The sequence below is a fragment of the Paenibacillus sp. NPDC101420 genome, assembly GCF_050277435.1.
Taxonomy (GTDB): domain Bacteria; phylum Bacillota; class Bacilli; order Paenibacillales; family Paenibacillaceae; genus Paenibacillus_AQ.
The window spans coordinates 1-57,671 of sequence record NZ_JBNNSE010000007.1 but is presented as its reverse complement, the minus strand read 5'-3'; the positions used below and the strand labels follow the sequence as shown (position 1 = coordinate 57,671).

General features: G+C 42.2%; 58 protein-coding genes (1 of these 58 running past the window's edge). 11 read left to right on the top strand and 47 right to left on the bottom strand.

Annotated features, from left to right (window positions below):
- Both ACQKMP_RS24790 and ACQKMP_RS24785 read right to left on the bottom strand, forming a co-directional pair.
- Positions 1–943: the 5' portion of a Gfo/Idh/MocA family protein gene (locus ACQKMP_RS24790; protein ID WP_197071293.1), read on the bottom strand. Its footprint begins 161 nt before the window's first position; only the first 943 of its 1,104 coding nucleotides appear in the window; it begins with the start codon at positions 941–943; its stop codon lies beyond the left edge, outside the window.
- Between the two features lie 24 nt (positions 944–967).
- Positions 968–1,627: a ThuA domain-containing protein gene (locus ACQKMP_RS24785; protein ID WP_042188325.1), complete on the bottom strand. Its 660-nt coding sequence runs from the start codon at positions 1,625–1,627 to the stop codon at positions 968–970.
- Positions 1,628–1,794: 167 nt separating this feature from the next.
- On the opposite strand from ACQKMP_RS24785, the gene ACQKMP_RS24780 reads away from it, so the two are divergent.
- Positions 1,795–2,628: an AraC family transcriptional regulator gene (locus tag ACQKMP_RS24780; protein WP_042188324.1), complete on the top strand. Its 834-nt coding sequence runs from the start codon at positions 1,795–1,797 to the stop codon at positions 2,626–2,628.
- Positions 2,629–2,769: 141 nt separating this feature from the next.
- On the opposite strand, the gene ACQKMP_RS24775 is transcribed toward ACQKMP_RS24780, so the two are convergent.
- From ACQKMP_RS24775 to ACQKMP_RS24765, 3 genes are read right to left on the bottom strand one after another with little or no spacing between them, the layout of a single operon-like run.
- Positions 2,770–3,750, bottom strand: a complete 981-nt coding sequence (locus tag ACQKMP_RS24775; protein WP_042188322.1) for an aldo/keto reductase — start codon at positions 3,748–3,750, stop codon at positions 2,770–2,772.
- A gap of 41 nt (positions 3,751–3,791) precedes the next feature.
- Positions 3,792–4,187, bottom strand: coding sequence for a cupin domain-containing protein (locus ACQKMP_RS24770; RefSeq protein ID WP_042188320.1), 396 nt, complete (start codon positions 4,185–4,187; stop codon positions 3,792–3,794).
- A 55-nt stretch (positions 4,188–4,242) separates the two neighbouring features.
- Positions 4,243–5,085 carry an SDR family oxidoreductase gene (locus ACQKMP_RS24765; RefSeq protein WP_042188317.1) on the bottom strand — a complete coding sequence of 281 codons (843 nt, stop codon included), beginning with the start codon at positions 5,083–5,085 and terminating at the stop codon, positions 4,243–4,245.
- 326 nt (positions 5,086–5,411) lie between these two features.
- Between ACQKMP_RS24765 and ACQKMP_RS24760 the strand changes: the two genes are divergently transcribed.
- A complete protein-coding gene (locus ACQKMP_RS24760; protein WP_042188315.1) occupies positions 5,412–5,975 on the top strand; it encodes a TetR/AcrR family transcriptional regulator in 564 nt (187 codons plus the stop codon).
- 64 nt (positions 5,976–6,039) lie between these two features.
- Here ACQKMP_RS24760 and ACQKMP_RS24755 read toward each other — a convergent pair whose 3' ends face one another.
- Both ACQKMP_RS24755 and ACQKMP_RS24750 read right to left on the bottom strand, forming a co-directional pair.
- On the bottom strand, positions 6,040–6,606 hold the full coding sequence (locus ACQKMP_RS24755; protein ID WP_042188313.1) for an NADPH-dependent FMN reductase: 567 nt from the start codon (positions 6,604–6,606) through the stop codon (positions 6,040–6,042).
- Between the two features lie 19 nt (positions 6,607–6,625).
- On the bottom strand, positions 6,626–7,681 hold the full coding sequence (locus tag ACQKMP_RS24750) for an LLM class flavin-dependent oxidoreductase (protein ID WP_042188311.1): 1,056 nt from the start codon (positions 7,679–7,681) through the stop codon (positions 6,626–6,628).
- Positions 7,682–7,924: 243 nt separating this feature from the next.
- On the opposite strand from ACQKMP_RS24750, the gene ACQKMP_RS24745 reads away from it, so the two are divergent.
- Entirely contained in the window at positions 7,925–8,971 is a 1,047-nt protein-coding gene (locus ACQKMP_RS24745; protein ID WP_427471563.1) for a stalk domain-containing protein, read from the top strand.
- Between the two features lie 47 nt (positions 8,972–9,018).
- Here ACQKMP_RS24745 and ACQKMP_RS24740 read toward each other — a convergent pair whose 3' ends face one another.
- From ACQKMP_RS24740 to ACQKMP_RS24685, 12 genes are all read right to left on the bottom strand, one after another.
- Positions 9,019–10,299 (bottom strand): M20 metallopeptidase family protein, encoded by a 1,281-nt coding sequence (locus ACQKMP_RS24740; protein ID WP_427471561.1) that lies wholly within the window; start codon positions 10,297–10,299, stop codon positions 9,019–9,021.
- A complete protein-coding gene (locus ACQKMP_RS24735) occupies positions 10,296–11,633 on the bottom strand; it encodes an LLM class flavin-dependent oxidoreductase (RefSeq protein ID WP_042188307.1) in 1,338 nt (445 codons plus the stop codon). Before ACQKMP_RS24735 ends, ACQKMP_RS24740 begins: the two co-directional genes overlap by 4 nt.
- A 75-nt stretch (positions 11,634–11,708) precedes the next feature.
- On the bottom strand, positions 11,709–12,188 hold the full coding sequence (locus ACQKMP_RS24730) for a DinB family protein (protein WP_042188306.1): 480 nt from the start codon (positions 12,186–12,188) through the stop codon (positions 11,709–11,711).
- A complete protein-coding gene (gene solA, locus ACQKMP_RS24725) occupies positions 12,188–13,363 on the bottom strand; it encodes an N-methyl-L-tryptophan oxidase (RefSeq protein ID WP_427471741.1) in 1,176 nt (391 codons plus the stop codon). Before solA ends, ACQKMP_RS24730 begins: the two co-directional genes overlap by 1 nt.
- Positions 13,360–14,541: an amidohydrolase gene (locus tag ACQKMP_RS24720; protein ID WP_427471559.1), complete on the bottom strand. Its 1,182-nt coding sequence runs from the start codon at positions 14,539–14,541 to the stop codon at positions 13,360–13,362. The genes solA and ACQKMP_RS24720 overlap by 4 nt, the downstream gene beginning before the upstream one ends.
- A 51-nt stretch (positions 14,542–14,592) precedes the next feature.
- Positions 14,593–15,609: an LLM class flavin-dependent oxidoreductase gene (locus ACQKMP_RS24715; RefSeq protein WP_427471558.1), complete on the bottom strand. Its 1,017-nt coding sequence runs from the start codon at positions 15,607–15,609 to the stop codon at positions 14,593–14,595.
- Between the two features lie 11 nt (positions 15,610–15,620).
- The gene (locus tag ACQKMP_RS24710) at positions 15,621–16,373 is read right to left on the bottom strand and encodes an amino acid ABC transporter ATP-binding protein (protein ID WP_076286779.1); all 753 of its coding nucleotides are present in this window, start codon (positions 16,371–16,373) and stop codon (positions 15,621–15,623) included.
- On the bottom strand, positions 16,370–17,080 hold the full coding sequence (locus tag ACQKMP_RS24705) for an amino acid ABC transporter permease (RefSeq protein ID WP_340969477.1): 711 nt from the start codon (positions 17,078–17,080) through the stop codon (positions 16,370–16,372). Before ACQKMP_RS24705 ends, ACQKMP_RS24710 begins: the two co-directional genes overlap by 4 nt.
- Entirely contained in the window at positions 17,077–17,862 is a 786-nt protein-coding gene (locus tag ACQKMP_RS24700) for an amino acid ABC transporter permease (RefSeq protein WP_042188294.1), read from the bottom strand. Before ACQKMP_RS24700 ends, ACQKMP_RS24705 begins: the two co-directional genes overlap by 4 nt.
- A gap of 33 nt (positions 17,863–17,895) precedes the next feature.
- Complete coding sequence (locus ACQKMP_RS24695; protein ID WP_427471555.1) at positions 17,896–18,747, bottom strand: transporter substrate-binding domain-containing protein; 852 nt, start codon at positions 18,745–18,747, stop codon at positions 17,896–17,898.
- Positions 18,748–18,751: 4 nt separating this feature from the next.
- Entirely contained in the window at positions 18,752–19,267 is a 516-nt protein-coding gene (locus ACQKMP_RS24690; protein ID WP_076286782.1) for a GNAT family N-acetyltransferase, read from the bottom strand.
- Between the two features lie 118 nt (positions 19,268–19,385).
- Complete coding sequence (locus tag ACQKMP_RS24685; protein WP_042188290.1) at positions 19,386–20,279, bottom strand: LysR family transcriptional regulator; 894 nt, start codon at positions 20,277–20,279, stop codon at positions 19,386–19,388.
- Between the two features lie 363 nt (positions 20,280–20,642).
- Between ACQKMP_RS24685 and ACQKMP_RS24680 the strand changes: the two genes are divergently transcribed.
- The gene (locus ACQKMP_RS24680) at positions 20,643–21,176 is read left to right on the top strand and encodes a GNAT family N-acetyltransferase (protein WP_339248302.1); all 534 of its coding nucleotides are present in this window, start codon (positions 20,643–20,645) and stop codon (positions 21,174–21,176) included.
- 133 nt (positions 21,177–21,309) lie between these two features.
- On the opposite strand, the gene ACQKMP_RS24675 is transcribed toward ACQKMP_RS24680, so the two are convergent.
- The 4 genes from ACQKMP_RS24675 to ACQKMP_RS24660 all read right to left on the bottom strand — a co-directional run bounded on the left by ACQKMP_RS24675 (position 21,310) and on the right by ACQKMP_RS24660 (position 26,294).
- Positions 21,310–23,247, bottom strand: a complete 1,938-nt coding sequence (locus tag ACQKMP_RS24675; protein WP_427471552.1) for a hypothetical protein — start codon at positions 23,245–23,247, stop codon at positions 21,310–21,312.
- A gap of 216 nt (positions 23,248–23,463) precedes the next feature.
- Positions 23,464–24,357 carry a sugar phosphate isomerase/epimerase family protein gene (locus ACQKMP_RS24670; RefSeq protein WP_076299742.1) on the bottom strand — a complete coding sequence of 298 codons (894 nt, stop codon included), beginning with the start codon at positions 24,355–24,357 and terminating at the stop codon, positions 23,464–23,466.
- 24 nt (positions 24,358–24,381) lie between these two features.
- Positions 24,382–25,239, bottom strand: coding sequence for a sugar phosphate isomerase/epimerase family protein (locus ACQKMP_RS24665; protein ID WP_339248293.1), 858 nt, complete (start codon positions 25,237–25,239; stop codon positions 24,382–24,384).
- Positions 25,236–26,294, bottom strand: a complete 1,059-nt coding sequence (locus tag ACQKMP_RS24660; RefSeq protein ID WP_339248290.1) for a Gfo/Idh/MocA family oxidoreductase — start codon at positions 26,292–26,294, stop codon at positions 25,236–25,238. Before ACQKMP_RS24660 ends, ACQKMP_RS24665 begins: the two co-directional genes overlap by 4 nt.
- A gap of 123 nt (positions 26,295–26,417) precedes the next feature.
- Between ACQKMP_RS24660 and ACQKMP_RS24655 the strand changes: the two genes are divergently transcribed.
- A complete protein-coding gene (locus ACQKMP_RS24655; protein ID WP_042188277.1) occupies positions 26,418–27,287 on the top strand; it encodes a helix-turn-helix domain-containing protein in 870 nt (289 codons plus the stop codon).
- A 180-nt stretch (positions 27,288–27,467) separates the two neighbouring features.
- The gene (locus tag ACQKMP_RS24650; RefSeq protein ID WP_076286786.1) at positions 27,468–28,037 is read left to right on the top strand and encodes a hypothetical protein; all 570 of its coding nucleotides are present in this window, start codon (positions 27,468–27,470) and stop codon (positions 28,035–28,037) included.
- Between the two features lie 35 nt (positions 28,038–28,072).
- Here the strand turns inward: ACQKMP_RS24650 and ACQKMP_RS24645 are convergent, their stop codons facing one another.
- From ACQKMP_RS24645 to ACQKMP_RS24620, 6 genes are all read right to left on the bottom strand, one after another.
- A complete protein-coding gene (locus tag ACQKMP_RS24645; protein WP_339248287.1) occupies positions 28,073–28,972 on the bottom strand; it encodes a glycerophosphodiester phosphodiesterase in 900 nt (299 codons plus the stop codon).
- A gap of 141 nt (positions 28,973–29,113) precedes the next feature.
- Positions 29,114–29,317: a biotin transporter BioY gene (locus tag ACQKMP_RS24640; protein ID WP_427471548.1), complete on the bottom strand. Its 204-nt coding sequence runs from the start codon at positions 29,315–29,317 to the stop codon at positions 29,114–29,116.
- A 153-nt stretch (positions 29,318–29,470) separates the two neighbouring features.
- On the bottom strand, positions 29,471–30,460 hold the full coding sequence (locus ACQKMP_RS24635; RefSeq protein WP_405176672.1) for an ABC transporter substrate-binding protein: 990 nt from the start codon (positions 30,458–30,460) through the stop codon (positions 29,471–29,473).
- A gap of 130 nt (positions 30,461–30,590) precedes the next feature.
- Positions 30,591–31,565, bottom strand: a complete 975-nt coding sequence (locus tag ACQKMP_RS24630) for a helix-turn-helix domain-containing protein (RefSeq protein WP_427471545.1) — start codon at positions 31,563–31,565, stop codon at positions 30,591–30,593.
- A 284-nt stretch (positions 31,566–31,849) separates the two neighbouring features.
- A complete protein-coding gene (gene dhaK / locus ACQKMP_RS24625) occupies positions 31,850–33,610 on the bottom strand; it encodes a dihydroxyacetone kinase subunit DhaK (protein ID WP_427471543.1) in 1,761 nt (586 codons plus the stop codon).
- Position 33,611: 1 nt separating this feature from the next.
- Positions 33,612–34,748 (bottom strand): glycerol dehydrogenase, encoded by a 1,137-nt coding sequence (locus ACQKMP_RS24620; RefSeq protein WP_427471541.1) that lies wholly within the window; start codon positions 34,746–34,748, stop codon positions 33,612–33,614.
- 202 nt (positions 34,749–34,950) lie between these two features.
- On the opposite strand from ACQKMP_RS24620, the gene ACQKMP_RS24615 reads away from it, so the two are divergent.
- Positions 34,951–35,985 (top strand): PocR ligand-binding domain-containing protein, encoded by a 1,035-nt coding sequence (locus ACQKMP_RS24615; RefSeq protein WP_427471539.1) that lies wholly within the window; start codon positions 34,951–34,953, stop codon positions 35,983–35,985.
- Here ACQKMP_RS24615 and ACQKMP_RS24610 read toward each other — a convergent pair.
- The 8 genes from ACQKMP_RS24610 to ACQKMP_RS24575 form a co-directional block, all read right to left on the bottom strand.
- Positions 35,948–36,484, bottom strand: a complete 537-nt coding sequence (locus ACQKMP_RS24610) for a redoxin domain-containing protein (protein ID WP_427471537.1) — start codon at positions 36,482–36,484, stop codon at positions 35,948–35,950. The two genes, ACQKMP_RS24615 and ACQKMP_RS24610, sit on opposite strands and share 38 nt — an antisense overlap.
- The gene (locus ACQKMP_RS24605) at positions 36,481–37,200 is read right to left on the bottom strand and encodes an ABC transporter ATP-binding protein (protein ID WP_427471535.1); all 720 of its coding nucleotides are present in this window, start codon (positions 37,198–37,200) and stop codon (positions 36,481–36,483) included. Before ACQKMP_RS24605 ends, ACQKMP_RS24610 begins: the two co-directional genes overlap by 4 nt.
- The gene (locus tag ACQKMP_RS24600) at positions 37,193–38,014 is read right to left on the bottom strand and encodes an ABC transporter permease (protein WP_427471533.1); all 822 of its coding nucleotides are present in this window, start codon (positions 38,012–38,014) and stop codon (positions 37,193–37,195) included. Before ACQKMP_RS24600 ends, ACQKMP_RS24605 begins: the two co-directional genes overlap by 8 nt.
- The gene (locus ACQKMP_RS24595) at positions 38,014–38,571 is read right to left on the bottom strand and encodes a nitrous oxide reductase accessory protein NosL (RefSeq protein ID WP_340969454.1); all 558 of its coding nucleotides are present in this window, start codon (positions 38,569–38,571) and stop codon (positions 38,014–38,016) included. The genes ACQKMP_RS24600 and ACQKMP_RS24595 overlap by 1 nt, the downstream gene beginning before the upstream one ends.
- On the bottom strand, positions 38,568–39,926 hold the full coding sequence (locus ACQKMP_RS24590) for a right-handed parallel beta-helix repeat-containing protein (RefSeq protein ID WP_427471531.1): 1,359 nt from the start codon (positions 39,924–39,926) through the stop codon (positions 38,568–38,570). Before ACQKMP_RS24590 ends, ACQKMP_RS24595 begins: the two co-directional genes overlap by 4 nt.
- Before the next feature lie 202 nt (positions 39,927–40,128).
- The gene (locus tag ACQKMP_RS24585; RefSeq protein WP_427471529.1) at positions 40,129–43,296 is read right to left on the bottom strand and encodes an ATP-binding cassette domain-containing protein; all 3,168 of its coding nucleotides are present in this window, start codon (positions 43,294–43,296) and stop codon (positions 40,129–40,131) included.
- 103 nt (positions 43,297–43,399) lie between these two features.
- Positions 43,400–43,816, bottom strand: coding sequence for an SRPBCC family protein (locus tag ACQKMP_RS24580; RefSeq protein ID WP_427471527.1), 417 nt, complete (start codon positions 43,814–43,816; stop codon positions 43,400–43,402).
- A complete protein-coding gene (locus ACQKMP_RS24575) occupies positions 43,816–44,145 on the bottom strand; it encodes an ArsR/SmtB family transcription factor (RefSeq protein WP_081951121.1) in 330 nt (109 codons plus the stop codon). Before ACQKMP_RS24575 ends, ACQKMP_RS24580 begins: the two co-directional genes overlap by 1 nt.
- Before the next feature lie 346 nt (positions 44,146–44,491).
- Between ACQKMP_RS24575 and ACQKMP_RS24570 the strand changes: the two genes are divergently transcribed.
- The 3 genes from ACQKMP_RS24570 (at position 44,492) to ACQKMP_RS24560 (ending at position 48,660) form a co-directional block, all read left to right on the top strand.
- On the top strand, positions 44,492–46,597 hold the full coding sequence (locus ACQKMP_RS24570; RefSeq protein WP_427471525.1) for a subtype B tannase: 2,106 nt from the start codon (positions 44,492–44,494) through the stop codon (positions 46,595–46,597).
- A gap of 126 nt (positions 46,598–46,723) precedes the next feature.
- The gene (locus tag ACQKMP_RS24565; RefSeq protein WP_339803995.1) at positions 46,724–47,416 is read left to right on the top strand and encodes a response regulator transcription factor; all 693 of its coding nucleotides are present in this window, start codon (positions 46,724–46,726) and stop codon (positions 47,414–47,416) included.
- Positions 47,413–48,660 (top strand): sensor histidine kinase, encoded by a 1,248-nt coding sequence (locus ACQKMP_RS24560; protein ID WP_427471523.1) that lies wholly within the window; start codon positions 47,413–47,415, stop codon positions 48,658–48,660. Before ACQKMP_RS24565 ends, ACQKMP_RS24560 begins: the two co-directional genes overlap by 4 nt.
- On the opposite strand, the gene ACQKMP_RS24555 is transcribed toward ACQKMP_RS24560, so the two are convergent.
- The 5 genes from ACQKMP_RS24555 to ACQKMP_RS24535 all read right to left on the bottom strand — a co-directional run bounded on the left by ACQKMP_RS24555 (position 48,644) and on the right by ACQKMP_RS24535 (position 52,733).
- Positions 48,644–48,967 (bottom strand): hypothetical protein, encoded by a 324-nt coding sequence (locus ACQKMP_RS24555; protein ID WP_427471522.1) that lies wholly within the window; start codon positions 48,965–48,967, stop codon positions 48,644–48,646. The two genes, ACQKMP_RS24560 and ACQKMP_RS24555, sit on opposite strands and share 17 nt — an antisense overlap.
- A 346-nt stretch (positions 48,968–49,313) precedes the next feature.
- Positions 49,314–50,222: a hypothetical protein gene (locus ACQKMP_RS24550; protein WP_427471520.1), complete on the bottom strand. Its 909-nt coding sequence runs from the start codon at positions 50,220–50,222 to the stop codon at positions 49,314–49,316.
- Positions 50,219–50,776, bottom strand: a complete 558-nt coding sequence (locus ACQKMP_RS24545) for an RNA polymerase sigma factor (RefSeq protein ID WP_427471518.1) — start codon at positions 50,774–50,776, stop codon at positions 50,219–50,221. Before ACQKMP_RS24545 ends, ACQKMP_RS24550 begins: the two co-directional genes overlap by 4 nt.
- A 320-nt stretch (positions 50,777–51,096) precedes the next feature.
- Positions 51,097–51,837, bottom strand: a complete 741-nt coding sequence (locus tag ACQKMP_RS24540) for a hypothetical protein (protein WP_156113111.1) — start codon at positions 51,835–51,837, stop codon at positions 51,097–51,099.
- Positions 51,838–51,866: 29 nt separating this feature from the next.
- Positions 51,867–52,733: an alpha/beta fold hydrolase gene (locus ACQKMP_RS24535; RefSeq protein WP_427471516.1), complete on the bottom strand. Its 867-nt coding sequence runs from the start codon at positions 52,731–52,733 to the stop codon at positions 51,867–51,869.
- A 157-nt stretch (positions 52,734–52,890) separates the two neighbouring features.
- On the opposite strand from ACQKMP_RS24535, the gene ACQKMP_RS24530 reads away from it, so the two are divergent.
- A complete protein-coding gene (locus ACQKMP_RS24530; protein WP_427471514.1) occupies positions 52,891–53,589 on the top strand; it encodes a MerR family DNA-binding transcriptional regulator in 699 nt (232 codons plus the stop codon).
- A 361-nt stretch (positions 53,590–53,950) separates the two neighbouring features.
- On the opposite strand, the gene ACQKMP_RS24525 is transcribed toward ACQKMP_RS24530, so the two are convergent.
- From ACQKMP_RS24525 to ACQKMP_RS24505, 5 genes are all read right to left on the bottom strand, one after another.
- On the bottom strand, positions 53,951–54,298 hold the full coding sequence (locus ACQKMP_RS24525; RefSeq protein ID WP_379424293.1) for a RidA family protein: 348 nt from the start codon (positions 54,296–54,298) through the stop codon (positions 53,951–53,953).
- Positions 54,299–54,470: 172 nt separating this feature from the next.
- On the bottom strand, positions 54,471–55,106 hold the full coding sequence (locus tag ACQKMP_RS24520; RefSeq protein WP_427471512.1) for a hypothetical protein: 636 nt from the start codon (positions 55,104–55,106) through the stop codon (positions 54,471–54,473).
- 238 nt (positions 55,107–55,344) lie between these two features.
- Positions 55,345–55,797, bottom strand: coding sequence for a hypothetical protein (locus ACQKMP_RS24515; protein WP_427471510.1), 453 nt, complete (start codon positions 55,795–55,797; stop codon positions 55,345–55,347).
- A 327-nt stretch (positions 55,798–56,124) separates the two neighbouring features.
- Positions 56,125–56,748, bottom strand: a complete 624-nt coding sequence (locus ACQKMP_RS24510) for an HXXEE domain-containing protein (RefSeq protein WP_341125183.1) — start codon at positions 56,746–56,748, stop codon at positions 56,125–56,127.
- 23 nt (positions 56,749–56,771) lie between these two features.
- Positions 56,772–57,353: a TetR/AcrR family transcriptional regulator gene (locus ACQKMP_RS24505; RefSeq protein ID WP_042188238.1), complete on the bottom strand. Its 582-nt coding sequence runs from the start codon at positions 57,351–57,353 to the stop codon at positions 56,772–56,774.
- Between the last annotated feature and the right edge of the window lie 318 nt (positions 57,354–57,671).

Sequence of the window (57,671 nt, the reverse complement as noted above, 5' to 3'; positions counted from 1 at the left end):
CCGTGTCGATGCAGTGTGCCATATCTGCTACTCCTATGCCTCTACTATTATCTGCATAATTGTAGATAAGTGGGATCTCTTGGAATTCCGAGCTGTGTGCCGGGCGTAAAAGGATCGGCCCTCCAAAGTTGTTAGGGTCCGGTACGATCAAGGTTCCTTGCGATCCGTAGATTTCGATCCTCGGTAAAGTACTGTGCCAAACATCAAAGCTGGTAATCATGGTTGCCACAGCGCCACTGTCAAACTCAATCGTTCCAGCAACATGTGTGGGCACCTCTACATCAATGACTTTGCCAAACTTTTTGTCGCTCGTGATCGTTCTATGAGCAAAAGAGGTTTTAGTGATGCCGCATACTGTTTTAGCTGGGCCTAGCAAAGATACTAACGCAGTTAGATAGTAGGGTCCCATGTCAAACATGGGTCCTCCACCGGCTTTATAATAAAATTCCGGATCAGGATGCCAGCTTTCATGTCCATGACAAAGCATAAAGGCAGTTGCTGCCACCGGCTCCCCGATATAACCATCCGCAATCAGCTTACTGCAGGTTTGCAGACCGCCTCCAAGGAAAGTATCTGGTGCGCAGCCAAGGAACAGGTTCTTTTCCTTCGCCAGACGAACTAGCTCAGTGCCATTTTCAAGGGAAAGTGATAAGGGCTTCTCCACATACACATGCTTGCCAGCTAGCAAGGCTTGCTTGCACACGTCAAAATGAAAATTAGGCGTTGTTAGATTAACGACTATTTCAATCTCTTCCGAAGCAAGTAATTGTTCTGTCGTCCATACATGAGGAACGCCATATTTCTCCGCCGCTTGCTCTGCACGACTTTTATCCAGGTCGGAACAAGCATAGACCTCAGTATTAACGAAGGTCCCATTCAAATTCTCAAAATAAATGCTGCTGATGTTACCGCAGCCGACTATACCTACCTTCACTTTGCGCAAGATCATTCCCACCTTATCTCAGTTTTAGTTAGCCGCCCACAAAAAGCCTTTTCGCATCAGTTCCTTGGCTTCCGGTATATCGAAAACGTCTGCATGATGGCCAAGTGAATTATAGAAAACCTTCCCTTTTCCCCATTTCTTCGTATATACAACGGGCATCCTGATGACACCATTTGCTGAATGCTCACCCTCACTCATTACAAACGTAGTTGTTGCCAAGACATCCACTGCAGGATCTACATGTAAATAATATTGTTCCGATTTCACCTTGAAGTCTTGGATACCCTCCACAATGGGACTGGAGCCAGAATGTACGATATTAACTTCATACTCTACCCCATCGTTAAATGGATGTGCTACCCATTGTGACCCGGTCAAAAATTGCCACTCTGTATTGTTACGGAAAGAGTCGCACATCCCTCCATGACAACCGGCAATTCCTACTCCAGAAGCTACTGCCTTCAGAACTGAGGATACCTGATCATTACTGATTTCTCCCATGGTCCATACCGGTACAATAAGGCTTAAATCCGTAAGCTTCTCTGCACTGTTGAAGCTCTCCAGCGTATCAGACACTTCAACTTCAAAGCCTTCAGCCTCTAGAATGCCAGCAAAAATTGCGGCTACTTCATTTGGTTCATGCCCATCCCATCCACCTTTTACAATCAATGCTTTCTTCGTCATCCTGCAATCTCCTTTTCCTTTATATATGTAATCAACCTTTCGTCCATCTGATGAAATTGTAATCCAGATCAGAGAGGTGTGCTCGCCATTTCACTTGTAGGAATGGTCATTTTTTGCTAAGTTTTAGAGGTGAACCTAAAATTCAAACCACATGAACAGGAGATCTCATGAAAGCCTTTCACGAAAATAGAACTTACCATTCGACGTTCCCCTTCACTGTAATAATGTCTAATGATATTGATTTTCTAGCCCACTGGCATAACGATCTTGAGATAGTCTATGTATTTGAAGGTTCAATTCGGATGGGAATTAACTCCGAAACAAGGATCTTGAAAGCGGGAGATATGGCTATATGCAGCAGCGGAGACATCCACTACTATGACAGTAAAGACAGCAGCTCCAAGATAATGATGGTGATATTCAATCCTTCATTAATCGGTTTTCCTGGTGGATGGCCTTTGAATGTGAGGCTGACTTCCCCATTTATGGAGAAACGAGCTATACGAGAAGAAGAAGTGCGTATCAACAATCGTCTTTCTCAGATCCTGCAGGAACTTATGGACGAATATAATCAGAAGCTGGAATATCATGAACAGGTAATCATCGGCCTTTTGCACGAGTGGAGCGGACTCATTTTACGGCATGTTCCCTTGGATAAGATTAATCCACAGAAAGATAAAAGGCGCATCACTAACATGAAGATTATGCAAGGGGTTCTTGAATACCTCGACGTCAACTACATGCATCCCATCACACTTGCTGACGCCGCAAGGCAAGCCAATATGAGCCTCTTTTATTTCTCCCGCTTCTTCAAGAGTCTTTCGGGTATGAGCTATATTGCATACCTTAGCAACATCCGAGTCAACCAAGCAGAACAGCTGCTGCTGACCACAGACAAATCCATTTTAGATATCGCACTGGAATGCGGTTTCACTAATATCCGTACCTTTAACAGAGTATTTAAACAGATTAAACAACGGACTCCAAGTGAATTACGTTAAGAGATACATGGTCCGTTATCTTATTAAGCAAACAAAAAACCGATGATCTTTTGGTTTAGATCATCGGCTTTATTTTAATATTCGAATGCACAAAGACAGCGAAAAGGTCTACGTTTAAGTGACAAGCTTAACCAGTCTTCATTACTGAGCTCCAACTATTGGATGTGGAACATACAACTCTTCAAGGAATGAAATTTCTTCAGGTGATAATTTCACCGCTAGAGCATCTACTGAATCTTCGAGCTGAGCAATTTTCGTCGCGCCCACAATTGGAGCAGCTACAGAAGCTTTTTGCAACAGCCATGCAAGTGCGATATGAGTACGTGGTACGCCTCGTTTCTCTGCTAACGACGCTACTCGCTCAACAATTAATCGATCTACATCAGCAGTTGAATCATACTTTGATTTTTGAATGAGATCGGTTTCGGATCTGCGTGTTGTTTCCGACCAATCACGAATCAATCTTCCTGATGCCAGAGGACTATAAGGAGTTACCGCAATTTTTTGATCCTGACAAAGCGGCATCATTTCCCTTTCCTCTTCTCGGTAGATGAGATTAAGGTGATTTTGCATGGATACAAAGCGAGTCCAGCTATTTTTCTCGGCCACATGTAATGCTTTTTGGAACTGCCAAGCATACATAGCAGACGCACCGATATATCTAGCCTTTCCAGACTTCACTACATCATGCAAGGCCTCCATGGTTTCTTCAATGGGTGTGTTATAATCCCAGCGGTGAATGATATAGAGATCCACATAATCGGTCCCAAGTCTCTTCAAACTGTTATCTATTTCGCTCATAATAGCTTTTCGAGAAAGCCCACCACCATTAGGACCTGGACGCATCTGGCCCCAGACCTTCGTGGCAAGTACAATTTCATCCCGATTCGCATAGTCCTTAAGCGCACGTCCGATAATCTCTTCACTGGAACCACTTGCGTAAATATTAGCTGTATCAAAAAAATTGATGCCAAGCTCAAGCGCTCTTTTAATGATAGGACGACTGTTCTCCTCATCGAGCACCCATTGGTGCCCTCCAGGCAGCACTTTTCCAAAGCTCATACAACCAAGGCAAATCCGAGAGACGTCCATTCCCGTATTTCCAAATTTGATATATTCCATAAAGCAAGCCTCCATTTCTATATTTAAATGAGTTTTAGTTCTTAAAGTGCTTCAAACCATTCATCCTCGACAGCTTCAAACCATTCTGTTTCGCCTGGAGTCATAGCCAAATGAACGAACCAACTATCCTTTGTCGCGCCATGCCAATGTCTCACATTAGCTGGAATGTTGACCACATCACCTATTTCGAGCAATTGAGCAGGTTTTCCTTCTTCCTGATACCAGCCATTTCCACCAGTGACTAACAGAACTTGTCCAACCTTATGAGCATGCCAGTTATTGCGTGCGCCTGGAGCAAAGGTTACATTACCAATTGCGGTATTAAGCGGCTTCGGATCTGTAAACACCATTTGCAAATAAGCGTCACCCGTAAAGTTTGCTTTAACCTTTTCCCCTAAAGGAAAAATAGTGCTGCTACTAAGTTGTTCATTTTTCATCGTTGATTCCTACTTTCTTCCTATAGTTAATGATTATTAGTGCACTGCGATCCTCTTACTCTCCCGCTGGAAAATCAGTAGAAGCTGCCAGTTCAGTCTGCTTCTCATAGTCGGCAACACGAGCTTTGAGGGTCGAAATCGTGCTTGCCAGTGCATGAGATCCAAGTATCATTCGTATCGGTGCCGGTTCTAATTCAACACTTTCTATGATTCGGGCAGCCATCCGCACAGGATCTCCAGGAGCTAAACTCTTAGAAGCGTCCAGCATGTTCAAAAAGTTATGTGCTGGGTTGCCTTCGTATTCTGTCATGAGTTTCGCTACCTGTGCGCTCCCATAACGGAACTCGGTACGGGCTCCTCCCGGCTCCACCAATGTAATACCGATGTTGAAAGCTTCAACCTCCTGAGCAACGGACTCACAAAAGCCCTCTATCCCAAACTTGGTCGCATGGTACATCGAATTTCCTGGGAAGGCGACCTGCCCGCCATAGGAGGAGATCTGAATAATGCGTCCACCACCCTGAGTGCGCAAATGCGGGATAGCTGAACGAATAAGCTGGATGGACCCCGTTAGATTCGTGGCAATGATATGATTAACCTCGTCGTCAGAGAGTTCTTCTGCAGCCCCAAAAAGTCCATAACCAGCATTGCTTATGATAACGTCGATACGTCCAAACTTTTCAAAAGATCTATCGACAAGATTTCGAATGGCTGGAAAATCGGTCACATCTAGAATCTCGCAACTGAAGGTTTCGGGATACTTCTCAATGAGGTCAGCGACCTTGCTTTTGTTACGAACAGTACCGATAACCTTATTGCCCTTCTGAAGAAGCTGTTTCGTCATCTCATAACCAAAACCACTGCTCACACCGGTGATAAGCCATGTGCGATTATTCATAATCATTTCCTCCTAAACTTCTTATTCCGATTTTGCTGCTGGAATACTTAGCACATGAGTAGTTGTAACCAATATTTAATACGCATAATTACAATAATGATCACATGTCTATTATTATAATCGGATTAAATTTGGTGCCAATTGTTAATTTGATGCGATTTGTACATTAATAAACAAAACCATCGAAATTGTTTATTTCCTACTGCGTATTCGCGATTCTTTTATATAAATTTAAAACAGATGTCCCATTGATGAGCTCGTTATAGTATGTTATATAATGAATTCTTACTCTTTAATTGATGAATAAAGAAAGTTCGGTGAGCAAATTGTCTAAAGTCGATCGAAGAATCTTAAAAACACAGGAAGCCCTGAAGACAGCAGTCATTGAACTAATGACTGTGAAAAATTTTGATGATATAACCATTCAGGAACTCTCAGATAAAGCAAACGTAAGCCGTGGTACTATTTACCTTCACTATATGGATAAATATGATCTTCTTGATAAGCTTATCGAGAAGCATATCAATGAACTTCGTGAAAAATGTGAAGCAGCCTCTGATTTGGATTTTGTAACGGGGTCCGTGATTTGGACGGAATACTTTGAGAGTAACTATGCCTTTTTCTCTATGATGTTGGCTAGTAAAGGAGCCCCTTTCTTCCGGAGTCGTTTTCTGGAATTTCTTATAGAAGAGTTCAAAGACGAAGTGGATATCACAAAGGGTAAAAACGAAGGATTAAATAAGGATCTAGTCGTACAATTTGTAGCTTCTTCGTATGTAGGTGTAGTTGAATGGTGGTTTACGAACGAAAGACCAGTAACCTATCAAGTATTAGCAGAACAGCTGGGAGCCTTATTGGAACGAAATTGTACAAATAACCCCTCATCCTAAAGGATGAAGGGTGACTTGGAAAATAGTAACTAGTTTGCGAAATGTTAGCCTATTTCGATCTTTCTTAGAAACCATATTTAGCTTCTTCAGCCTCTCGAATTTTGGCATAGGTCTCAGAAAGTACATAGGTATCTTCCACTAAGCGGTCTATACGGAATAGCACATCATCATTTACTATTTCTTTTCGATAAAAATCCTTCTCTTCTATAAATACATACGTTTGAACAATTTGCGCTTTCATATAGGCCAATATCGGTTTCAATTGCTGCTCAGCTACCAGATAGTGACGTGCAGAACCTGCCGTGACGAGCATACTTACAACCTTGTGTTGAAATGCTTTTTCGGGTGCTAAATCGAATATATTCTTTAGTGTTGCTGGGATGGAAGCTTGAAATATAGGCGTTCCGATTACGATAACATCTGCTTCCATGATCGTTTGAATTACGTACTTGGTGTCCCCTTCGTATTCCAGATAATTGCGACCATCACTGAATTGAACATCATACTCCGCCAGATCTAGAAGCGTAACTTCTGCATCTTTGTATTTTTCATGAAACGAATTTATTGTGTAATTCATAGCGATTCTGGTTTTCGATCCTATCTTTGACCCTGATAATGCTACAATTTTCATAATTCTGACCTCCTGGAGTTTATTTTTTTGCCGTATATTTTTTAATAGCTGGTAGAATTTCAGAACCAATTAAATCTATGTTTTTCATTAAATTTTCAAAAGGTACGCCACCATAATCCATTTGTGCGATATATCGTTGATGGCCGAAGAGTTCATGTTGATATAGAATTTTTTCAATGATTTCCTGTGGGCTGCCAATATTCATAACATCGCGGGGATCGGCTCCTTGAGCAAACGCCTGTTTAGGAAAACCACGTCCATTGGTTAATTTCATTCCTTCGTTTATATATGGATAATAGGCTCTTTGTGCCTTCTGTGTCGTTTCATCTGCGTAAAAGAATCCAGCAGTCGCTACAGGCAGCTTCGACGGATCGAATCCGTTCTGGCTTGCAGCTTCACGATAAGCATCAATGGATCTTTTAAACAAGACTGCAGGACCCCCTAAATGGGCCAAAAACATTGGAACACCTGCAATGCCTGCTTTGATCGCACTGGCAGAAGTTCCCCCTACAGCTCTCCATATCGGTAAGTTTCCCTCAGGACGGGGAAGGATTCTTGCATTTTTGAGAGGGTTACGAAATTCTCCCTTCCAATTCATAACTTCGTTTTCATTTATCTTTAATAACAAGTCGAATTTTTCTTCAAATAATTCCTCATAATCATTAAGATCATAGCCCAATAGTTCATATAACCCCACTCTAGAGGCACGGCCAGCTATTATTTCAGCTCGACCATTTGAGATCAAATCAATTGTAGCGAAATCTTCGTACACCCTAACCGGATCAGAGGTGCTTATAATCGTAGATGAGCTACCTATTTTCATTTTCTTAGTAGCCTGTGCAATAGCTGACAGCACGACGGTATGCGCCTGAGTAGCAAAATACTCTTGATGACTCTCTCCTACACTAAAAAAATCAATTCCTGCTTGCTCCGCTAATTGAGCCAAGTCAATAATTTCACGTATGCGTTGTTTGGCAGATATTCGGCTTCCAGTTTCGGGGTTCGCTAGATGATCACCTAATGTATAAAGTCCAAACTCTAAGCCATTGTCTGCATTGATCCGATATTGTTCCATGATTACCCTCTTTTCTTTAAAAAGTTAGAATTCATTTATGATTTGTCGATTCAATATAATTAAGTAAGTCACTATAATAAGTATAGTTAAGTGCTTGCATAATGTCAAACTAATGATCCTGTTAAGAAAAAACTACTCGATTTAAGCCTGTGCTAAGAATCGCCTATAATAATCTCCACATGGTATATTTAGGATATTGATTTGATTATTAAAGTGATAAACAAAAAAAGGAGAATTGTATTCATGCACAACCGCCGCTTCATGAACGTATTACTTATTCTTTTCTTATCAGCTTCCAATTCGACTCCGATCTTCGCATCGGCTTCTGTTGTACCGAAGTTATCCGATTCTATCCAACGTTCTGCAATCCAACCCTCCGTTACAATTAATGGCATAAACTTTTCCTTTCAAGATGAGTTGCCTACTTTAATAGAGGGAAAATCCTTCGTTCCAACCCAAATTTTTGAGCATCCCGACATTCAAGCCGATATTACGAAGTTTATAGATAACCCTTATCCACATGTGTTTATTTCACATTTTAATGGAGCACTTTCTATTTATCCGGATAAAAGTGATTATATGTTTAGCGATTACAACGAAGATATAGAGGATTCTGATGTTTGGATCAATTGGAAGAGTCCTACACCTTATCTCTCCGGCAGTGATATTATGGTTCCATTGCGTGCTATTGCCGAACGAATCGGGATCTCCGTTGATTGGGATGTAGCAACTAGAACAGCGATCATTACCACGGATGATGACTTTCGTGCTGAACTCGAATCTCCTGAGGAGTGGGAAGATTGGCTAGGAATGAAACCTATCGAGATGGATGATCCCTCAGGAGAGGCAATAACAGAGCAGGAGTTAACTGAATTTGCTATTTTGAGCGGACTCCCAGTTCTGGATTCTCGGATTATTGATAAATATACAGCTGTACTCTTACATATCGAAGAGGAAGATGGCGTAGAATCGCTTACGTTGAAATACGTCGATCGTTTAAAAAACGGGAGTTTGGACTGGAGTATGGATTTAGGCATGGGGGATGATGGAGACGACGTCCAAGTGAAGAGGAGCGGACAACTCGTTAGTGTCGGTATGTTCGATCAAGGTCTTAAGAAGCAATTCAGTCATTTCGAGGTAAGTTACAAAGTTCATGATAAGAGAGTAACTCACACCTATGATATCTCGGGTAAACAAGGCATGTTTTTTGACATTCCTGAGGGCGTGACAAGCGGGGAGATAACATTCTTTGGGAAAAACGGTTACTCATTCGGAACGTATTTCTGGTGAGTTGACAAGCCTAAACAAAAGTAAAAGGTATCCCATTGGGGTACCTTTTACTTTTGTTTGCCGCTGGCCGATCCATTATGCTGTATTGCGAGTCTAACCAGTATCCTCGCACCATGAACTAGCATCGCTTCATCGATATTAAACTGTGGCTGATGGATAGCATGGAGAATTCCCTTCTCCTTATTGCCGCAACCGATAAAGGCTAAGGCACCAGGAACTTTATCAAGATACCAACCAAAATCCTCACCAGCCAGACTTGGCTGCTCCAGAAGTATTACCTGATCCTCACCTAGAACTGCACGGGCTGCATGAAGCACCTGCTGCACCGCTTCCGCATTGTTCACTACTGCAATTCCTTCACGCAGCTCCAGCTTGTATTTCCCTCCATAAGACTCAGCTATAGCTGAAGCATGGCGCTGTAAACCATTTGTAATTGCAGCTACCGTCGTCTTGGTAAACGCTCTGAACGTTCCTGTCAGTTCACTGTGTTCAGCGATCACATTAACAGCAGTACCAGCCTGCAACGTTCCGAAGGCCAACACCGCCGCCTCCTGCGGATCGATTCGATTAGCCATCATTCCGTTAATCTCTCCTATATATCGTGCCGCCATCTGGATCGCATCTACAGCTCTGTGCGGAGCACTATGATGACCGGATGTTCCCTGAAATTCCACCTTAAAATGGCTTGACGCTGCCATGGCATCATGAGGGTGAATACCAAGCGTTCCGACCGGAAGCTCTGGCATGACATGTAGCGCGTAGGCATAGTCGACACCTTCCAGCACGTTATCCTCAATGAGATCGCGGCCGCCTGAGAGTAATCTTCCATCAAGCGGACTCTTGACCGCGCCTTCCTCAGCTGGCTGGAAGACGAAAATGATCGTACCCATCAATCGTTCCCGGAAGGCTGCCAAGGTTCGGGCAGCCCCCAACAGCATAGCGGTATGGGCATCATGGCCACAGGCGTGCATGATGCCGTCATTGACTGACTTGTAAGGTAACTCATTGCACTCTTGTATCGGCAGGGCATCCATATCAGCCCTTAGAAGAAGAGTAGGCCCACTATTGCCATTGTCTGCTAAGCCTTGCAGGAGGCCGACCACTCCCATTCCGAAATGTTTGCCGCCATTTCTACGTACTGTGATCCCCCACTCCTCTAACAATTCTGCTACTTTATTAGAAGTGCGGACGACATCATACAGTAGCTCCGGATGGGCATGCAAATCACGACGGTATTCAATCATTTCATCCTGCAGCTGGCCGGCGTAATGCATCATCTCCGCAATATTCGAGTTTTGGTGGATTGCGAATACTGGATCAACCGTCAAATTTGCCCTGCTGGTTGAGAAGCTTTGGAATAACGGTTCTCCGGCAACGGTATGCCGAGGTTTCCACGCAGCGTGTCACTTTCGTATTCAGTGCGGAACAAACCCCGCTCCTGCAGAATCGGCACCACCCGATCGATGAATTCCTCCAGTCCGTTAGGGACGGCAGCCGCGATCATAAATCCATCTGCCCCACCACTTTCAAACCAAGATTGAATCTGATCAGCTACTTGCTCCGGTGTGCCAATGAAGCTGCTGCGTGGGGTAGCCGATTGTAAGGCAACCTGTCGAAGCGTCAAGCCTTTCTCCTTCGCATCCTTTTTGATTTTATCCGTGCCGCTCTGAAAGCTATTGCGCCCCAACTCACCAAGCTCAGGGAACGGCTCATCCAGCGGATATTGCGAGAAATCATGATGCTCGAAGAATCTGCCTAAGTAGTTCAGTGCATTCTCAATCGTTACAAGGCCAGCAACCTCCTGGTACTTGCGCTCTGCCTCCTCCGGCGTGTCACCGATGATTGGAGCAATTCCAGGGAAGATCAGCACTTCATCCGGATTCCGGTCAAACGAAGCTACCCGTGTCTTAACATCGTTATAGAATGCTTGGGCATCTTCTAGCGTTTCGTGTCCAGTGAAGATAGCATCTGCTTCCTTGGAGGCGTAATTCTTACCGACTTCCGAGGATCCTGCCTGAAATACAACTGGCTGCCCCTGTTTCGAACGAGCAATATTCAGCGGCCCCTTCACAGAGAAGAACTCTCCTTGATGGTCCAGGGTATGCATTTTTTGCGGATCAAAGAATACACCTGATTCCTTGTCTCGTACAAACGCATCATCCTCCCAAGAATCCCATAGTCCGCGTGTCACCTGCAAATATTCGGTGGCAATGCGGTAGCGCTTGCCATGGTCAGGATGCTCTTTTTTGCTGTAATTTGACGCAGAACCTTCCAGAGGTGAAGTCACCACATTCCAGCCGGCCCGGCCGCCGCTGATTACATCCAGTGAGCCGAATTGACGCGCTACGGTAAATGGTTCACTGTACGAGGTAGACAAGGTACCAACTAAACCGATGTTAGTGCTGACGGCTGCGAGTGCGCTAAGAATAGTCAGCGGCTCAAACCGGTTAAGGAAATGAGGAATGGACTTTTCATTAATGTACAGACCGTCTGCGATGAAGATCAGATCCAACTTGCCTTCTTCTGCCTTCTGTACCCACTCTTTGTATAATTCAAAGTTTACACTGGCATCTGGTTTGGCATCTGGATGGCGCCACATCGACGTGCTGCCTCCTACCCCATGCAGCAGTGCACCCAGCTTCAGTTGTCTTGGTTTGGTCATGTTCATTCCTCCTAAAAGTTTTGTGAGCATACGCTTCCTAGATTTCATTTCATGCAAAACTGACTTCGGAAGCAATCATTGTACAAACGATGCATTAGCTGCGCCTTGTTTGATTCGCTCGATCTGGCCAAGATGTCTCTCCACATGTCCAGTGAAGCCGTGCACGATATCGGAAATTTTCACGGTCTCCCCCTTGAAATTAATTCCGCTTTTCTCCCAATCTTCTTCGCTAAGCCGTTCAAACAAAAGGCTGTTATAGTAAAGCAGGCTGCGGAACAGCTCCAGATTGTCGGAAGCATTGCCGCTGTTGGCGTACTGACCGCTGACCCAAGCATCCTGATTGAAGACTGGAAGCTGTGCAGTCGTAGCAGCGAGAATATCACGAATGCGGAACGAAACTACGATGCTGTGATCAGCCAGATGAGTCAGTACTTCAGTCACACTCCAACTGGCGGGTTCTGCCTTCCATTTCAGTTGTTCCTCCGTTAACCCGGCGGTCGACTTTACTAATTGATGATACGTCCTTAGATAATCACTGATTTGAACTCTGCTCATTAAATCCCCTCCAATATAAGACTTGTTCGCGAATGATCCGGTGGTGCGAAACGAGATAACGAAAAAGGCTGGATGTTATGAGTTGTAACTCCGCCGATCGCTAAGTCAGCCAGTATTTCACCCACAACACTAGAAAATTTAAAACCATGCCCCGAAAACCCTCCAGCTATCAGCACATTGGAATGGAGCGGATGGCAGTCTATAATGAAATCTTCATCAGGCGTATGCTCATATTTACATGCAGAACCTTTTAGCAATCGACCAGCTGCACCGGGCATGTAAGACTCCAGTACCTTGCGGAGATCACCCTCATCGCTGGCTTCACTGCCGAACGGGGAAAGCTGTGTACCCGGCTTCCATTCCAGCCCTGTATCATGCCGGCCGATCTTTAGGCCAGCTCCATCAATGCTGGGAAATCCGTAATAGCCACCTTCCTCTGCTCCTAACGTAAAGCCAGGGAAATTACCAGCAGCAAAAGCAGGGGAGCTCTCAAACCAGCCCACAACTTTGCGGATTGCTTTAATCGGCAAATGTACAAAAGGTGCCAATTTGCCAAACCAAGCTCCGGCACTAAGAATAGCTGCCGCTCCGTGATAATCGCCATTTGTCGTATGAACCGTAACGCTGCCTTCGCGAGCGGTGACATTCACTACTGGAGTGTTCGTCAACAGTTCCGCACCATGTCCAAGGGCAAGCTGGCGGTAGGCGGAAATACAGCGTTCGCTGTACAAATATCCGGCATCCGGTTCATACATTGCCGCGAATGATTCTGGTATGTTCAATGCCGGCCAGCGCCGCCGGATCTCTTCGGCATCCAGATGATGGACCTGCACCTTCCGTTTCTTCGCTTCTTCGAGACGACCGTTGAAGGAATACACTGCGCTATCCGCGAGATTCAAGACACCTGAGCGGACAAGGAGTTCTGTTCCGCTCAACAGTTCCGCTTCTTTCCATAGTGTATCTGCCCGTAAAGCTAAATCAGTGTAGGCGGGGTCACCGCTGTAAGCATGCCGGATCAGCCGGTATTCCCCGTGATGGCTGCCCTGTGTATGTGGAGGATCGAAGGTATCCACTAGCAGCGTCTTCACTCCGCGCCTCGCAAGATTGTAACCAGCGCTCATGCCCATCGAGCCTGCGCCTACGATAATTACATCGTAACTTTTATGTTCAGCTATAATTCTGCACCTCCACCGGAATTGTAGTACTCAAGGGAACGTACAGCCGCATCCGCAAGGAAACGTGCTGCCACAGGGAGTGCCTGTTCATCCAGATTGAAAGCTGGATGATGCCATTCTTGGCTTCCTTCAGTACCTATAAAGACGAACAATCCGGGTACCACGCGCTGATAGTAGGCAAAATCCTCTCCGGCCAGTGAAAGCTCAGGTTTGACCGCTCGGTAGCCAAGAGCTTCAGCCGACTCTACCCCTAACACCGCTAAGGTGGCGTCGTTGATAACCGGAGGCGGCCCTTCGATCCAGCGGACAGTAGCTTTTGCTCCAAGAGCAGCTGCCACACCAGTCGCCACTTCCCGAAAGCGGTCAAGTACTTTGCTGCGCACCGTTTCATCAAAGGTACGGATTGTACCCTCAAGCACGGCTTTTTCGGGGATGATGTTCCATGAATTTCCGCTGTGAATCTGCGTCACACTGACCACCGCACTTTGTAGGGGACTGACATTGCGACTTACAATGGATTGAAATGCGGTCACAATATGCGAAGCAGCTACAATCGGGTCTATCCCAGCTTCTGGAACGGCAGCATGAGAACTGCCACCCTGCACTTCAATCACAAACCCGTCAGCCGCTGCCATTAAAGGGCCCGCCGTAATACCGATCGTTCCGACTGGCAGTTCCGGCTTGTTATGCAGCCCGATTACTGCCCGGACTTCTTCTAGCGCCCCGCTAGCAATGATCCGCTGTGCCCCTTGCGCCTTCTCTTCAGCCGGTTGAAACAACAGGCGTACCGTTCCTAGTAACTGACCCTCTCGCTGCTTCAATTGATAGGCGGCACCGATCAAGGCAGCCGTATGGAAATCATGTCCGCAGGCATGCATTTTGCCGGGATACAACGAAGCATAAGCTGCGCCAGTTTCCTCCTGGATTGGCAAGGCATCGATATCTGCGCGCAGCGCGATGACCGGACCTGGCTGCTTGCCCCCAATTTCTGCGATCACTCCGGTAGACAGACCGTAATCTACGACCCTGACTCCTGCCCGCTCCAGCAGGGAAATAATATATTTTGTTGTCTCATATTCTTCGTTCGACAGTTCCGGGTGCCGATGCAGATGACGGCGTATCCCGATTAATTCTTCTCCAAGCGCTTCCGCACTCAGCTCTTTAGCTTTACTAGTCATATACAGTCACCCTCCTTTAAACGATTTGTTGTGTGATCCTGATCCGCCCGCTTATGCCTCTGCCGGCACTTCAGCGATTGCTTCGCTCAGGAGCTCAAAGGAGCGGTACCTTTTGTCAAAAGGCTGCACATTCGTAGTTATGATGAACTCCTCAACACCTGATGCCTCTGAAAGTGCCAATAGCTGTTCACGTACAGAGTTCTTTGTTCCTTTGGTAATCTCTGGTTCCAACTCTTCAATCGTGTATGCTTCATTGCTCTGGCGGGCAAACTCCTCCGCTTGTTCCCGGGTTCCAACGGTTAGCTTCTTCCCGCTTGCCAGCTGAATCCGAATCAACTTATGTGCGCCCGCCAGTTCTTTCGCTTCCTCTTCTGTCTCAGCCACCACTAGTGCTAAAGCGATAATTTCTTGCGGTTGTCTGCCCTGTGAAGAAACAAAACCGCTTCGGTAAGCACGAATAGCATCTAGCGCTACTGTCTTATCGCTATTAATAAATAGGGAGAACACATAAGGTAATCCAAGTTCAGCAGCAATCACTGCACTGCCTACACTCGCGCCAAGCACATACAGCTCAGGCGGAATACCAGGAAGGGGACCTGCCTTCAAACCAGCTAGCGGGTGGTTTTCTTCGAGCCGGTTATGCACATATTTCTCCAGCTCGATGATTTTGTCCGTTAAGCTAGGGGATTCGGTTCTTTCCTGCTGAAGCGCTTGTGTGCTGCGCGGGAGTCCACCGGGAGCGCGTCCCACTCCGAGATCCACTCGGCCAGGAGCCAGTGTAGACAGCACATTGAAGTTCTCTGCCACCTTGTACGGACTGTAATGCTGGAGCATGATGCCACCGGAGCCAATGCGGATGCGCTCTGTTTTGGCCAGCAGATGTGAGATGAGTACTTCTGGAGAAGAACCGGCTACCTGCTCAGAGTCATGATGCTCGGAAACCCAGAATCGATGAAATCCAAGCTCCTCAGACAGTTGTGCCAGCTTAATGGTATGCTGGAATGCTTCCTCTGGCGTTTCTCCCGGATAGATCGGACTTTGATCAAGTACGCTGATTGTAATAGCCATTGTTTTTCCTCCTATATGGAATAGTTAAATTCAGGTGTGATTCGCTTCAGGAACTGCTTCGTTCTTTCTTCGCGCGGATGATTAAACAGCTCTGTCGGCGTTCCTTCTTCAACAATGACGCCTCCGTCCATAAAAACCACATGATTCGCCACATCGCGGGCAAACCCCATTTCATGGGTGACTACAATCATTGTGATGCCTTCCTTGGCAATTTTTCGGATAACAGCCAGCACCTCACCCACTAGCTCAGGGTCCAGCGCTGATGTTGGTTCGTCGAACAATATAACCTCTGGCTCAAGCGCCAAGGCTCGGGCAATCCCTACACGCTGCTGCTGACCCCCGGACAGCTGACTCGGGTAAGCGTCCAGCTTGCTGGCAAGACCAACCTTTTCAAGCAGCGCTATACTCCGCTTTCTCGCTTCGTCCTTCGGAAGCTTTTTGACAATTAACAGCCCTTCCATCACGTTCTCCAGCGCGGTTTTATGACGGAACAAATTGTACTGCTGAAATACCATTGCCGTTTTTTGCCTAAGCTGATGAATCTCCTTTTTGCGGGCATGTTTGCAGTTCACTTTGAAATCGCCAATGGCGATCTCTCCGCTGCTTGGCCTCTCCAGATAATTCACGCAGCGTAAGAGAGTCGTTTTGCCGGAGCCACTGGGGCCGAGAATGACGACAACCTCTCCCTTCGTCACCGTTAAATCTATATTATTTAATACCTGATTCCGACCGAATGACTTCGAAATTTGCGCAAGTTTGATCATGCTACTCCACCTCGATTGTACAGATTAATCCTTTTCTCAATGACCGACGTCACGCGTTCGATCAGAAATGTTAGTGCCCAGAAGATCAGTGCTGCCGCCAGATAAGCCTCAAAAAACTTCCAGTTCGTTGAAGCCACTATCTGTGCCTTAGCATTGATATCCACCACCGAAACAGTAAAAGCAAGGGTAGATCCGTGCAGCATACCGATTACTGAATTCGAAAGATTAGGCAGACTTGCCGCCAGCGCTTGAGGAAAAACAATCCGCTTTAGTGCTTGGGGCGTAGTCATACCGATAGAGTGGGCCGCTTCTAGCTGACCACGATCCACAGCGAGCAGACCGGAACGGACGACCTCGGACATATAAGCTCCAGCAGTAATCGAGAATGAAATATAAGCAAAACCGATCATCGGAATCGAAACCGACCTAAAGCTCCAGCCGAAATGCGCCGCCAGACCATCAATCAGCACAGGAAGCCCAAAATATATAAGCAGCAGATGCGTCAGCATCGGTGTCCCGCGGATGAACGTAACATAACCGACGGCCAGCGGATGCAGCAGTGGAACTTTGTATAGCCGGATCAAGGCTACAGCCACTCCAATCACAAAACCAATCAATACAGAGACAACGGTAATATATAAGGTCGTAGGAATTGCACTCAGAATTTGTACCAGAGCAGTCCATATAAACGATGGGTCCAGTTTCATAATCCGGTGCCTCCTTTGCCAGGTCCCAGTTCTGCAATGATGCGTCGGTAGGACCAGCTTTTGTTGATTTTAAACAATTTTTTCTCAGGCGTATTTCGTCTTTCATGCCGTAGCAGATGGTGTTCTGCTACAAGCAGCAGCTTCTCAATCGTAAAGCTGATGACCAGATAGATAAGCGCAAGCGCGATATAGGTTTCAATAAAATGCTGTGTTAAGCTGCCAAGCGTCTGAGCTTTACCTGACATTTCCATCACCCCGAGGGTAAAAGCTAATGACGTATCTTTCAGTAGTGCAATTACTAGATTAGAGAATACAGGAACTGCTATACCTAGCGCTTGGGGCAGCACGATTCGTGTAAAAGCTTGAAACCCCGTCATCCCCGCAGCGTATGCAGCCTCCACCTGCCCCTTATCCACCGCCATCACAGAAGCCCTAATCATTTCGGACATGTATGCTCCCGTATGCAGACCGTAGGTTAGAATCACAAAGACAAGTACAGGAGTTCGGGTCATATCCACATGGACCAGCTTCATAATTTCAGGCAGACCATAATAAAACAAGAAGAGCTGGATAAGAATCGGAGTTCCCCGAAAAAAAGAAATATAGATTTCGGAGAGGGTCTTTAACACAGGCACTTTATAAAGTCTTGGCAGAGCTACGAGAAAGCCGACAATAATTCCTGTCAGTAGAGAACAGGCGACAATCAGAAGCGTGGTACTTAAAGTCCCTAGTAACTTAGGCAAAAACGAAAATACAAAACTGATATCAAACTGTGCGCCCATATATTCCCTCCCTTCCCGTGCTCACCGGCTCAATCATTTAACCGAATCCGCTGTAACATCCGCACCCAGCCATTCCGTGCTCAGCTTACCCAGTGTTCCGTCCGTCTTCAGCTCTTTAATCGCACTGTCAATCGCATCTGACAGCTTTTGTGAATCGGCATCATCCTTACGGAAAACATAGAGAATGTCCGCGGAGGACAGCTCGTCGCCCGTAGCTATTAGCTGACTCTGCGGATCAATGATCGGCAGGACAAAATCTGCAGCCAGCGTAGCGTCCACACGCCCAGTACTAATCTGTGCGACGGTATCATTCGCTGCACCGTTCTGATACACGATATTAATCGCATTGTCATGCTCTTTATTGTAGTTTTCCAGAATTTGCGCTTGTGCGCTTGTCGCACCGACTAATACCTTTTTTCCTTTAAGATCATCCAGTGATTGGATCGAATCATTATCCTTCGCCACTACGATGCGGTTTCTCCAGTGGGCATAGGCTTCTTTGTTAAAAGAATATTTCAACTCCCGCTCCGGATTTTTCTCCATGACATGGGCAACCAGGTCGATTTTTTTAGTTTCCAGACTCAGCAGTAAATTGCTGAAATCCATGGTTTGAAACTCAAATTCATATTCAGGCAGCTGCTTATCGATTTCTTTGAGCAGTTCCACATCGAAGCCTGTAAGCTTGCCGTTCTCATCTATGAAGCAGACCTTCGGAAAAGCAGTACCCGTGCCTACGATGATCTTAGTTACCTTTGTCGAACCATTTACCGTTGCCGAAGCTTCGGCTGCATTTCCATTCTGACTACTGTTCGTGCTGTTATTTCCGCAACCTGCTATCGCCAGTGTCAATAACGATGCAATTACTAATGAAATGGACTTTTTCATTGTTCTATCCCCTTTGAATGATTTGTGGTTTATCTAAAAGTGTTTTTTTCATCAGATACATAATGCCGTCACCATTCTGCTGATCCAGTTCCAGAAACCGTTCATACCCCCGGCGTTCATACATTTGAACTAACCATGGGTGCTTCTTCGCCGTTGCCAGCGTGACCGCAGCCGAACCCAATTGTCCAGCAATAATGTGCTCTTCCACCCAATCCAGAAGCTTTCCACCATAACCTCTGTTACTGTAATCCGGATGAGCAGCAAACCATTTAATAAAAGGCAGTGGGCTAATCTTCTTAATCTCTTCTTCTTTTGAAAGTGTTATCGTCGCAACTATCGTTCCATCAACTTCAAGCACATAACACTCATTCGTAGCAATATTGTCTTCAATAAGTGCCAAGTCAGCTGTAGCCGCCGGCCAATGCAGCCCGAGCTCACGAATCAGCTCATACGCACGATATGTAACCTCAAGCAAAATCTCCGCATCTTTCAGTTCTGCCAGTCTGTATGTCTCACTCATCGCAAGCCCTCCATCCTTCCGAAATTAAATTTATAATTCCTATCGAAATAGTCGTCATTATATGCAATTAACTTTATCACTGCATGTGTCCATGCGCTAATAGAGTTTTTTAATACATCTATACAATTAGTCGATCTCCCGTTTTACCAATACCGAGTTCAAGCAGGGTTTCTATGAATTCAGCGTTCTCCCCATTTAGTGAAATCAGGCTGGTTCGTAAGGAGATGCCTTCCGTCTCCGCAATATCCACCCGTACTAACGTCCCAGCCGCTACTTCCTCTTGCACACTAAGTGCCGGAAGGAAACAGATACCTGCTTTTTTCAACACCAGCTTCTTGGCTGTCTCCAGGTTATCCACCTGATATTCAATTTTCGGCGGCTGTTCCATGCTTTCAAATACTCGGTGCAGTCGCATCCAATCCAAAGACCCGCATTCAAAAAAGACTAACGTCTCCTGGCGAATATCTTCCAGCGATGTACGTTGTGCCTTAGCTAAGCGATGCCCCTTCTCTACATACAGCGAAATGGGGTCTTCGCAGAAAGGAAAGGCTTGAATGGCTGGATTTACGACCTTACGGATAAAAGCCAGATCTAGCTCTTTCGATTTCAGCTTATCAATCAATACTTCCGTAGAAGCTGTCGTCAGCTTGATCGTGATATGCGGATACCTGCGCTTCAAATGAAGCATCAGATGCGGCATTAAATAATTGGATACCGAGACAGTACTGCCGATTCTCAGTTCATTTGGAATAAGCCCCTTGGCCTGAACCTGATATTTACCGTTCTGATAGATCTGGAGAATCTGCTGGGCATAGGGAAGAAATTGCTTACCTTTATCCGTTAGGCTAATCTGCTTACCTAACCGATCAAACACTCTGCAATCCAATTCCCTTTCGAGCGATTGAATCCGTGCCGTAACTGTCGGCTGAGAGATATATAGGACTTCGGCCGCTTTATTGAAGCTTCCATAATGGTTAATGTAGACAAAAGCCTCAATATTTTCAATGTTCATCCCTACTCCCCCTAAACTAATATTAATTTTACTATTCCGATGAAAAAACAATGAAATAGAACGATGCTTTCCTATAGATTTTGTTTATATCTTATGCACCCCCCTATTTTTTGTCAACTTAAATTCCGTGTAAAATAATCGGATTTCCACAAAATTTCATTCATAAATGATAAATAATTTAAAATTCGAAACTACAGAAGCTATAGTGAATCCCTTTATAATCGACTGTTATGTTTATTTCATATAGAGCTTTTCTATTCATTTATCAAAATAATAAAATACCCCTTATATAACTCGGAATTATCGTTTATAATGACTTCATTCGTATGAACTATACATTAACTGAAAGGGGATCGCGAGATTATGTCACAAAAGATTATTATCCGTGAAGCTGAGAATAATGACCGTGATGCCATCGCTGAAGTGATACTGGACGCTTACCACCAATACTCGGAAATTATGCCCGAGCCGTTGTGGCTAGCGTACCGGAAATCACTTCTTGAATCTGTCCATGGCGATGCCCCGATTATGCGGATCATCGCTGAAATCGACAAGAAAATCATTGGTAGCACACTCTTGTTTAGCTCCTCGGAAACGGCTTACGGTAAACCAGAGTTAGGCATTCACTCCCCTATCCTACGCCTGCTTGCCGTATCCCCATCCGCTCGCGGCCTCGGTGTTGCAACCCATCTAATTCACGAAGCTGCTAGGAGATCTCGTGAGTTAGGAGCCACCACTTTAAATCTGCATACCTCAGAAATGATGGCTTCAGCAATCAAGCTCTACTATCGCTTAGGCTTCAAACGGGCGTATGAGACCGATCTTATGAACGGGGAAACCCTGGTACAGGGTTTCCAACTAGACCTACTAACCTCAGTCCGTACAACAGCAGGATAAATATAAAATTCGAGACAGACTTACTCGATGAATATAACGTCTTCTTAACCGTTGTCTTGAAATTAAAAAAAGAAGCCTCGGGAAGCTTCCCAATGATCTTATGTGATCATTGCGGCGAACTTCCGAGGCTCATTTAATTTCCTTTTTTATAGGTAATTTCTTTAAAACTCACAGTGATATTGCCTTCATTATCAGCATCATCCAGGCGATGATCTAAAATTACAGTTGCTTTGGCGGGGATGGACAAAAAGCTAGCCCCCTTCTGCTTCTTCTTTACATCATAGAGATAATAAGAAACATTCTTAACCTTCAGCCCTATAGTATCCTTGTACAAAAGTTCTACGGAATAGGATTTTATCACAGCTACATTAGCGTCCATCCATCCTACAACTTCAACCGCTGCATCTTCTTGGTCGCTTTCAGTCTTAATGGAGCCGGTGGGAAGCCCATCCTGATTATAAAAATCAATTTTTTGGGGAGCGATTTTCAAATAATCGATATCGATGTCATGGATTCGGTTTTGGTTCATCTCTGCTGTATCCATCCAGGCAATCGTGCCCGCCGGGTTCCACTTTATTTTCTCAGAAGGTACATATTGCTCTTGTGGTAAAGCTACAGTGCGTAGCGAAGCTCCTTTATTATCGTAAAAGGTTAATTGGCCGCTCTCATCATCATGTACAAATCTCTTAAAGGTTGGTGAAAGAAACAGGGATGGCGCACCGGTCGTCGAGTGAGGGATTACCGGATATTTTAGAAGATGCACATCGTCCTTTCCTTTCCTCAGATCAAACAACCATACATTGCCGAGGTAACTTTGCATAAATAATATTTGTTCATCCGCATTCCACTGGAATTTATAGATGTAGTCAGAATCATCAGAAAGCGGCCAAAAGTCTTCCCGAAGTCGCTCAATATCTCCTGTAACAACATTATAAGAGGACAAATGATATTTCCCAGCTTCTTTCGTCAGATCCGATTCCAGAAATAATAGATGATCCTCGTCCAACTTGATTAGCATATTATAGTTGTTCATAAATGCATTGTTCCAACGGTTATCGGTATCGATCAGCTCATCGCTCCATTTCACCATCACCTCATTCGTAGCAGGATCATGGGCTAGTAAAGCGTTAACTGCATTATGGTCGCCATAGAAAAAATGAATGGTATGATATAAGATTCCTTGTAATTCAACCACTGCCCCACCGTTTAATAGATAGTTATTTTCGGTTATGCCAATTGGTTTAGCCACCAGTTCTCCATTTGAGCTCCGTACTGCATTAAACTCCAGCCCCTTAAAGTTTGCTTCCAAGAATATAAGCTTTTTTAACTCGATAGTTGATTCCTTAGTAAGTGTGTAGCCTGTGCTTGTTTCGTTCACATTCATTAACATGCCTTGCTCGCTTGTTTCGTTAATCCATAGATGAAAGGCATATTTATTATTATTTGAAATTAGAACAATATCATAGTTAGGCGTTGCGGTATTTAAATTTCCTGGTATTTGTACAGCGGTACGGATGGCTCGGACGAAAGTTTCTATGCTTTCATGATCTATGTATTCAGCCTTTATGTTAGCATTCACTGAACCATGTGCTAGAGATTTCGCTACTGTGATTCGCTTGATTTCCTCGTCAATTTTTAGATTATCGGCTTCTACTTGTTGCTCATTGGGTTGAAATAAGTCAAGTAAAACTACTTTTTTTGTTTCCGGCAGCTTGTAATGTCCATTTTGTCCTGATTTGGTGAAAAGACCATTATTCTCGCCATTAATCCAGAATGAGAACTTTTCGTTTTCTTTATTCTTCAATTCAACAGTAGCTTCATAATCGGGTGCTGCAATATCAAGCTTGGCGCAGTCATACTCAGCAGTATGTATGGCTTCATTGAATTGTTCTATTAAATTATTGTCCGTTATGGTCATGGATTCACCGCTATCGTTCTGGATTGTTATGGAATTAACAGAGCTCAGATCGATCAGGGTTTGATTCACTTTATCCTTATTCCCTGTATTGAAACATCCAACAATGATTACTGAAATGACTGCTAAAAGGGCTAGTAGATTTATCTTTTTCATATAGGCTCCCCCTTCGTATTCTCTCTTCTTTAACGCCAAATAGAGGATAAAGTTGCAATAAATGAGATTAGCAATTGGATCAGATTCTTATCCTGAACTATGTAAAATTGTTTGTAGCAATAAAAAAAGCCACCGTACAGGCCTGTTCTCCTGTAAGGCAGCTTCTCTTTTATCCCAAAGGTTGGATGAACTATTTAATCATTATTACTACCATGCTCAGACCCGAAAAGCCTTTAAAAAATTCACAGCCTGGCGGATATCTTCCTCTGGATTAGTGCCAACTTCCCGTTCTATGGTCAGGAAACCTGTATAACCGATGTCGTTCAGCGCTTGCAGATAATTGTTCCAGTCGACAGAACCTGCTCCAAGTGGAACTTCACGGAACGCCGAGCCGGTCTCGGCCATTTCAGCCATCTTCTCATGGTCTAATGCGGGTGCTTCATAACCATATTGACCGTAAACATCGCGCGGATCGATATCGGCAAGTTTGAGACCATCTTTAGCATGGGTGTGTACAATGTAGTCTTTTAGTGTATGAACACCTTGCACGGGATCATCACCAGTCACCATCACCATGTTGGCCGGGTCAAAATTAACAGAAACCCCTTTGGAACCCAAACCGTCGAGGAACGTCTTCAGACGCGCAGCGGGTTCTGGCCCAGTCTCAATCGCAAAGTAAGAATTCATCTCATGCGCGTATCTGCTTAGTTCCTCACAGGCGATGTGCATGGTTTCATAAATTTTACTGGTGTGGTCAGAGGGAACAATACCGATATGTGTAGTTACGATATCTGTACCTAGCTCCTTGGCCAGCTCCATAATGCGTTTGGACTTTTCGATTTTGGCACGGTTCTGTGCAGGGTCCTGAAATCCATGTCCGCCTAAATCTCCAACGAGGGCAGAGATTTCGAGACCCAGTGAAGCGATGTATTCCTTCCATTCACGGCGGGCTGAAGGAGAAAGGTTAGCGGGATCAAATTCACCTTGTACTGCATAAATCTGAACTCCATCAGCCCCTGCTTCTTTTGCCTTGCGCAACCCCTCTTTTACTCCGACCTGAAAACTGTCTACGATAACGCCGATTTTGTTAGTGATAATTGGTTTAACCATGCTATAATCCTCCTTTAAAATGAATTAGTTTTGGTTCCAAACCCGCTTGATGTATTGGAGCCCAAGTCTTGTCCCCTTACGGCACTCTTCCATTCCCTCAAATTCTACAGAGATATATCCGTCGTAGCCACTTTCTTTAACGGTTCGAATGACACTCGGCATATCGATGTCTCCTTGACCAACGATGGCACCCCTCAACCAGTTCCCACCAGTAGACTGGAACCAGCCTTCGCCAGGCTGGCGATCCTGCGGACGAATATAAAAATCTTTGAAATGTACCATCGAAGCAAGCTTAATATTGTTAGTCACAGCAATAAGCGGATTCTCATCTGCGCACAGGAAGTTACCAATGTCGAGTGTTGTACGGAAGTTATCTCTTCCTACTGCGTGAACCAACGCCTGTACACGATCGCTGTGCTGAATAAAGTATCCATGATTCTCCACACTGGTCGTGATGCCCAAACCTGCGGCATAATCGGCAATTTCCCGACAGGCTTCAGCTAAATGTGGAAGCTCTTCCAAAAAGTGCGTAATTGATAGATCATTTGACGAGGCTACATCATGCCGCATCCGCTGAATGCCTAATGCCGCACAGACGTCTACTTCCCGCTTTACCCGTTCGACTTCACGCTGTCTTTCCGCTGTCTCCAGCCCGGCAAAATTCGCCCCGATAGCATAATTAGACAACTCTAGTCCACGACCTGCTGCCGTACGTACAATCTGATCAATTAGCTCAGGATTCTCAACTAAATTGATGCCCAAGGGTACAATCTCCGCATGCTCCGCGCCCAGATCGGCGATCGTATCAATGACTCCTTCAAGCGTAAGCTCACCCGTTGAAAAAGCTGAATGCAAACTGTAGGTACTGATTCCTAGCTTCATAGTTTCACCTCTTCGCCTTTGGCAGCGGATTCATAGATCGCGCCGAGAATCTTCATGATTGTAACGCCGTCCTGCACAGGACTAATCGGTGTAGAGCCGTTGCTGATGTTGTTCGCAAAGTGATTAATCTCATTCTGGAATGCACTGTTGAACTCAAACCCCTTATGATCGGTCTGCGGATAGATATTGACGATCGTATCCGACTGTTCTTTGACGAGGACTATCTCAGGATCAATTTCAAACCCACCCTTGTCACCGTACAGGCGGACCGAGCGCTCGTCTTCTTTGGCATGCAATGTAAAGCTAACATCAACCATCAGCGAAGCTCCATTCTCAAAACGAATTAGTGCATTTGCTAAATCTTCCACCGTATTGTTCGCTGCGTCGTAATCAGCGGCTTTATAGAAAGAAAGGTTCTTGATATTGGAACGATTGCCGAGCTTCCGGTAAGTATTGGCGCTTACTGATACTGGATTCGGACGGCCCATCAAATACCAGCATAGATCGATCACATGGACGCCGATATCAATCAATGGTCCGCCGCCGGAGCGTTCAATATCACTGAACCAGCCGCCGGGATTACCAAGTCTCCGGAACGTCGTTGCCTTCGCATAGTAGATTTCACCGAATTCTCCTTGTTCCACCAATGTCTGAAGAAGCTGGGCATTAGAGTCATAACGTCGTACAAAGCCTACTTGCAAAATTTTACCGCTCTTTTCCACTGCCTGCTGAACCTGAAGCGCTTCTTCAACCGTGCGGCAAAGGGGCTTTTCCACAAGTACATGTTTGCCTGCCTCAAGTGCCGCGATGCTAATCTCAGCATGAGAGTTGTTCCATGTGCAGATGCTGACTGCATCTATTTCGGAATTAGCCAGCAATTCACGATAATCCGTGTATACGTTCTCCACGTTATACTCAGCAGCAACAGCTCGTGCACGCTCTTCATTCAGGTCACAAACCGCATATATGTTTGTCTGCGGATTATTCCGATAAGCACTTAAGTGCATGCTGGAGATAGAGCCGGTTCCTATTACGCCAATTTTGATCATATCCATAAATACTCTCTCCTTTATTTTGCATAGGTTATGATTCGTATTATAATGATTTCAACCCTAAACACCATGCAGAACCTTGCGGTTTCATTTGTACAATTGTGCTATAGGAGGTGCAGTCAATAAATGTTGGACTATGATAAACATCTACAGGAACCCATGGACATGCCGGATCCCGAGTTTCCGATTAAAGTACATACCCAGCGCTTCAACCAAGAGGGAGTTTTGTTGTTCCCACATCATTGGCATGAGCATCTTGAGTTTCTGTTTATCGAAAGCGGTGAGGCTGTTTTTGAATGCGGACGAACACCGATCAACGTACGGGCTGGTGATTTAGTTGCTGTGAACAGCAACGAGCTGCATTATGGGGTGAGCGCTTCTTCTGATTTATTGTATTATGCGATCATTGCAGATACTTCTTTGCTGCATAGTGCGGTAAGCGACGCTGCCGAGACCAAGTTCATCGCCCCGATTCAGCAGAACCAGCTGCTGTTACGTAATCATATCCGGGGAGATCAGCACATTACAGACTGTGCGCTGGCGATTATTCGGGAACTGGAACTTCGCGAATTCGGATATGAGCTGGCCGTGAAGTCCGAGCTATACCGCCTGCTAACGTTGCTATTGCGCAGACATATCGTCACCGTACTCTCACAGGCTGAGCAAGAAAGACGTATTCAAACCGTTGAACGCTTCGCACCTGTTTTGCGTTATATCGATACCCATTACCAGGAGCCCATTCAAGTTGACGAACTTGCGGCTCTAACAGGGCTAAGCCGCTTCCATTTCAGTCGTCTCTTCAAGGAATTAACTGGTCATACGATTTCGGAATATATAAATGCTGTCCGTTTAGACCGTGCAGATTATTTGCTAAGGCATACCCAGTTAACGATTTCTGAAATCGCTACCACAACTGGCTTCAGTGATATCTACTATTTCAGCCGGACTTTCAAAAAACATAGAAAAGTACCCCCAAGCAGTGTGAGAGGGTTCTAGTTAGGGTGAACAAAGGAAGCAGTCTTCTACTTGCTATCGCTCCTTAATTTTAACATCAAAAAGGTCAGGAAAGGGTAATCCCCTCTACTGACCTTTTTTTATTTTATTAATTGCATAAAAGAAACTATCTTCCATCTTATGGGTATAATTAACATAACAAAAATATAGGAGGAGATTTCATTGAGAAAAATAATTAAACTGACTATATTAGCACTTTGCATAATGATTCTACCGGGAACAATGATTTATGCCGCATCGAACCAATCAGAAGTTTCATTATATTTCAATAATGTGGTACAAAAACAGGCAGCAGTAATATCCGAGGGGGACATCCTCTTACCTGTTGAACAGCTCTCTAAAAATTTGTTTGCTTTAATCGCTTTAGATGAAACAAGTAAAACGGTTCGAATCTACAAGCCAAATGTGAACATGGTATTGCTTGATAACAATGGAGAGATTTTCGGTAAGGTAAAAAGCCCTTCACGGTTTGCCTTTTCAACCTTATTACAAGTAGATCATTTAAAAACAGAAATTTCAGATATAAAACTTACGATCACTGATCCCGCAGATAAAACAGAAACTATCGATAATCAACAAATTAAGAAAAGTGAAGAAAACTTTTGGTTCAAAACTAACGAATTTACTTATTCGTTTAATACAAAAGGCACCTATACTATTCAAGTGTTTTTTAAAGACGTAAATTCAAAAACATGGTATCCTGTCTCTGAAATCGATGTATTCGGCATATGAATTTCCGATAGTTGAATTCCCGTTTCCGTACTTCCTCACTTCTTATTATTCTTAATCACTTCATTAAAACGGTCAGGAAAGTTGGTATGTACCCCGTCTACGCCCCAAACCACGGCTTTGTCCATATTCACTTGATAATTCACTGTGTACGGAAATACCTTTAGACCCGAATTTTTCACCTGTGCGACATAGGAGGAATTTATTCTTTGAAAGTTAGGGCTAATACCAACTGCATAAGTTTTCACCCGATTGATAAAAGACTCTGGTACTTTGTAAACCGGAATATTATACCAAACAATTTGATAAAGCGGGATCTCTGGGTTAATCGAATGAAGCTTACGTAAACTCGCCTCACTAAATGAATGTACGGAAACATGATCAGACAGATTATATTTTTCAATTTGTTCGTTTAATATGGTTTCGATATTCGGATACAAAGCAGGATCTTTAATCTCAATCATATAGTCCACTTCTTTTCCAAACCTTTCAAATACCTCTTCTAACGTCGGAATACGTAATCCAGCATATTGTTCCCTAGCAAACATGGGATATTGTTCGTTAAACCAAGAGCCAGCGTCTAATTTCGAAAGCTGCTCTAAAGTATAATTCTTAACATACCCCGTTCCATTTGTCGTACGATTAATAGTTTCATCGTGAATAACAACAGGAACACGATCCTTAGTTAACTGAATGTCTAACTCGATATAATCGGTATCCATATCAATGGCTAGTTCGAATGCAGGTATAGTATTCTCAGGAGCATATCCCGAAGCGCCACGATGAGCAATGGTATAGACTTTGTCCGCAGGCTCGAGAATTTCCTTCACTTTAGTACGAATCCATGGAGAATAGGCATACATTGAGGTACATAATAAGATCAACAAAAATATGTGAATAAATATAAAGTACATTTTAGAATTTTGAATCCTTTGCATAAAACTTCCCTCTTCTTTTCAAAAATTTATTGTTGTTTACTTGGTGCTGTTTTCTACATCATATCCAGTTAATTACCATTCATAATCCTATCAAATCTCCTCTTGATTTATAATTATGTAAAACCTGCGGATTATTCTAAGCTATATCGCAATGATGGCTGCAATAACCGCTTTAATGATATCACCTGGAAGAAAGATCACCACACTTGTTAATCTAGCCCAAATGGAAGTATTCGTAATCAATGCCATGATAGGCGCACCTATCAGATTAATCAACATTACACCAAAAATCAAATTTACGACAATTAGATTCCAAGTTCTGACTTCCAGCGAATCATGCAGCATATACAAATTCTTTGATTTTCATGAAGAAACCCTTCATAGGAGAATTGAATGTATTGATTAGATTCATAAAGTTGGAAGAATCTCGAACTAAAAAAACACTGATCCAGATTAGGATCAGTGTTTTTTAGCTACACAATTTTAAACAGAATAGCTTTACTTGTTGATATGTTCATTGATTTGTTCAGCGATTTGTTCCAGCAATGCCTCTTTCCCCAATGCAAAGAATGCTTCATTGTAATTTTGTCTGCTTGTCATGCGATATATATTTTTCGATTTTACAGCTTTTAGGCTGCTCCAGACCTTACTTTGGTCTAGAACATTCCGGTCATTATCAGATAATAAAATGATGTGGTCTGGATTAAAGGTAGACAGTGCTTCTAGACTTGTTACTTTTCCTCCCCATGGGTCTGGTTCCGGTGTACCTGGCGCGATGAGTAATCCAAGATCATTAAAAATCATATCTGCAATACCTGTGCGGGAATAGATCCGGATTTCTTTCTCTGTAGCTTCGATTACCGCAAACGTTTCTTCATTAGTTATCTTTGTGATTTGATCATGCAGTTGTTGAGCACGTTGATCATAGGCCTTCAGCCACTCATCCATTTCTGTTTTCTTATCAAGTACCTCTGCAACAAAGGCAAACCGCTCTCTAAAAGCATTAAAGCCATAAGGAACCCTTACAGTTGGAGCAATCATATTTAGTTGATCATAGATTTTCTCTTGCGTAGGCCCTGCCAGTATCAAGTCAGGACTTGCTGCACTAATCGCTTCCAAGTTAACTTCCGTTTGAAACCATCCAACGGGCGTTACATTAGGCAGTTCTTTTTTTAGAATAGGTGTGATTTCCAGTGAATTAGCCATGTCTGTATTCCCGGTAATCACAGGTTTATATCCAAGCACTAAAAGTTCTTCAGTTGAGCCAGATACATCGGCAATTCTAACCGGGTTTACCGGTATTTCAACATCTCCCTTGGCGTCCTTAATGGTACGTGTTTCGGAGGAATTCGTAGCGACGGGTTCAGATTTTACCGCAGGTGGGGTGTTATCCCCTTGAGCCTCCTGCCCTGAATTCCCACATCCGTACAACATCACCATCATGAATAAGGCGATTCCGACAAAAGAGATACGTTTTAAACTGAACATTTTTTCCAACCCTCTCCAATCTATTGATAATCATTCTCACTACTAGCAAGTCCGATCATACACTCTGCTGATAGGGCTAAACTACCGATAGAGGGATTGAATAACGGTTTGGCGGATATTTATTTGTTGTCTAACGTTTTTTTATTATTTCAGAAGGATTTATTCCATACTGCTTCCGAAACGCCTCCGCAAAATGACTAAAGTTGTTGTAACCTACCATCGTCGCTGTTTGACTAACACTACTCTCCCCGGAACGCATGATTTCCCATGCTTTTTCTAAACGTTTGTTCCGTAAATAGGCAAATACAGTCGTACCATACTCTTCCTTAAAACCAACTTTTAATTTGTATTCGTTAATACCCGCCAGCTTGGAAAGCTCTATGAGTGATGGAGGGTTTGCCATTTGCTCGAGTATGATTTCTCTGGCTCTCCGAATACTTTCCCGGTCAGTGCGAGATAAATGCAAGCTACGTTTAGTATGACTCTGCTCAAAAAGAAAAGCGCCCAAATATGCGGAAAGGAGTTCTAATGCCTTACCCTCTGCGTATAACCTGCGCATTGAGGTATGATATGGGCAATCTCTCAATTGAACCAATATTCGGGAGGTTTCTGGAAGAATAGGCATACGGAACATACGAAATGATTGTGTATCTAACAGCCCGGATAAACTGCAGGTAAGTGGAGATCCTTGATCTACCATCCACGAATCGAACAGTGTTACCGGTACACCAATGGACAGTAAACGGATGGGTTCAGCACTGCGATAGTGAAATTCGGCTTGGAAATCTCGCATGAGCTGCAATGAACAACTGTCGGGCACCAACTCGTGACTATTGCCTGTTACATGAACTTCTCCGCTGCCCTGCAGGCAAAAGCTTAGCTCAATCATAGCTGCTTCGGATTGAACTCGGATTAAACGATCCTCAGTGAAACGGTAATCACTATCTACAATTTCGATCCCGGAAGATGTGATAACCCTATCGACGTATCCATGGTCACTAGGTTGTGAGAAATGCATTCGCTCTGTGGTGTCCCTTATAGCCGGAGTCTCAAACAATGCATTGAAATACCCGTTATAGATGTTATGAATTGATTTTCTTGTCATTAATTCATACCCTCAGCAGATCTGTAGTATGCTGTAACCCCAATGTAGTGTTTTATCATGAGGAGATCACCTTTATTCATGTATTAAATGATAACGATTATCATTTAGATCATTATATCCGAGACATTAGCTAAACTGCAACGAACAGTTTATGAGGAGTGTTAGCGTATGATTCCAAATACAAACACCCCCTCATTCTAATGGATAAGGGGGTGTCGATTTCTGTTAATCAGCTTTTAACTTTCGTAGCATTATTCAAATCCGGATTCAGTTTATATTATCTCTTATCTCATCGATTTAGCTAGCTCTGTGAAAATAACTCCAAGCGCGTAAGCTCCTGCATCCGGATAACCAATGCTGCGTTCACCTACCGTGCCTGCTCTTCCCATACGGGCGACGATATCGGAAGTCTTCCGGGCACCGAGAACTGCCGCCTCAGCAGCTTTGATAGCTGCCAGCTTTATATCTTCGCCTTGTTCTGCGCATTGTGTCCAGGCATCCGCAAAAGGTACAAGCGCATCAATTAAAGTCTTGTCTCCAACGACAGCACCTCTCCCGAAAGACCTTTCGCCCGTATCTTGAATTCCTTTGACAACCGCTTGCATCATATTGGCAAATTCCTGAATGGATAACTCCTGCTTCTGCTGCGCAGTCTTGCTCGCAGCGCGGAATCCCGATCCCCAGATTGGCCCGGAAGCTCCTCCACAATGCTCCATAATGATCAATGAACAAGCATCAAGGAAGTCACCGATATCACTCTGATGATTAGCTAGAATATCTTCCCATTCTACTTTCAACTGCTTAAAGCCCTTGGCTACGCTCATCCCAAAATCACCATCTCCGGCGTGGGCGTCTAGCTCGCAGAACGGTACCTCATTCTCGATAATGACCTCACTCATTTGATCGATCAAAAATACGATATTTTGTAAGGAAAACTGGTAGTTCTTAATTACCGCTGCTTCAGCATCCGTATTATTCTTGAAGGATACCGTGCTGTCTGCTTTCTCTTCCTTGATGACTTCCGTATATTTCACAGGCTCAAATGAACCTTTAACCGACAATACCGGTGTATCACACGGAGCAGACAACCATTTCTTCAGCGTCTCATCCAGCTTCATAATCGACACTGATGCGCCAGCCATATCGATGCTGGTCATATAGTTACCGACAAATACTTTAAACACTTGCTTATTCTTCGCCGTCAATTCACGGATCACAGAATTATTCAACAAATAAAGCTCTTGCAGTGGTGTTCCACCAAATCCATTGATCAGAACAGCAACTTCTTGCTGCGACTCATCGTTCATTTGCAAGTTGCTCAGTAAAGACGTAACCATTCGCTGCGCCAGTTCATCCGCTGACACGGCTTTTTCTCTGCGAATTCCAGGTTCACCGTGAATTCCAACACCGTATTCCATCTCATCCTCTTCGATATGAAACGTCGGGGTTCCTTTGGCAGGAACGGTGCAAGATGTAAAGGCGAAGCCGATGGTGCGAACATGGTCAATTGCATGTTGCGCCGCTTCTTTTACTTCCGTCAGGGACAGTCCTGCTTCTGCCGCAGCCCCGGCTACTTTATGAACGAGAACAGTTCCGGCCACCCCTCGTTTCCCTACGGTATAGAGACTATCTTCAACGGCAATGTCATCGTCTACTTTGACATATTCCACTTGTATGCCATCTTCACTTGCAAGATGAGCCGCATTTTTAAAGTTCATGATGTCACCGCTGTAGTTCTTAATAATAAGCAGCGTTCCCTTTTTACTTGCAGAGCTACGGATCGCTTGGTAGACCTGAATCTGGGATGGAGAAGCGAACACATCACCGCACACGGCTGCATCCAGCATACCGCTGCCTACAAACCCGGCATGGGCTGGTTCATGCCCACTTCCGCCGCCGCTTATTAGTGTAACTTTATTGGTGTTGATCTCTTTTTTAGAAATCACTTTGAATTTATCGTTGAAATCCAGCTCAGGATGCGCTAAGACAAGTCCATTACACATTTCCCGGACTAGCGTTTCCGGCTTATTCATAATTTTCTTCATCTTAAAGCTCCTTACTTAATTTGTATTGACGGCCTAATTGGTCAGCAGCCATAATCGCCGATGCTACGGCTTCTTCTGTAATTGGGAACGGCATCGAATGAATCGATTCCTCAGCAATACAAGCTTTTTTAGCAACCTCAAGAAGTTCTTCGTAAGTTACTTGCTCCACTCCGATATCTGCTAAGCACACCGGAAGCCCAATAGACAGGCAGAAATCCAATACTTCTCTTAATTCGGTACGGTCTGCATTTTCAAGCACCAATTGAGCAATTGTACTGAAGGCTACCTTCTCACCATGATAATAATGATGTGTTCCTTCTAAAGCTGTTAAACCATTATGGATCGCATGAATCGCAGCCAAACCTCCACTTTCAAAGCCTAGTCCCGATAACAAAATATTCGTTTCAATGATATTCTCCAAGGCTGGAGTTACGATATTCAGATCGCAGGCCTGCTTCGCCTTGAACCCACTTTCAAGTAAAGTGTCATAACACAGTTTGGCAAGACCTAGTGCGGTTATCGTTCCTTTAGCTTCCCCACAAACACCTTCACGAACCCCGCAAGGCAATCCCGCATTCACATTGGAATAAGAATTTGCTGTAGCTCTTGCTTCGAAATAAGTGGAGAGTGCATCTCCCATCCCTGCAACAAGAAATCTTGTTGGTGCTTTGGCAATGACTGTTGTGTCGATCATGACTACACTTGGGCTTTGCTTGAAATAAGCATAATCATCAAACTCACCTTCTGGGGTATAGAGTACCGCGGAGTGGCTTGTTGGTGCATCAGTTGCTGCTATCGTTGGAACGATAATCAATGCTTCACCTTCTGCTACGCATTTTGCCGTATCAATCGCCTTACCTCCACCCAAACCAATCGTACATGCACATTGATGTTCCTTAGCCAGAGCCTGTAATCTTGCGACTTCTTGTCTTGAGCATTCCCCATGGAAGCCACTTTCAACAAGCGTTATATTAAATTTCTGTTTAGTTGACTCCAATTTATCTTTCACACGTGTAACATCATCTGGATGTGCAATGAGCAGTGCGGAATCACCGAATGTTTTTACAAAATAGCCTAAATTCAAAAGTTCATTCTCACCTTGCACATATTTCGTCGGACTGATAAACGCTCTTCTCATTTTCATTCCTCCTAGGTTGTATATAGTTATTATTATAGATTGCTCTATTTCGGTATGCATGAAACAATAAGATCAGAATAAAGCGTTTTCTTATCGAGTTTTTTTGTCTTCTTATTAAGGAATAGTATTATCTTGTCCTTTTGAGCAAAAATTCGCTATAATGTTCAATATGTTTCTATAACTTACCTAGGAGAATATCGTGATGTCCAAATCTCGATTTAATTTAGAAGAAATAATTGATTTGAAGAAATGGGAGAAACTGCAGGATTCCTTATCACTCGTGACTAAAATGGCGATTCTTACCGTAGATTATAAAGGCGTTCCCGTAACTAAGCACAGCTTCTGTCAGCCTTTCTGCCAAGGCGTTCGCCAAGATTCTAATCTCTCTCCTTATTGTCAAAAATGTGATGCTCGTGCCGGCATTGAAGCTGTACGCCAGAACAAGCCTTACATTTATTTATGCCATTTCAACATTATCGATATCGCGATTCCAATTATTATTGACGATCAATATTTAGGTGCAATTATGGCCGGACAGCTTAAGCTTCGTGAACCTGATGTGTCACAGCTGGAGCAGATAGTATCTAGGCCGCCTAATGTTGAGTCGAACATGAAGTTTCAAGCGCTCAAAGAGGATTACGAAGCACTTCCTGTCCTATCCTACGATGAAGTAACCAAATGCGTGGACCTACTTCTACAGTTAAGTACTTACATCGTGGAAGAAGCCATTCAAAAGCGTACTACCGTTGATTTGTACAAAAGAGTACTGACCACAGATATCGATATATCTTCTTCAGCAGAATCTTTCGAGGAGACAGACCTTACTTATCGCAAAATTCAGTCTCTGCAGCAAGAGTTATCAGGAGCGCTTATTGAGACCAAATTGAAAAATGGAGCACAAAAGTTCGTCTCTTCAAATGCAGTGCTTCAGCCTGCGTTCGATTACATCTATGCGCACAAAAATGAAAATTTCAGCCTAAAAGAAATGGCCAAGCTTTGTCATATCAGCCCCAGTTATTTCAGTCGCATATTTACAAAAGAAACAGGCGAGAACTTCTCCCTCTTCGTTGCCAGGCTCAAAATTGAATGGGCCAAGCAGTTGCTGGAAACCACAGACGCACCTATTAATCAAGTGAGCGATGATTTAGGATTTTGTGATACTGGTTATTTTATTAAAACATTCAAACGGTTCGAGAATCTCACTCCAGCTGTATACCGGAATATGTATATGAATTGATTAGTTGCATTAAGGGGAAATCTGTGATTTCGCCTAATATAGCCTCTTTGATCTTTCCCTCTCCGTTTATAATAAACGTAGCAGGAAGCGCTCTAACTCCGAATGAAGTAGATATTTTTCCGGAAACATCGATGACAACTGGAAAAGAAAAACTGTGATCCTTAAGATATTCTGATACAGTCCCTTTAGACTCACCAACATTAATAAACAAGGTTTCAATTTGAGAACTAGTGGATTTGTGAATGTCATTCAGAAGGGGCATTTCACGCACACATGACGTGCACCAGGAAGCCCAAAAGTTAAGCACCACAATCTGTCCCTGAAAATCGCTTAGTCGAACCTTTTTACCTTCTATAGAAGTAGCTTCAAATTCGGGAGCGATAGAGCCCACTGCAATCCTCTCAGATGAATCTCTTGTTTCATGATGGCTAAATACCCATACAACAGTCGTGACAGCTGCGATAATCACCAGCAAAGCAATGATTCGACGCATGCTCATTTCAGACCCAGACTATGATTAAAGGCTGTATACAGAGAACCAAATTTCGCATGAAATTCTTTGGTCGGACCTGAACCAACATTTCTTCCATGACTTAAAAAGACAATCTGATCAGCGATTTTATCAGCGATTTCTAACTGGTGTGTGGAGAAAATAACGGTATGCCCTTCTTCCTTGATTCTTTGGAGTAGATCTACGAATTCATTCATCCAAAAAGGGTCAAGACCGTTTGTGGGTTCGTCCATAATTAGCAACGAAGGCTTGGCCAACAATGCCTGAGCAAATAAGATACGCTGACGCATTCCCTTTGAAAAGGTGTTGACCAGACGATTTCGTTTATCCTGTAGGCCTACTAAGCCAAGGACTTCGTTTACTCTCGCTTTGCGATTGGGTACCCTACGGAGAGCGGCCCAAAAAGTCAGAGCTTCCTCTGCCGACAGCCCCTGATTGAATTGATAATCATCCGGCATATAACCAATTTGTTCCGAGAATTGTTTACGTGATTTGTGCCAGTATAAACCACCCACTGAGATTTCGCCCACCGAAGGCTGAATAATACCGGCAACCATTCGCAAAGCGGTACTTTTGCCAGCCCCGTTACCGCCACATAGTGCAAGTATGCTCCCAGTGGGGATTTGAAAGCTAATCTCTTCAACTATTGTTTGCTTTTTAATAACTTTAGAGATTCCTCTTACATTCACTAAGGGGTTATCCACGAGAGCGCCCCCTTTCCCATATCCAATTTACAAACAGGATCGAGCTCAACATCCAGACTAGACAGACTCCCATAAACAACAAGCTACCCTTCGAACCATTTATCCATTCTACCCATTGGTAATATTCAGGTCCCAGCACTGAACCTCCGCCCAGCTTAATTACAACGAATAACCGAACAAGCTCTGCTGGGTTGAGTATTGTGAATACGACCAGCAAGGGCTTAATCCAGAGATACGGCATTAAACCTAAAAAGGCGATCAAAAACGTCGGCCAACCTATTACTGTGAAAAACCACACAGCAACAGAAACAGTCAGCGCCTGCCAGCGGTTTCTTGATAATGAACCGATAAACAAAGCGATGGTCAAGAATAGTAAAACAAGTCCTGCGGAAAAAAACAAAAATAGAAAGTAAGTAGTAGAATCATAGGCCATGCCCAAGAATCCACTAATCATTCCCATTAAACCATAGCCGAAAGCCACAACCGTAAGTAATACGACAGCCAGCCCCACATACTTGCCAAGAATAAATGACAATGTTCCTATTGGATAAGTAGATAAAAGCTGCCAGCTACCCTCTTCCTTTTCTGAAGTCAGTGAAAACGAGCCTAGAAATAATGTCATAAGCGGCAGTAGATACAAAATCAGACTTAGCATGGAACCTGTAACTGCGGTGTAGCCTTGAATCTCATTTTGTGCATTAATCAGTAGTAAGCCAAGACTAAACGCACAAAATAATGCCAAAAAAGTATAAGCCCATGGATTTCGAAACCCCATTTTAATCTCTCTGCGTGCGACTTGCAGGATATCAACCATTACATATCCATCTCTTTATCCGATGTCATACCTTCCATTTCCTCTGACTTATGCTCGTCCATATGACCTTCTCCGCCATTCATATCCATTTGCATCATATCCGTATTTTGTTTCCATTCATGCTTGGACAGATCACTTGCTGACAGAACGCTGCCAACACCTTGTTCCTTCACAAAAGCTTCGGCAGAAGCAGTATCCTTGAAGCTGATAACTCCATAAGCCATAGGTGTGCGTAGTGTCTCATCATAGACAAAGCTGGCCTTACTGAATTCTACCCATTCTTTGTCGTTATAGTCACGGACATAATCCTTTCCAATGTTTTTGGTTCCATTCTTGTTCTTCCATTCATTCATACAACCAATATCATCAAACTTATAATTCTTCCCGTCTTTCGTTGTTAGCTGAGTAGCAAAGGCATCGTCCTTAACCTGCATATTGCAAATCGCGCAAATATCAACTTCTTCATTAATCGCCAAAGGTTCAAACTTTTTGGAACCACAAGCCGCTAGAATTAACAAACCCACCATCAACATCAGCATTAAACCCCATTTTTTCATAACCGTAATACCCCCATATATAGTATTGTGATCACAGAGAAAAACAAAAGCAGCCAACCGGCTACCATCACCGACCCTTGCCCCTCACTAACTTGTCCAACATCTGCATGAACTGAATCCAATTGCATAAGCGGCTCTGGATCGGTGGACCATTGTTCTTTATCATTTGTATACAGATCGCTTAAAAATGTCATGCCCGGTGATTGAAAAAAGAGCTGATAAGCAGCATTTTCTGTAACTAATTGCTGATAAAATGGATTAATAGCATATGGCAGATCACTTACGCCATCACCCGATACATCCAACCCTTCGAATGAATCCCAAAAATTTCTCGTCATCTTATTATTCTTAGAATCCGTTGCCTGTGCTTCAATCACATTTGCAATAAAAGCATTCTTTTGAAAGCGGTTGCCTTCAGAACCCTCAAATTGAATCCCAATATAATTTCGGAGCACCATATTATTCTGGAGAGTGTTGTCGGAGGATTGTTGCATATAGATTCCTACCCGATTTCCTTCCACGAGGTTATTTACAATCTGAGAGGTACGAACGTCAAAGAGCAGGATTCCTTGAGAATGAACATTCTGATTTTGTTTTCGAAAAGAGTTTCCTGATACCATAACGTCGCTCACTCCCATCACCATCGCGCCAGTAATGTTGTATTCTCCAATATTGTTCGTAACAGATGATCCATTGATATACATACAGTGAACACCGTATCGTAAATGATAGAGCCGATTGTGATCAACCTTTGTATTGCGACTCTTCTCTAAATAAATGCCATCTCGGAGATAAGAGATTTCATTCTCTCTGATATCTGAACCATGAGAGTTATAGAGATCGATGCCATTACCTCTTTTTCCCGAAGCAGCACCTTTAGGTATAAACCAACGGATTTTATTGTTTACTATAACTCCACTATCAGACTCACGTAGCATAATGCCAAAGCCAAATGTATGTATGACTAAATCTTTCAAAGTTACCTGATCGGCTTCCACCCGAATCGCTGCTGCTTCTCCCCCGTTATGCTGCTGTATATTAAGTCCTTGAAGCTTTACCCCATCAGCCTGAATCATAACTGCAACCTCAGCATCGGGAGATGAATTTAATAGTGTTGCCCTTCCTTCCCCGCTAATCGTCAGCCTTTTATCAATTTGAACCGGACCCAGGTAAGTACCTGGAGCTAAAGTAATCGAATCTCCGATTTGGGCCGCATTAATAATCGGCTGGAGTGGAATCGCTTTCGAAGTAGTATTTGCACTGGCACTCCCACTGTAGGCCGTATTTATTAAGAAAAGGCTGAAGAACATCATTAGCATTACTCTGAGGTGACAGAAACTTTTGCGTATAACCATTGTTCACCCCCTATCAGCAATTCATTCTCTAATCTATCATTTGCCTAATTGTAAAGAAAAGGAAGTTGCATGCCTATAGCTCAATGTAGCTATCCCTATTAATAAGATGTGTCTAAATTGTGAGTTATATCACATCGTTTGCTATCCCAAAAGTGTGTCCACATAATAAAAAACCGCGCATAGCGCGGTTTCATTAGGTTAACTAATTATTTTCAAGGTATTGATAAACGGCCATCATTTCTTGTTTATTTAACTCCCGAATACGATTGAAAATTGGAATATCTGCTACAGCATCAATATTTGAGCTTTCAGTCACGACATCACTAACGTTACCTGTAAGCCAAGTCTGGACGTCAATGCCTTCGACAATTTCTTTACGCCCTTCATCATTAATGCCACTTGCGTAACAACTAACACATGGAATCGTTAACTTATAAACGCCATCGTGAAGTCCATCTTCGGATATGACTTTCTTTCCTTTACAGAATGGACATGGCTGACTAGCTTTTATCTTATTAATTAGAGTGACCAGTTTTTTGTAACCAAACGCTTCATAAACATAGGTCAGCTTTTTGTATTTTCCATTCGTGAAAAACTTATCAATGATGTATTCTCTGGTTTCGGTGATATTCTCAAAATCACAAATCGTAATCTGATTATTCAAGCTAATAGATTCAATACTGCCGCTAATATCGCCCCAGAATGGCAGTGCATTTTGTAATACCATTTCATAGTGCGCAAAGCTCGCTACTTCAAGTTCAAGCATTTTTAGAGCAACTTGTATTTTCCTAGGCAATAGAGAGACATCCTCTGCTAGAACCATATCACCGCCGACAATAGCTTTCATTTTTTCAAGCACCGGTAATTTGCCAACGGTACTGATCACTTGATCAAGAGGTAGTCCAATGATCTCACGAATATCTGTGTCGCCAAACTTTAGCTTCTTATGATGATTTAGTACGCTTCCTTCACAGATTGGACAGGTAATCAGTATTTTGGATTGTTTAATATGCTCTTTAATAATCGCTTTCGATATCACCATGTAGTTCCCAATGATGTAATTAAAGCCTTCCCAAGTTCTCGTTGCCTTGCTTGCTTTATCATAAAATGACTTTTCCCAATAACCGTACCAAAATGTATGCTTTTCTGCATCCGTCATCTCATTATAACTCTTACTGATATCTTGTCCGAGTTCATTCTTAATCTCATCAAAGATGAATTTGATTTTGGGGAATTGATAGAATTTCAGAATATCCATTGCATCTGGATGCAATAAGCCATCCCAAAATGGCACATTTTTATTCTGAAGAACAACTTCAAAATCAAATTTTTCAATGACTCGACGTCCCTTGCAGCATGGACAATGATTGTCTTGATTATAGAAATCGAAGCTATTTGTATCTTTATTGGTCGGATGTGCCGTTACAATTTGGTTGATCAAGCCACCAATTTCATATAGAAAAGTATATTGACTATATAGGTGTCTTTCCAGATCAATGGCGATGACAGGTGCAATGGTATCTGATTCATATTCACCATATATTAAACGCGCCATAGAAGATAAGCTTTTTAAGATGCCACCTTTATAAACGTTTTCCGCATTTTTAAAGTAGGCAATTTGATTTTCTTTTAAATAGTTAATGCCATTTTGTTGCCGCAGTGTTGAAGAAATCTGCAATGGAGCGACATGATCTTCACTGATTTGCTGGAGATAATAATCTTCATGACTTACAACTTCTAGATGCTCAACAGGTTCAAGCTGTCTTTTACCAAAATCAACGATAAAATCAGAATTTTCCAGCATATACGAGTTATGTTCAATCATCATTATGGAGACGGATTCGTCCTGAAGAATGTCTCTAATGCTATCAATGAATTGATTTAGAATATTTTGTGATAACCCTTTGGAAGGCTCGTCAAAAATGAAAAGTGTATTGGGGTTTCTTGAACCTGCAAATAGCTCGGAGACTAAATGAACACATTGAAATTCACCTGTGGATAAAGACTGTGTTTTTCTTTCCAACGTTAAATAACCCAGCCCGAGCTTGATCAATAAACTTAAACGTTTATGAGCGATGTCTTCATTTGGCAGTTCATCAATAATATCTTCAATTGAGCGCTGAAAAATATCATCAATCTCTTCGCTATATTTTGTGAGCTTTCTCTTAATATCAAGAAAAGTCGCAACCGTAGACCGGCTGGTAATCGATTGATTTCGATCCTGCCCCACAATCACCAGCTTATCCTTGGGATATCGCTTCACAAAATCCTTGGACATACACTCATTGACCAATGTAGATTTGCCGCAGCCAGATTCCCCAGTGAACGTTACAAGTCTATTACGAGGAATCTGAATTTCGGCGATTTGAATATTACGACAGTAAAGATCATGAAAATGATAATATTCAGTTGGAGCTGTCTGATTTATTTCTCCATTGATGGGCGCCGGACGTGGCGATTCTTCAACGATTTTTCCGCCGTATTTACCACTTCCTGGTCCAAAGAACAATTGCTCGTCCGTTATGTCTAATACGGTATCCGAATGATCAATAAGCAAAATTTGATTCTTAAATCCTAGTTGTTTTATCTGCTCTAATATTTTTAAAAGGGTTTGGTGATCCAGACCCACAGAGATTTCGTCAATGATAATTACTGTATTTTCACTGGTTGCCATGAATTCTGCCAAGTAAAGTCGTGTTAACTCTCCGCCTGACAAGGTACCCATTATACGATTTAAGGTTAGATAACCAATATTCATATGGATTATGTTCTTTAGAATGTTTTGTTTACCTTCACTAATGTTTAGAACTTCTGCTAGAGAAAAAATGGTTTCAATGCTTAAGTCATTAATATCGGAGATACTCTTGCCTTGACCTAATAACTCCATTTTGTATTGTTCAGCTTCGTGATTATATCGCTTACCCTTACACTTTTTACATTCGACATTTTTAGTAGTGCCGCGACCTTTACAATCTGAGCACCAGCCTAATTCATTATTAAATGAAAAAACCTCTGGCGATAGGTTATATTGTTCAGCAATCGCAACTCGAATCTCTGTGAACACGCCCGTATGTGTGCCAATGGTTGAACGAGGATTGGAAGAAATAGATGATCTCCCTAGAAAAAGTACGAGTGGCATTTCTTCCATCTGAATCGCACTGAAATTAGTCTCCATAATGTTAGGGAATAAATACTGATATTCTGCCTTTGGCAATAAAGAAACGAGACGTTTCTTGGATTCTTCTCCGATGGTTTGACAAAAGGTGGTTTTACCAGATCCGGATAAACCAGCAATCCCTAGGGATTGGTTAACTGGAAGTACTGCATCTAACTTATTAATATTGTTCGCAATCAATCGGTTGATTTTCATAGTGGTATCATCTCATCTCCATTCTCTTCATTTAGTATTGCCATCATTTATTCCATTAAAAAGGGCACTTTCCGTGTTTCAGAAAAGCGCCCTATTCTTGAAATTACAATTCTGCTAATACTTTTTCAAGCTGACTGCCCATATTCGCCCAAGCATATTTAGCGCCCTCGATAGCACCTTGGCGAGCTTTGGTCTCTTCACTAAATCCAGATTGAGCAAGATGCAGATGAACCTTACCATCTTCCTTTTTGCTCAAAGTCCAAGTAACTGTAGTACCTTCCCCGGCACTATGCCAAGTATAGGATAATGTATGTGGCTCATCTACTACGAGAACCTCGCAATCTACAATACCGTCCCACCATTCATTTGGCTCTGCACGAAATTGAAATTTATGCCCTACGGCTGGTTTAAAGTCATTGCTCCAAATCCATTTCGCAAGTGTATCTGAATCCGTCAAAGCGTTCCATACCTTCTCGATGGAGCTTGTAAATTGATAATCTAAGGATACATCTGGTTTCATTATTCTTCCTCCAATAAAAGTTTTAGTTTATCGATTCTTTCTTTCCAGAAGCCTTCGTAAAAAGATACCCAATCCCGAATTTCTTTCAATGGATTGGCATTCAAACGATACCTCGTTTCTCTACCAACCTTTCGAGCAACTACAAGATCAGCCTCTTTAAGAATAGACAAGTGCTTAGATACTGCAGTACGGCCCATATCAAAATGAACCGTGATTTCATGTAGGGGTAATTCATCAACATCAGCCAGGATTTGAAGTAATTTTCGCCTTGTTGGATCTGCAACAGCGTCATATACATCCCTCACTTGACTATTATCGTTCAAAACCACCCCCACCTTTTCCGTAATATTACCTGTAGTGTAACCGATTATACTTCATCAGCACCCAATCGGACACCATTTAGTGTCATATTGATTATAGGACACCAAATGGTGTCGTGTCAAGATTCCTATTCCTTCCATTAACAGTTCCTTTACTTTTCTGATTAAGATTCGATATCTCAATGAGGATGATATTTTTATGCCACAATGTTTTGTTAGATTCAATCCATGAAGGATATTCGCAATATTCGTGCGGAATCCAAGCTAACACTTGCAGAGAGGAGTTGAAAAGAGTTTGTAGATATCTATCGCTGATGAAATGATCTATTAAATTTTAGAAAAAGGAGATAAAACTATGAAACTAAAAAAATGGATTACCCCTGTTCTTACTTTTTCTCTGCTATCGATGTCGTTCACTACAGGCTCTGCTAGTGCAGCAACTTCCGGAGCATACAGCCTAAAGTTCAATGATGCCCAATATACTACTAAAACTTTGACGGTAGACGGCCGATCAGTCACTTACCGAGCTTATGAGAATATTGTCTACGTTAAGAATCCAGTAGATACTAATTATGAAATCATGAACGTTTATGTCCCTGAGGATTATTTCCAAGGTAAATCGATCGGAAGCTATACCGCCGATACAGCACCTATCTTTTTCCCGAACCAGGTCGGCGGGTACATGCCTGCTCAGCCAGGTAGTACTGAGTCGAGCAAAGGCATGGGTATGGGAGCGGGTCCGCAAGGCGCTGCTCAAAAAACAGATAAGGATTCCGAAATTACTACAGAAGCGAATGCGAAAACTGATTCGAGTAAGCCCGAAGCGGAAACCGGTTTAAATAGTCCTGCAGTTGGCACAAACGTAACTGCAGGACCTGCCTCCTCAGGGTCACCTAACGCTATAGCAGTTGCCTTGTCAAAAGGGTATGTAGTCGCATCCCCTGGTGCTCGCGGTAGAACTACACAAGATGACAATGGCACATACACTGGCAAGGCACCAGCAGCGATTGTGGATTTGAAGGCAGCTGTCCGCTACCTTCGCTATAATGACGATATCATGCCAGGCGATGCCGAGAAAATCATTTCGAACGGTACAAGCGCAGGTGGAGCGCTCTCTACACTGTTAGGTGCGACTGGCAATAATGCGGAATATGAGCCTTATTTGGAGGCTATTGGTGCAGCCGACGAGCGTGATGACGTTTTTGCTGTTTCGGCTTACACGCCAATTACGAATCTAGACAACGCAGATGCAGCCTATGAATGGCAATTCAACGATATTATCTCTTATGAAAAGCTGGATTTCTCCGGAAATACGGATTTTAACATGGAGAGAAAGATGGTTGAAGGAACATTAACGGAAGATCAGATTAAAATATCAGACGAACTGAAAGCAATGTTCCCAACTTACGTAAATAGCCTAGAGCTAACAAAAGCCGATGGAACGGCATTAACAATGAATGCAGATGGCAATGGTCCCTTTAAAGATTACATCAAATCCTTGGTCATCGCTTCAGCGCAAAAAGCGCTAAAAGCAGGTTCAGATCTGTCTGATAAAACATGGATTACAATAGAAAATGGAACCGTCACTGATATCGATTATGATCAATACCTCGCCTACTTGGGCAGAATGAAGCTGCCTGGAGCCTTTGACGGTTTAGACCTGAGCAATGGCGAAAACGAACTGTTTGGCACATCGAACGTCACTGCCCAGCATTTTACCCAGTTCGGTTTGGATAATGATACGGCCGGCGGAACGCTTGCTGCCCAGAATCTAGTGAAAATGATGAATCCGATGAACTATATCAGTACTGAGGGAACAACCACTACAAGTAATTGGCGGATTCGGATGGGTACCAAAGATAGTGATACCTCTCTCGCTGTTTCTACTATATTGGCTACGGAGCTGGAGAATAAAGGCTTAAATGTAGACTTTGCGATGGCTTGGGATATTCCACACAGCGGAGATTACGATCTGGACGAGCTTTTTGCTTGGGCGGACAAGGTTAGTGCTACATCACCAAAAGCATCCGCAACTGCCACTCCTTCCAAGTCATCAGTGATGGTGAATGGGAACAAGATATCTGTAGATGCGTACACTATTGACGGCAGCAACTATTTTAAACTGCGGGATATAGCTATGGCTGTAAACAACACTACAAAACAGTTTGAAGTGACCTCAGATGCGAAGACAAATGCTTTAAACATTACATCTAACAAAGCGTACACCCCGACTGGCATTGAACTTTCAACATCCGGAAATACTAATTCGAAAACAGGTGTTACGACATCCACTAAGATAACTTTAAACGGTCAAGAGATTTCAGTAACAGGCTATAATATCGGCGGAAATGAGTATTATAAGCTCCGGGATATAGCAAAATCCCTTGATTTTAATTTAGTATGGAATGCCGCAACGCACACCATAAATATGGATACTTCTAATGTATATATTTCTGAATAAAGCATTCTTGGTTAAGAGAGGCCGATCATCCAATCGGTCTCTTTCCATTCTGCTTGAGTCTTCCTTGCTCCGTATAGACATTTTACTTACAATAAGGTCCATGATATCGGAATAAAGGTGGTAGCTATGCAAGGAAAAGTGAAAATACTAATTTGTGATGACAATATTGCTGTACATGAGAGCATATCTGCTTATTTACTTGCAGAACATATGGAATATGAATCGGTATACAATGGTGAAGAAGTGCTTAGAAAGTTAGAGGATCAGCATTTTGATCTCGTCATACTGGACATTATGCTACCCGGGCTTTTTGGGACAGAGGTGTGCCGTAAGATTCGAACAACTAGTAACGTCCCGATTATTATGCTAAGCGCAAAAGGTGAAGAAACTGACCGCATATTGGGGTTGGAAATTGGGGCAGACGACTATATAACGAAGCCGTTCTCCCCTCGGGAGGTTGTCACACGAGTAAGAACCATTTTGAAACGGATCCATTATACCTTTCCAACTGAAGATGCAATCCTGACCCTAGGTGAAATGAAAATTGATCGCAATGCTTTTGAAATCCATATCAAGGGAAACCGAATGGACTTTACACCTAAAGAAATTGAATTGATGATCTATTTTACAACCAATAGGAACAAAGTGCTTTCAAGAGAACAAATCCTCAATAAGGTCTGGGGATATGATTATTTTGGCGATACTAGAGCGGTTGATAATCTCATTAAGAGAATGAGAAAAAAACTACCCGAAGAAGATTTGGGGTTTGAAATCAAGTCCGTTTATGGGATGGGCTATAAAATGGAGTCTTCTAAATGAAAAGAGTAACTTCCAACAAAAAAGTAATTTATTTGGCCATCCTTTTCTGCTTTATTTTAGGGCAAATCGGGGGAACCTTGATTATAAAACAGCTTTTTTTGAATTATAAATTAAAAGATATGCTACCTCAGGCAACCTCTATAGCTGCTGAAATCGCACAAAACGAGAAGAATATTAGGGGTTTTAGACCCTACCTTATGAAGGTGTATGATTTGGAGGGAAATGACCTTTCACCTGGAGACGAGAGTAAGCAGCAATTTTTCAATGTTACATCGGAAGAATTCAAAGATGCCCTTATAGATTATATTCCAGAAGTAATTAAAGCGAATAAATTTGCTGCGATTAAAAATATTAGCGGGTTTCCGAGTAAATCCATTGTCGTGGGTGCACCCGTTATTCAGAATGAGCAAGCGGTCGGAGTTGTCTTTTTATTAGAGCCGGGTAGTGAATTTCAAGCCGTATTGAATGGGTTCTATTACGTTTTTACCGGCACCCTACTATTAGGCACGCTAATAATCGGCTTTTTTATCTCTTCTTATCTTAAAGAAATGAAACAGCTTGAAAAAACTCGCCGGGATTATATCGCTAATATTAGCCATGAACTGAAATCTCCTATTGCCTCCATCAGAGCTTTAACAGAGACATTGGCAGATGGAATGATTAAAGACGAAGAAAAAACCAATAAATATTATGGCATTATTTTATCCGAATGTGCACGTCTGCAACGTTTGATTTATGATGTGTTGGAATTATCAAGAATGCAAAATAAAAGAGATACCTGGGATAAAGAAAAAATAGATACGCAGGAATTAGTGGCGCTTATAGAGTCTAAATACTCTTTCTTGTCTGATGAGATGGGCATTGTATTTGAGATTACAGAGAACGCTAGAAATCTGCCTGCTGTTCTTTCTAATAAAGATAAAGTATTTCAGCTGGTCAATATTTTAATGGATAACGCCATGAAATATGTAGGAGAAGATGGAAGAATAACTTTTGATGCTGAAGTACATTCAAGGGTTGTAACTGTACTGATATCTGATAATGGACCCGGTATTGCGAAAGATCACCTCCCTTATATCTTTGAAAGATTTTACAAGAGCGAGCAGTCACATAATGAAAAAGGAAGCGGTCTGGGGCTCGCAATTGCGGAAGAAATTGTGAATGGTCTAGGTGAAAAAATATCGGTTACAAGTAAACCGGGAAAGGGAACGATCTTTCAATTTACCCTTAAACGCTATAAATAGAGACACACAAATAGTTATCCAGTGGATTATATCCGATTGCATTTATATCTACAGGGGGGCTAACCGTTCCTCGAATAACGGTTGCACCTGTTACAACATTGAGGTAATACCAAACGAAAGGTCTTCCTGCAAATTGAATCATTGTTGTATTACATCTTAAGGGATTATTTGTAGTATCATGGCTAAAGTTCTGATTGGCTACAGTTGCATTATTGCTGATTTGAGACTTCGTAACGGTTAAGGTCAGTTTTCTTGGCCCTTTGACATTGTAAATCCACTTGGCTGCGAAAAAGTAGTTGGTGGACAAGTAGCATCCGAATCTGTAACCGTCTTATAAACGAAATAACTTCCCGAAACGGTAATCGGAAAACTATAAACTCCATTGACATTCGTTAGCGTAGAAACACAGGTCCACTCGAATTACTATATAGAACAACATTAACATTCGGAATCCAAGGTTCACCAGGATTAAACTGCCCATTATGATTTAAATCATTACGCAAATGACTATTAGTGGGTGAGGGCTAACGCACAATCTGGGAAATTGTACTCTACTCTAAAACAAAGGCATCGAATCTGTGGATTCGATGCCTTTGTTTTAACTTGTTAGAAATCGTTACTTTTTTCTTAAGCATAATCAAATCTTCTTAAGTTTAGTAAAGCGGCAACACATCTTGTGCAAGCCCTAAAAAAAGATCTCCAGATTGTTCAAAAAAGGTGTCAGGCAAATGATAGTAAGCATCTCCCATAGATACGACTTTTAATTCAGGAATGATATACATGCCCATATAGGTTCCGTCCTTGAGGTTGAACTTTAACTGATACGATTTTCCTTGGGATTGCGCCTCTGCAATAGCCTCGTATTCTTTATTACTTAAATCAGCTGTTTTTGCGCTGTACAGCCCATCAATGATAGACTCCACAGAAGCATGATCTGTCATTTTCTTTAACACGTCATTTCCCACATGATTAAGAACATGGATATCTTTTGCATGCTCTTTTAGATTAGACATATCCAGATATTCCTTAGCGGCCATCGTAGAATCGTTAGTCTTCGCCACGATTTCTGCCAAATAATAATGCTCCTCAACTTTAACAGCGATGCGGAATTGGGATGGGTACGTCGGAATTTCATATAACTTACCTCCAACAGCGAACGTAGACGAGAAATCCTTTTCTACAACTTCTCCTCCATCGTTCTTCCCGATCTCTTGGTTAATATCAAAATCTATGGTTCCAAGTGATTTTTCAGGCTTCATTCCTGTGAACTTAAACTGAGCACCATCACTTACAAATGCATAACGAAATCCGTTGTAATTTAAAATTTTCCGAACTCCGGTAGGAGCTGAAACTGGCGTTTGCTTCGAGATTTGTGGTGAATTCGTTAATGATGTCTTTAGAGGAGATGTATAAATGGCCACTCCTAACACAAGTGCAGCACAAGCAGCCATGGTTCCCCACTTCGCATATGTTCTCTTATTAGTACGCCTGGCTGTGTTGGCCTTTTCCACCAGATTGCCGTCTACATAACCAATAGTCTTAAATAGATCTTTATTATTCATAGGATATAGCCCTCTTTCATAAGGTATAATTGGAGTTTTTTTCGTGTTCTAAAAAGAATCGATTTCGTTTTACTTTCACTTATTGAGAATCGAGTTGCGATATCAGCCAAAGAATCGGAATACCAGTAACGTCTCAGAAAAATATTCCGATGATCTTCATTAATCTTCAGCAGAAAATTGCTTATAGATTCAGCGATTTGTTCTTCCTCATATTGACTTTCGACATTGTCTGGAGAGGATAAACAATCATTTAATTCATCAAGAATCGTATCGAATGTTTTATTCCGCTTTTTGGCCATGTAATAATCGTGTTTATTTAACGCGATATTTCGTGTGATCCTCCCCAAAAAAGATGAGAGCTTAGCAGGCGTCTTCGGCGGTATCGTTTCCCACGCTCCTAGAAAGGTATCGTTCACGCATTCTTCCGAATCTTCAAAATTAGACAGAATGTTATGAGCAATCTTGGTACAATAATTTCTATATTTTTTGGATGTTTCTTCTATTGCTGTTTCATTGCGGGCAAAGTACAGCTGTATGATTTCACTATCGTCCACTCCATCACTTCCGTTCAGTTTGATTAAGGCCTCACTTATAAAGTAAGAAAAGAAGGGTTTTGGTTGCAAAAAAGTTTTTTTCTTATGTACTAGTGCGGGAAATCATTTTATGTCTTCATAAGCTTCGACATTCAATGCCAATAATATGACGTGTGATCTTATCCTTTTGATTCCTATGAAAAAAGCCGGTGTACCCTATAAAGGGCAACACCGGCCAATATATTAAAAGTAGAAACTATAGAGGAATTGCTGCAGCTTCATGATAGAAGCATAGACGCTCCGCGATTTCGTGAACTGACCTTTTTTTTGTTCAAATCATGCTATTCAGCCACAAACCGTTTATTGTTTAAATCCAATTTGTAAAAGATATCTTTTGCATCTGCTTCTTGTGTACCTGCTCCAACTGGTGGATGGACTACTAAGATATTATTTTCGACACTCGGTAAAGGCTCAGCTTCTGAATAAAGAAGTGTTTTCGAGACTTGATCCTTCTTTACGATTTCTAATGGGAATACATCTTCATTTTGCTTATCAATCGCGAAAATATATCCTTCCACGCCATGACCTGTTTGATATTGAGGAGTAAGGATGTAAACCTCAGCTTCTTTAAAACTCAGCTTCTCAAAAGATATTTTTTTGCTGGATGGTCGGAAAAACAAGTAATTGGGTAGTTCCATTAAGACTTTGTCCTGATCTCCCTGTCTGTAGATAATAGAGTAATTACTCTGAAACGTCTGATCACCCTCTTGTCCCATCGTGCTCGATACGACCAAATGCCCAAGTTCTTCTCTACCTTTGGCTATCATCAATAATGTTCCCTTTTCCGTTTGCTGTTCCGCCCGAATTGATTTATCCTCATTTACTGCGTCAATTACAATAGAATCCATGAGATCGTTTTTTGGAAATAAGCTAACCACTGATGGTTTTTGTTCCTGAGTAGATGAGTTGATTTGTTGATGGTTACAGGCAACGAGTAAACTAAATGCTAAAACCGATGATGCTACTTGCAAAATAAGCTTGTTAATTGTAACCCTCTCACTTTCATTTACAGCTGGGTACAACTACTCCCGAATTACAGTCCAGTCTGTATTCATAATTGTTTTATAAACCAGGGCTTAATTAATGGTATTACCACGGCTGGTTGCATAGCTTTTGTATGATCCATTTGGCTTCCCGTTAGCACTTCAACATCCCAACCTAAATCACACAGCTTCGTCGAATTCATCTTTAATATCCCAGCAATATCAACGGTAACATTTCCAAAATTCTCACCATATACGATAGTATCATTTTCTCCTGCAAAAGCTAATTTTGGAAGACTAAGTAAATGGTGAATACTACGATCATCAAAAGCTGTGAGGCTCTCGTATAAGGCAACAAATTGAGCTGTTACACGGGTATCCATTGATACTTTGATGTTGTCCCAGTCTATCTCATTAGGATTCTCTGTTTCAATGGAGCTTTTTTCAGCTACCTCATTTTGATTATTCAAAGCTTGGGTATGTGTTTTTTGAGTTACAATCAGCATCTCTTGATAGGGACCATTATATGGCGGAAAACCTCCCATGACCAAGCTTTCCAGACGATTTGTTCTGATAGCCAATTGTAGTCCAATTAAAGCTAGCCAGGAATAACCGTAGTAGCTAAAGCTCTTAACGTTCATTTCATCAGCAATGAGGAGCAGATCCTTCACAATATGGTCTACGGTTAAGTTGTCCACTGGATGTTGAAAGAGATGACCTTCATAATCAAAATAAAGCACTTGAAACGTATCCGCGAGACCTTCAACAAAATGTTTACCTAATTCAGGATCTACGCCCCATAGCTTTAGATTTTCTGCCTCCTGATTGTACACGGATTTTTTAGCGATAGGTAACATAATGGTTGGACGATCTGATCCTCCTGTCAATCCTACTTCTATTGCTGAATGGTTGGTTAATCGTATGATTTTTTTCAAACAATCCTCTCCTTACTGTTTTATAAAAATATCATATAACATTCATGCAATCTTTCGGTTTATCTCATACTAAGCCTTGATATATCTAATTAAATTAGATTTAATGTTGTTGTAGCACTTGAAGGTTTAACTTTAATGTTCTGGAGTGATGAAGATTATGGGAGATAATTATACACCAACAATGATAGCTAAGAAATTAAATGTAAGTACCACTACATTAAGAAGATATGAAGATCAAGGCTTAGTTCCCGAAGTCCCAAGGACTCCTAGCAATCGCCGGTGTTATACAGACATTCATGTCCAAGCTTTTATTACGATTCGGGAACTTTTACAAGGATATGAGATTCCAGTTGTGTACGATGTGATGAGAAAGATTAAAGCTCGGCAAATTGAGGATGCACTTTGGTCAATCAATCAGGAACAGCATAATACACAAACGGAAAAGCATAGGTTAGAGGATGTGTTACGCATGTTCCGAAATGCAGATTTATCAAAATACAACGATTTAGAGGTCACAAATGCAATGACTATTGGTGAAGTTGCACAAATGGCAGGCGTTAAGCCTTCAGCCATTCGACATTGGGAACAAGAAGGCCTTATTACTTCTAACAGAAACAAAGACAACGGCTATAGGGTCTATACTATAACGGAATTAAGAAAGATTATACTGATCAGCAGTTTAAGGAAAACCGTGTATTATATCGAGAATATGAAACAACTCCTGAATGAAATAGAGACACAAAACTATAAAAAAGTAGAAATGTCATTCGAGCTTGCGTTACAAAAATTAAACAGTCAATTAATGAAGCAGTTTTTAGGGATTGCTGAGCTTATGAAATATGTGAAATACTATTAAACTTGATAACTTGATATCAACAAGCAATCTTCCCAAAAAGAAGAAAACTTAACTCAAATACCAGTGCACCTGAATACCCCTTCTTTCGGCAAGAAGTCCTTACAGCAATAAACATATTCTGGCTCAGAATTCGATCGAATGCATAGATTTTTTGGAACATAATTAATCCTTCTTAAAATCATTTATAAGAACACAAAAAACTCCTCCCTTAAGGGACGGAGTTGATTTCGCGTTACCACCCTGATGGGTGTATTCATGAATACACCCTCTCTTTTATCGTCTAATAACGATGCTTCCTTGTAAACGGCAGAATCCCGGAACTATTTAGACAGCCGCTAGTTTATTGAACTAACGTTCCCCGTTAGTTCAATCCTTTGTACGCTATTCCGTCAATCATCATAAGACAATCTGAATCAATGAACTCTGTTGTGGATGTCATTCTTGCAGGGAATTTGTCCTTCTCAAAATACTCGCAAAAAACTTGTTCCATTTCGGGTAAGTCCTTAATATTTTTGAGGTAAACATTAACTTTCACAACGTTTTCAAGTGGTACATCGAGTTGATTGAGTGTGTCTTTTAAGTGTGAAAAAGTATTGTGAATCTGCTCGGTAAAGGTTACTCCAAAACCTCTATGTAATCCTAGAAATACATAATCTCCAGCCTCAACAGCAGACGAATAGCTAAACGGCGTTGAAATTCGATTTATCATTTCCATGAGCCCCCTATGTAATAAGTTCACTCTTTCACAATAGAACAATTGTTCCTATTTGTAAATATTTCCTTTTAATAGAATTCCACGCTTTCCTGCCCTTTAGCTTAATAAAAACAAGGAACACTGTCGAGGCAAACTGTTCCTTGTTTCGTTCAACTATAGTTCCCCGTTAGTTCAATCGTTGGATATGCCAAGGTTCTGTCCCCCATACGGATTTTTTGGCAACATACATTACCTTTTCATCCTTATAAATAAAAATATCTTCTGGAAAATCCTTATATAAATCAAACAGGTGCATAGGTAAAATAGCAGCATCAAATGCCCAAAGTCCCTCTTTATTGCCTGACACTATTGCCTCCCAAGGAACTCCATCCATAACTTCATTTGTGAAAAATACTCCAGTTTGTTTAAACTCCTCAGAGAACTTTGTAATAATCCTCCAAATCAAGGATTGATGCTGGCTTCGTAATAGTCCTGTTCTCCAATCGAGTTCTATCTCTTCCGTCCAAAGCAAGATACTAATTTCCAGATATGATTCTTTTAATTCTTCAATAACTTCAGGTGTTAAACCTACTACATATGGCCGTAAATGGAGTTGGAACCCGTTATTGTCATACAATTGAGGCGCAGCGCCGCCACCAACGTACATGAAACCATTTTCCGAGACTTTCCATTCCAGCTCGTCGTTGAAGTATTTAGAATCAAGTTCTAGCGAGTTTATTACTTCTGAAAAGAGCCTGATAACATCTTGGAAATTGAGATGATCACACTTTATATAAGTTTGGATATGAGAATATTCGGGCATGAAAACACACCTTTTGGGCTCAATTTTTAATCCTATTATACTCTATTTCGTTTGGCTTGCCTTCGCGCTAATCTGCCCGTTAGTTGAACAAATAAAAAACGACTGCCGAAGCAACCGCTATTCCACTATGGTGTCTCGTAAGTTTAATTCCTACCTCTTCGGGCGAACAAAGGAGTCGTCAGGCTTCGAAGCGTGAATGAAGTTCGTAACTTTTCAAATAGCATTCAAATAAAGTCTATCATTTCATATTAATACCACAATTTTTCAAATGATTTATTATGTCTTCATATGAATGATCGTCCCAAATAATAAGATAATATTTTTCCCTATTTAATTTCTGTAATGCACCGAGTCGATGATTACCGTCATGTAATCTAAAACTCCCATTTCCATTTTCTGCAATCAACGGAGGCATGTCCCATCCAGATTCTAATCTACTGCAAATTTGATCAATGTTATAGTTCCACCATTTAATTTCCTCTACATATTCCAAATGTTCTTCTGGTCCAACTACTCTTTCTAGATATTTTATGTCAATTTCAATAGGTCCTAGCCAATATCGTTTTTTCTTTTTTAAGTCTTCTGACATGACTATATTGTCGCCTTCTCCATTTAAAAAAAGATGAACCCACGTTTCAATATCATTGGCCAGAGCATATTCATTAGCAGCGCTTAATGTAAAAGCATTCATCTGTCTTCCCCCCACCTTCAGTTCAAACTTCTATTGTGCTAATGATTATGCAATATAATCCTAATAAATGGAAGGTTGGTTTGAATTTAAACCGTTCTTTACTGCTCAATATTCATGCGGAGGTATCAGTCTACCACCACGCAATCCTGCCCGTTAGTTTAATAAAAAAGAGCAGGATACGAAGCACCTACTCATCATTGTGTGTTATTGAACTAACGTTTCCCGTTAGTTGAGAAAATAATCATCCTTCAATTTTAGTTACATTAACCCCGTCTAATTTTACATCAAGTGTTATAACAACTGGACCTTCTGGTGGGTTATGAGGACCTACTTACGAAAAGACCATAATTGTTTTTGCGAAAATTTGTGAATGGAGTTTTTGTTTTTCATCCATGTATTTCCTTTCACTATTAAAATATAAACAGCTATGGCAAAATAAATTGCGCTCCAAATCCAGTCTGAGAGGGTTATTAAATGATGCTCATATAAGTAGTTGATGTACCAGATCCCCACCGGTAAATGTACAATAATTGCGGAGACTAATCCTGGATTATACATGCTTTTTGCTCTTATATTAATGACGACTCCATGGAAAATGATTTGGAAAAAGCCCATTAAAACAGGTGCCATCCCCAGCCATACTACTGACGGGAAGAATACAGGGAGCAAGTAGAACACATAGGCGATGACCACATTAATAATCATTGCCGACTGTTTATTTAATGGATAGTTGTTAGGGGATTCACTTTTAAACAGGGCTATATTGAATATGCCTGGAAAGTACCCTGGCCAGCGGTATTCCTCAAACTGATGAAGAAGGATCGCCACAAAGCTTAACCATAATATGCTGTTTATCCGCGGTATTGTTTCCCAGTTCATTAGAAGATAAATGCATATAACAATGCCAATGAATAGTCCTATATCCTGCCAATATTTTCTCAAAAAATTCATTTAATCACCTCAATCTGAGTTTATTAATGAAAGTATCTTGCAAAGAGCAAGTCAATCTGTTCCTCTATAGGTGCAATCTTCACGGAAGCTCCTGTTTCTAGAATAGGACTCATAAGTGCTGGTAGAAAAAGCGCTCCAAAAATCTGCATCGTCATGGTCATCAGGTGCTCTGGCTGCTGTTCATCGGTTAACTCTCTTAAAGTATTTTGTATCTTAGGAAACCCCAATAGATTCAAAAATGATCCATATTCATGCTGCGAGGAGAAAACGGTATTGCCCATCAGGATGATTCTGGAGAGCAATTCGGGATATTGACGGATCACTTGCAAATAATCTAGTAAAAATTGCCTCAATCTATCCCGTGAGGATATAGAGAAATCGTCAAGTATGGCAAAGGTATGCTGAAAGCTGTTCAATATCAATTTGATGGACTCGCTAAACAAGTTTTCTTTGGACCCAAAGTAATAGTTAACTAGAGCGACATTCGTGTTTGAGGCTTCTGCAATTTTTTTTATAGTGATCCTTTCAAAGCCTTCTTGTTTGGTCAACTCCAGTGTGGCACGCATAATCTTCTCTTTTGTTTCCAACTTTTTGTCTGTCTCCATAGGCAACCTCCAAGTATATTTACCCTGATTTAAACAACATTTTAAATAGCATTTAAAATAACGTTTAAACTTAGTATAGCAATATTTTTCCTTTTTGCAACTTTTATTTATCCGGAATCAAACCAAGTCTCAAAGTCTCATTGTGACTATCCTGCCCGTTCGTATTATGAGATCAACCAGTTCTTTCTGGTTGATCCTTTTTTCATTTGCATAGAGGATTAAGGTAGCCTGGTCGAACGTACCTGCCCGTGGGACTTGATCCCGAGAGCTATAATGTTCACCCCTACTTGTCATGACCATGATTGAGGCTGGTTGGGA

Excerpts from the sequence above, each read along its gene's own strand:
- ACQKMP_RS24765 (WP_042188317.1), bottom strand. The coding sequence starts at position 5,085 with ATGAATAATCGCACATGGCTTATCACCGGTGTGAGCAGTGGTTTTGGT.
- ACQKMP_RS24510 (WP_341125183.1), bottom strand. The coding sequence starts at position 56,748 with ATGAATTTTTTGAGAAAATATTGGCAGGATATAGGACTATTCATTGGC.
- ACQKMP_RS24635 (WP_405176672.1), bottom strand. The coding sequence starts at position 30,460 with ATGTTCAGTTTAAAACGTATCTCTTTTGTCGGAATCGCCTTATTCATG.
- ACQKMP_RS24560 (WP_427471523.1), top strand. The coding sequence starts at position 47,413 with ATGAAAAGAGTAACTTCCAACAAAAAAGTAATTTATTTGGCCATCCTT.
- ACQKMP_RS24730 (WP_042188306.1), bottom strand. The coding sequence starts at position 12,188 with ATGAGCAGAGTTCAAATCAGTGATTATCTAAGGACGTATCATCAATTA.
- ACQKMP_RS24710 (WP_076286779.1), bottom strand. The coding sequence starts at position 16,373 with ATGATCAAACTTGCGCAAATTTCGAAGTCATTCGGTCGGAATCAGGTA.
- ACQKMP_RS24750 (WP_042188311.1), bottom strand. The coding sequence starts at position 7,681 with ATGGAACAATATCGGATCAATGCAGACAATGGCTTAGAGTTTGGACTT.
- ACQKMP_RS24525 (WP_379424293.1), bottom strand. The coding sequence starts at position 54,298 with ATGATAAATCGAATTTCAACGCCGTTTAGCTATTCGTCTGCTGTTGAG.
- ACQKMP_RS24505 (WP_042188238.1), bottom strand. The coding sequence starts at position 57,353 with ATGGAGACAGACAAAAAGTTGGAAACAAAAGAGAAGATTATGCGTGCC.
- ACQKMP_RS24640 (WP_427471548.1), bottom strand. The coding sequence starts at position 29,317 with ATGCTGCATGATTCGCTGGAAGTCAGAACTTGGAATCTAATTGTCGTA.
- ACQKMP_RS24690 (WP_076286782.1), bottom strand. The coding sequence starts at position 19,267 with ATGAGTGAGACATACAGACTGGCAGAACTGAAAGATGCGGAGATTTTG.
- ACQKMP_RS24670 (WP_076299742.1), bottom strand. The coding sequence starts at position 24,357 with ATGGTTAAACCAATTATCACTAACAAAATCGGCGTTATCGTAGACAGT.
- ACQKMP_RS24700 (WP_042188294.1), bottom strand. The coding sequence starts at position 17,862 with ATGGGCGCACAGTTTGATATCAGTTTTGTATTTTCGTTTTTGCCTAAG.
- ACQKMP_RS24565 (WP_339803995.1), top strand. The coding sequence starts at position 46,724 with ATGCAAGGAAAAGTGAAAATACTAATTTGTGATGACAATATTGCTGTA.
- ACQKMP_RS24735 (WP_042188307.1), bottom strand. The coding sequence starts at position 11,633 with ATGACCAAACCAAGACAACTGAAGCTGGGTGCACTGCTGCATGGGGTA.
- ACQKMP_RS24515 (WP_427471510.1), bottom strand. The coding sequence starts at position 55,797 with ATGAATGCTTTTACATTAAGCGCTGCTAATGAATATGCTCTGGCCAAT.
- ACQKMP_RS24785 (WP_042188325.1), bottom strand. The coding sequence starts at position 1,627 with ATGACGAAGAAAGCATTGATTGTAAAAGGTGGATGGGATGGGCATGAA.
- ACQKMP_RS24570 (WP_427471525.1), top strand. The coding sequence starts at position 44,492 with ATGAAACTAAAAAAATGGATTACCCCTGTTCTTACTTTTTCTCTGCTA.
- ACQKMP_RS24655 (WP_042188277.1), top strand. The coding sequence starts at position 26,418 with ATGTTGGACTATGATAAACATCTACAGGAACCCATGGACATGCCGGAT.
- ACQKMP_RS24600 (WP_427471533.1), bottom strand. The coding sequence starts at position 38,014 with ATGGTTGATATCCTGCAAGTCGCACGCAGAGAGATTAAAATGGGGTTT.
- ACQKMP_RS24775 (WP_042188322.1), bottom strand. The coding sequence starts at position 3,750 with ATGGAATATATCAAATTTGGAAATACGGGAATGGACGTCTCTCGGATT.
- ACQKMP_RS24610 (WP_427471537.1), bottom strand. The coding sequence starts at position 36,484 with ATGAGCATGCGTCGAATCATTGCTTTGCTGGTGATTATCGCAGCTGTC.
- ACQKMP_RS24550 (WP_427471520.1), bottom strand. The coding sequence starts at position 50,222 with ATGAATAATAAAGATCTATTTAAGACTATTGGTTATGTAGACGGCAAT.
- ACQKMP_RS24645 (WP_339248287.1), bottom strand. The coding sequence starts at position 28,972 with ATGCAAAGGATTCAAAATTCTAAAATGTACTTTATATTTATTCACATA.
- ACQKMP_RS24665 (WP_339248293.1), bottom strand. The coding sequence starts at position 25,239 with ATGAAGCTAGGAATCAGTACCTACAGTTTGCATTCAGCTTTTTCAACG.
- ACQKMP_RS24695 (WP_427471555.1), bottom strand. The coding sequence starts at position 18,747 with ATGAAAAAGTCCATTTCATTAGTAATTGCATCGTTATTGACACTGGCG.
- ACQKMP_RS24615 (WP_427471539.1), top strand. The coding sequence starts at position 34,951 with ATGTCCAAATCTCGATTTAATTTAGAAGAAATAATTGATTTGAAGAAA.
- ACQKMP_RS24780 (WP_042188324.1), top strand. The coding sequence starts at position 1,795 with ATGAAAGCCTTTCACGAAAATAGAACTTACCATTCGACGTTCCCCTTC.
- ACQKMP_RS24620 (WP_427471541.1), bottom strand. The coding sequence starts at position 34,748 with ATGAGAAGAGCGTTTATCAGTCCGACGAAATATGTGCAAGGTGAGAAT.
- ACQKMP_RS24745 (WP_427471563.1), top strand. The coding sequence starts at position 7,925 with ATGCACAACCGCCGCTTCATGAACGTATTACTTATTCTTTTCTTATCA.
- ACQKMP_RS24580 (WP_427471527.1), bottom strand. The coding sequence starts at position 43,816 with ATGAAACCAGATGTATCCTTAGATTATCAATTTACAAGCTCCATCGAG.
- ACQKMP_RS24585 (WP_427471529.1), bottom strand. The coding sequence starts at position 43,296 with ATGAAAATCAACCGATTGATTGCGAACAATATTAATAAGTTAGATGCA.
- ACQKMP_RS24770 (WP_042188320.1), bottom strand. The coding sequence starts at position 4,187 with ATGAAAAATGAACAACTTAGTAGCAGCACTATTTTTCCTTTAGGGGAA.
- dhaK (WP_427471543.1), bottom strand. The coding sequence starts at position 33,610 with ATGAAGAAAATTATGAATAAGCCGGAAACGCTAGTCCGGGAAATGTGT.
- ACQKMP_RS24720 (WP_427471559.1), bottom strand. The coding sequence starts at position 14,541 with ATGACTAGTAAAGCTAAAGAGCTGAGTGCGGAAGCGCTTGGAGAAGAA.
- ACQKMP_RS24715 (WP_427471558.1), bottom strand. The coding sequence starts at position 15,609 with ATGGCTATTACAATCAGCGTACTTGATCAAAGTCCGATCTATCCGGGA.
- ACQKMP_RS24530 (WP_427471514.1), top strand. The coding sequence starts at position 52,891 with ATGGGAGATAATTATACACCAACAATGATAGCTAAGAAATTAAATGTA.
- ACQKMP_RS24755 (WP_042188313.1), bottom strand. The coding sequence starts at position 6,606 with ATGAAAATTGTAGCATTATCAGGGTCAAAGATAGGATCGAAAACCAGA.
- ACQKMP_RS24595 (WP_340969454.1), bottom strand. The coding sequence starts at position 38,571 with ATGAAAAAATGGGGTTTAATGCTGATGTTGATGGTGGGTTTGTTAATT.
- ACQKMP_RS24630 (WP_427471545.1), bottom strand. The coding sequence starts at position 31,565 with ATGACAAGAAAATCAATTCATAACATCTATAACGGGTATTTCAATGCA.
- ACQKMP_RS24680 (WP_339248302.1), top strand. The coding sequence starts at position 20,643 with ATGTCACAAAAGATTATTATCCGTGAAGCTGAGAATAATGACCGTGAT.
- ACQKMP_RS24705 (WP_340969477.1), bottom strand. The coding sequence starts at position 17,080 with ATGAAACTGGACCCATCGTTTATATGGACTGCTCTGGTACAAATTCTG.
- ACQKMP_RS24520 (WP_427471512.1), bottom strand. The coding sequence starts at position 55,106 with ATGCCCGAATATTCTCATATCCAAACTTATATAAAGTGTGATCATCTC.
- ACQKMP_RS24660 (WP_339248290.1), bottom strand. The coding sequence starts at position 26,294 with ATGGATATGATCAAAATTGGCGTAATAGGAACCGGCTCTATCTCCAGC.
- ACQKMP_RS24675 (WP_427471552.1), bottom strand. The coding sequence starts at position 23,247 with ATGAAAAAGATAAATCTACTAGCCCTTTTAGCAGTCATTTCAGTAATC.
- ACQKMP_RS24685 (WP_042188290.1), bottom strand. The coding sequence starts at position 20,279 with ATGAACATTGAAAATATTGAGGCTTTTGTCTACATTAACCATTATGGA.
- ACQKMP_RS24590 (WP_427471531.1), bottom strand. The coding sequence starts at position 39,926 with ATGGTTATACGCAAAAGTTTCTGTCACCTCAGAGTAATGCTAATGATG.